We start from the raw sequence: 44,222 nt of genomic DNA on the forward strand, positions 1-44,222 counted from the left end.
GCCGAAGGGCGAGTTCACGATGCGCAGCATCACCAGGAACATCAGCGACACCACGCCGAAGATCAGGTAGTAGGTGATGAAGCGGCCGTTGAGCGGCACCGCGCCGAAGGGGCCCTCGAAGTCCTCCTCGCGCAGCGAGAAGCCGGGCGAGAGCAGCTCGGGCAGGCGAAAGGTCAGGCCGTCCTCGCCACCGGTGATGTGCGAGAGCTGCGAGGCCAACGTGAGAAAGGCCGAGGCCACGGCCAGCGTGATCATGGCGAAGAAGATCGCCCGCACGCGCAGCGAGAACAGGCCGATGAGCAGCGACAGCAGCAGCGAGAGCAGCAGCGCACCCACCGCACCCACCACCAGCGCCCACCAGGTGGGGCCCATGGCATTGGCCGAGATGGCGATGCCGTACGCACCGATGCCGAAGAACATGGTGTGCGCGAAGCTCACGATGCCGGTGTAGCCCAGCAGCAGGTCGAAGCTGACCACCAGGGCGATGAAGATCAGCACCTTGGCCGCGACGTTGAGCGCCTTCACGCCGGGGAACAGGAAGGGCGCGAAGGCCAGGCCCAGCACCAGCAACACCAGCAGGATGGCCAGCCAGCGGCTGCGCGGCAGGTCGTGGGAGAGCAAACGGGACAACACGGTGGGCTCTCCTCAGCGATTGGCGACGGGGTAGACCCCCTGCGGCCGCCACAGCAGGATGGCGACCATGAGCGCGATGTTGGAGAACAGCGCCACCTTGGGCATGAGAAAGCCCGTGTAGTTGGCCATCAGCCCCACCAGCAGCGCGCCCACCAGCGCGCCCAGCGTAGAGCCCAGGCCGCCGATGATGATGACGATGAAGATCAGCACGTTGACCTGCGCGCCCATCTGCGGCAGCACGGTCTGCTGGTACAGGCCCCACATCACGCCGCCCAGGCCGGCCAGCGCGCTGCCGGCCACGAACACGCCCACGAACAGGCGCTGGATGCGGTAGCCCAGGGACTCGACCATCTCGCGGTCCTGCACGCCGGCGCGGATCAGCAGGCCCACCTTGGTGCGGTTGAGCGTCCACACCATGGCGGCGAACACCGCCAGGCCCACGGCCATGGCCAGCAGGCGGTACTTCTCAATCGAGGCGTCGCCGATGATGAAGCTGCCGCGCAGGGTTTCAGGCAGCGGCAGCGCGAGCTGGCCCGGGCCCCAGATCACCTTGATCAGCTCCTCGCCGATGATCATGCCGCCCATGGTGATGAGGATCTGCTTGAGGTGCTGGCCATAGACCGGGCGCACGATGTAGCGCTCGAACACCAGGCCCAGCGCGCCAGCCACCAGCATGGCCACCAGCATTGCGGGCACCAGGGCCACCAGGTTGAGCCAGAAGCTGTCGGCGATGGCGTAGGCGTTGAGGCCGCCGAACACGCTGACCGCGACGAAGGCGCCCAGCGCGATGAACACGCCGTGGCCGAAGTTGAGCACGTCCATCAGGCCGAACACGAGCGTGAGGCCCGAGGCGATGATGAAGACGATGAGGCCCATGGCCAGGCCGGCCACGGTGAGCGTGAGCCAGGTCGAGCCGCTGCCGACCGCAGGCAGCGCGAGCGCCGCGAGCAGCGGCACCAGGGCCACGGGCTTCCAGTCGAAGTCTTTCAGGGCCTGCCAGCGGGCGGTGGGGTTCGATGCGGCTGGCGCGGTGGTCACGTGGGTGTTCATTGGTGCGCTCCGAGCGACAGGCCCAGCAGGCGCGCCTGCAGCGCGGCGTCCTCGGCCAGTTCGGCCATGGCGCCGCTGTGCACCACGCGGCCGTCGTCCATCACGGCCACCGTGTCGCCGAGCTGGCGCGCGAAATTGAAGTTCTGCTCGACGAGCAGGATGGTGGTGTGCGCGGCCTTGAGTTCGCGAAAGGCCGCGATCATGTTCTGGATGATGGCCGGCGCCAGGCCCTTGCTGGGCTCGTCGATGAGCAGCAACTGGCGCGGCTCGACGATGGCGCGCGAGACGGCGAGCATCTGCTTCTGTCCGCCCGAGAGCTTGCCCGCCGGGTGCAGCCAGAACTTCTTCATCGCCGGGAACATGTCGAAGATCCATTCCAGGCGCTTCGTGTCCACGTCGTCGATGGTGCGCGCGCCGCGCGCGGCCAGCAGCATGTTCTCCTTGACGCTCAGGTCCGCGAAGATGCCCATGTTCTCGGGCACGTAGGCCACGCCGCCTTGCGCAATGTCGGGCGTGGCGCGGGCGGTGATGTCCTGGCCGGCGAGCGTGATGCGGCCCTGGCTGGCGTGCCACAGGCCCATGATGGTGCGCAGCGTGGTCGTCTTGCCCGCGCCATTGCGGCCCAGCAGCATGGTGAGCTGGTTGGCGGGCACCTGCAGGTCCACTCCATGCAGGATGTGGTACGCGCCGATGTGGGTGTGCACACCCTCGAGCGTCAGCAGCGGCTGCGTCATGCGCTCACCTCTTCTTCGGGGTTCACGCCCAGGTAGGCCTGCTGCACCACGGGCGATGCGATCACCGATTCGGGCTCGCCATCGGCCACCAGCTCGCCGTTGTGCAGCACGATGATGCGGTCCGACAGCTCGCGCACCACGTCCATCTTGTGCTCCACCAGCAGGATGGTCTTGGACTTGTCGGCCTTGAGGCTGCGGATGAGGTTCAGGATCACCGGCACCTCGTCCACGCTCATGCCGGCGGTGGGCTCGTCGAACATGTAGACCCTGGGGTCCAGCGCCATGAGGATGCCGACCTCCAGCTTGCGCTGGTCGCCGTGCGGCAGGCTGGCGGCGCGGGCGTTGGCCTTGTCGGCCAGGGCCACGGTCTCCAGGATGCGATCGGCCTGCTCGATCAGGTCCTTGCGGTCGCTCCAGATGCGAAAGAAGTCCATGCCCGCGCCGGCGCGCGCCTGCACCGCCATGCGCACGTTCTCGCGCACGCTCAGTTGCGGGAACAGGTTGGTGAGCTGAAAGGCGCGCCCCAGGCCCGCGCGCGTGCGCAGCGGCGCGCTCAGGTTCGTGAGCTCACGCCCGTCCAGCGTCACCGTGCCGGCGCTGGCCTTGATCTGGCCCGAGATCAGGTTGAAGTAGGTCGTCTTGCCCGCGCCATTGGGACCGACGATGGCGGTGAGCGTGCCCGGCGCGAAGGCGCAGGAGACAGCGTTCACCGCCACGTGCCCGCCGAAGCGGACCGTGAGGTTCGAGGTTTGCAGCATGGGGGTTCGTGCGCCCGCCGGGCGCACGCCAGGTTCAGCGCTTGTTGCGGATGGGGATGTTCATGTCCTCAGGCTTGATCTCACGCACGAGTTCAGGCACGCCCCAGGCGAAGGCCGGGTCGGCCTTGATCCGGAAGTGGTACATGCTCTGCATGGCCTGGTGGTCTTCCTTGCGGAAGGTCATGGTGCCCTTGGGCGTGTCGAAGCTCATGCCTTCCATGGTCTGGATGAGCTTGTTGGTGTTGGTGTCGCCGTTGGTTTTCTTGAGCGCGGTCACCACGGCCATGGCGGCGCTGAAGCCACCGGCGGTGAAGAAATCCGGCGGCTGCTTGAACTGGCGGTAGTGCTCCGACACCATGGCCTCGTTGATCGGGTTCTTGGGGATGCCGAAGTAGTAGTACAGCGCGCCCTCCATGCCCGGGAACTGCTTGTAGGCCACCATGGCCGGCAGGATGTTGCCGCCCGTGGCGAGCTTGATGCCGTAGCGCTTGTCCAGCTCCATCTCGGCGATCTTGGCGAAGGGCGTGGGTGCGCCCGACCACACGACCGAGATGTACTTGTTGCCCGGCTGGTCCTTGAGCTTGTCGACCAGGCGCAGCAAGCCGGCGGTGAAGTCCGTCGTGCCCACGGGCAGGTACTCCTCGTGGACGATCTTGGCCTTGGTGGTGAAGTCCTTGGCGGCCTTCACGGCGTCGCGGCCGAAGGCGTTGTCGTTGGCGAGGACGCCGATCACGTTGTTGGGCGCGTCGAGCGCCACGGCGTTGGCGGCGGCGTCCTGGCTGCTGTTGCGGCCGGTGCGGAAGATGTACTTGTTCCACTTGTCGCCGGTGATGGAGTCGGCCACGGCGGGCTCCACCAGCAGGATCTTGCGGTACTCCTCGGCCACGGGGAGCATGGCCAGCGCCACGGGCGAGGCGGTGGGGCCGATGGCGAGATCGACCTTGTCGTCGGCGTAGGCGGCGGCCAGCAGGCTCTTGCCCACGTCGGGCTTGCCCTGGTCGTCCTTCTCGATCACCACGATCTTCTTGCCCGCCACCGTCATGGTGCCGCCCGTGGCGTAGTTCAGGCCCATCATCAGGCCCGTGTGGGTCTGCTTGGCGTAGGCCTCCAGCGGGCCGGTCTTGCTGTGGATGTGGGCGATGCGGATTTCGCCCTTGCTGGCTTGGGCAAAACCCAGGGTGGCCGTGCAGGCCAGGGCGATCACCGCCAGGCGGCGGGTGGTGTCGAACATACTTGTCTCCTGATGGTTGCTGGCACAGCGCGGTGCGCCGTGCCACCGTGGTGCACGTGCCGTGCCAGCTCGACAAGCCGTTGATCTCAAAGGATTTTCTTACGAGTCACCTAAATGGCTGTCTGAAATTCAGACAATCGAATTTCGCCCCATTGTCTGAAATTCAGACAGATGCCGGAAATTCGGACACACCCTCGAAGGCCGCCAGACGGTCGTACAGGCTGGCGCGCGAGATGCCCAGCAGCTTGGCCGCCGCGCTGCGGTTGCCGCCGGTGCGCGCCAGGGCCTGGGCAATGGCGCGACGCTCGAGCTCGGCCACCTGCTCGGCGAGCGGTCGCCATTCGACCTCGGCCGCGCCCCCCGTCGGCGGCGCTTCGCGCACCGGCGCCAGCGCGGGCAGGCCGGCCTCGCGCAGCACCTCGTCCACTTGGGCCGCATTGATCAGCGGCGAGTCGGTGCGCAGGGCGAGCTGCTCCAGCACGTTGCGCAGCTCGCGGATGTTGCCGCGCCAGGGCTGGGCCGCGAGCAGGGCCTGCGCCTCGGCGCCGAATTCGAGTTGCGGCCCGCCGCCGCGCGCGGCGATGTCCTCGCACAGGGCCTCGATGAGCAGCGGCACGTCGCTCTGGCGTTCGCGCAGCGGCGGCACGCGGATGGGCAACACGTTCAGGCGGTAGTACAGGTCCTCGCGGAAGCGCCCTTCCCTCACCATCTGCGGCAGGTCGCGCGAGGTGGCGGCCACCACGCGCACATCAAAGGGCACGAGTTTGTTCGAGCCCAGTGGCTCGATCTCGCCCTCCTGCAGGGCGCGCAGCAGCTTGACCTGCAGGGCCATGGGCATGTCGCCCAGTTCGTCGAGGAACAGGGTGCCGCCGTCGGCCAGCTTGAACTTGCCGTCGCGGCCCTTCTTGTCGGCGCCGGTGTAGGCGCCTGGCGCGACGCCGAAGAACTCGGCCTCGAGCAGCGTCTCGGGCACGGCGGCCATGTTCACGCTGACGAAGGGCCGACCGGCGCGCGGCGAGGCGGCGTGGATGGCGTGCGCGAGCAGTTCCTTGCCGGTGCCGGTTTCACCGAGCAGGAGCACGGGGCTGCTGGACTGGGCCGCGCGGCGCGCCTGGCGCTTGACCTCCACCGCCGCGGCGCTGGTGCCGACGAAGCTGGCGAAGGTGTACTTGCTGCGGCGCTGGTGGGCGAGTTCGCGGCGCGCGTCGTGCAGGTCCTGCTCGAGCCGGGCGAACTTGGTGATGAGGGGTTGCAGCGTGGTCTCGGGGTGGTCGAAGAGCACGATGCCGAGCACACCGATGACCTCGCCGGCCTCGTCGCGCAAGGGGATGCGCGTGACCACAAAGGTGCCGGCGCGGTTGGTGAGCAGGTCGATGAGGATGGGCTTGCCGGTTTCCAGCACGCGGTGCATCTGGGTGTGCTGCACGACCTTGCTGACGGGCTGGCCGACGAAGTCTTCCTCGCGGTCGAAGCCCAGGGCGGGCAGGAAGCGGCGGTACTGGTCGTTGATCCAGACCACGCGCGCGTGCCGGTCCACCAGCAGCATGCCTTCGCTGGCGTTGGCGAAGAGGTCGAACATGGAGCGCGCGGCGAGCTCCAGGATGCTCTGCGCGTCGCGGGGCAGGCGGTCGTCGCGGGTCATGGGAGGGATGGTACCCGGGTGGGGTATGTTTTTTCCTCACCCAAGGGTTCTTCTCCGGCGGCTGCGGTCATCGGCGCTTGGGTGTCCGGCTCCGCGAATGTCCCCCGGAACGGATCGCTGGCGCGCTCCGCTCCTCCTCCTTTATTTCGCTACGCCGGACACCCAATCACCGACGACCTCATGGGCACTCGTCTGTTGGCACTCGAACGTATCTCTGGCTCGCGGACGCTGGGTGCCCTGCGCAGCGAAATAAAGGAGGAGCCAAGGGCGCAGCCCTTGGCGGGGGACATTCGCGGAGCAGGGCGCCCAGTGGCCGCGAACTTCGCGAGGTAGACGCGCGAAATGGAAGCGCGCAACATCCCTCAAGCCGAAGCCAAGTCCCTTTTCTGCCGCCGCGCCAGCAGCCTCGGCACCACCAGCACGCCCACCACCACGATCAGCAAAATAAGCGACATCGGCCGCTGCACGAACACCAGCCAGTTGCCCTCGCCGATCGACAGCGCGTTGCGCATCTGCGCTTCCGCCAGTGGCCCGAGGATGAGGCCCACGATCACCGGCGCGGCGGGGAAATCGAAGCGGCGCATCAGAACGCCCAGCAGGCCAATGCCCAACATGAGGTACAGGTCGAACGCGCTCTGGCGCATGCCGTACACGCCCACCGTCGCGAAGATCAGGATCCCGGCGTAGAGCTGCGGACGCGGGATCTTCAGCAGCTTCACCCACAGGCCCACCAGCGGCAGGTTCAGCACCAGCAGCATCACGTTGCCGATGTAGAGCGAGGCGATCAGCGCCCACACCAGGGCCGACGAGGTCTGGAACAGTTGGGGTCCGGCGTTGATGCCGTAGTTCTGCAAGGCGGACAGTAGGATCGCCGCCGTCACCGAGGTGGGGATGCCCAGCGTCAGCAGCGGCACCAGCGTGGCCGTGACGGCCGCGTTGTTGGCCGCCTCGGGGCCGGCCACGCCCTCGATCGCGCCCGAGGTGCCGAAGCTCTGCTTCGCCTCGGGGTCGGCCAGCTTGCGCTCGGTCGCGTAGCTCAGGAAGGTGGGGATCTCGGTGCCGCCGGCCGGAATGGTGCCGAAGGGAAAGCCGATCGCCGTGCCGCGCAGCCAGGCCGGCCATGAGCGGCGCCACTCGTTGCGCGTCATGTGCACCTTGGTCAGGCGGTTCATGCTGCTCTGCGAGCGGCCTTCGTACAGCGCGTTGTAGAGCGCCTCGGTCACCGCGAACAGGCCCACGGCCACCAGCACCACCTCCACGCCGTCCATGAACTCCAGCACGCCACCGGTGTAGCGCACCTGGGCCGTGATCTGGTCAATACCGACCAGGCCCAGCGAGATGCCCAGGAACAGCGCGGCCAGACCGCGCAGCGCGCTCTGGCCCAGCACCGCGCTCACCGTGGTGAAGGCCAGCAGCATGAGGCAGAAGTACTCGGGCGGCCCCAGGCGCACAGCGAATTCCGCCAGGAAGGGCGCGAACAGCGTGACGAGGACGGTGCCGATGGTGCCGGCCACGAAGGAGCCGATGGCCGCCGTGGCCAGCGCCGCACCCGCGCGGCCGTTCTTGGCCATCTTGAAGCCTTCGAGCGCCGTCACCATGGTGCCGGTCTCGCCGGGCGTGTTGAGCAGGATGGAGGTGGTGGAGCCACCGTACATGGCGCCGTAGTAGATGCCGGCGAAGAAGATCATCGAGGCGGTGGGCTCCACCTGGCCCGTGATGGGCAGCAGCATGGCCACCGTGACGGCCGGGCCCAGCCCGGGCAGCACGCCGATGGCCGTGCCCAGCGCGCAGCCGGCCAGTGCCCACAGCAGGTTGAGGGGCGTGGCGGCCGTGGCGAAGCCGCCCATGAGTTGGCTCAGGATCTCGCTCATGTCAGATCCAGCCGCCGGCGCTGATGCCCGGCAGGTTGACCGCCAGCACTTTGGTGAAGACCCAGAACACGGGCGCCGAGATCAGCACGCCGGTGACCGCGTCGATGACGGTGGTGCGCGCGCCACCGGCGGCGCGGCCTTCGCTCAGGCGCAGACCGCGCACCGCCAGCGCATAGCACAGCGTGCAGCTCAGCACGAAGCCGATGGTGGTGATGAGCGCCGCGTTGGCGACGACGCCGCCCGCCACCCAGGCCAGGGCGCGCCAGTCGCCGCGCTCGGCGCCCGAGGGCGGCTCCACGTCGCGCCAGCCACCGTGCAGCGCCTGCCACAGCAGCAGGCCTCCACACACGGCCATGGCCGCGCCCATCACCCAGGGCAGAAAGTCGGGGCCCACGCCCGCGTAACCCGACGCCGAGGGGATCTGCCAGGCGCCCACCGCGAGCACCACGGCCACGCCGAGCGCCCCGAGGCCGATCGCCACCTGCCCCGCGTTCACCGACGCGGGCTGCTGCATCTCGCTCATGACGCGGCCCGGCTCAGACCATGCCCGCGCGCACCATGGTCGCGCGCAGGCTGGAGAAGTCGCGGTCCACGAACTCCTCGAAGGCCTTGCCGGTCAGCAGCGCGGGCGTCCAGTTGTTCTTCTTCACCGCCTCCGCCCAGGACTTGCTCTGCGTGGCCTTGACGATCATGGCCGCCAGCGCGTCGCGCTGCGCGGGCGTGATGCCGGCCGCGCCGTACACGCCGCGCCAGTTGCCGATCACCACGTCGATGCCCTGCTCCTTCAGCGTGGGCACATTGATGCCGTCCAGGCGCTTGTCCGAGGTGACGGCGATGGCGCGCATCTTGCCGCTCTCGATGTAGGGCTGGAACTCGCTGTAGCCGCTGCCGCCCACGGTGACGTTGCCGCCCAGGATGGCGGCGACCGCCTCGCCGCCCCCGCGGAAGGGCACGTAGTTGATCTTGGCGGCCGGCACGCCCACGGCCTGCGCGATCTGCGCCGCCGCGATGTGCTCGGTGGCACCGCGCGAGCCGCCGCCCCACTTGACGCTGCCGGGGTCCTTCTTGAGCTGCTCGACCACGTCCTTCATGGTCTTGAGCGGCGATTCGGCCGGCAGGACGAAGACGTTGTATTCGGTGGTGAGGCGCGCGATGGGCGTGACCTGGGTGATGGACACGGGTGGCTTGCCGGTGATGATGCCGCCGAGCATGACGGCGCCCATGACCATGAGGGCGTTCGGGTCGCCCTTGCTGGCGTTGAAGAACTGGGCCAGGCCGATGGCGCCGGCCGCGCCGCCCTTGTTCTCGTAGGTCACCGAAGACGCCACGCCCGCGTCGCGCAGGGCGTCGCCGAGCGCGCGGCCGGTGCCGTCCCAACCGCCGCCGGGGTTGGCGGGGATCATCATCTTGAGGTTGGCGGCAGCCCATGCCGCGTTGGGCAAGGCACCAGCAGCGGCGAGCGCGGCCAGGGATTTGAGGAAGGTGTCGCGGCGCATGGCATGTCTCCTGGGTTGTGGAATCGGCGCCGCGAATGGTCGCGCCGGGGGCTGTCAGTTGGCTGTCGGGCACCCTGGGAGAAACCCTGAGGTGCGCGCCTCTCCATAATCGGTGCCCCCATGAAGCTCCTGCTCGTCGAAGACAACACCACCATGCAGGCCACGCTGAGCCGTGCCTTCGAGCGGCGCGGCATCCAGGTGGTGACCTGCGACGACGGCGAGCGCGCGCTGGCGCTGTGGCGCGATACGCAGCCCGACGCGGTGCTGCTCGACCTGTCGCTGCCCGGCAAGGACGGCCTGGAGGTGCTCGCGCAGGCGCGAAGCAATGGCCTCAAGACCCCGGTGATCATCCTCACCGCGCGCGGCACGGTGGGCGACCGCATCCTGGGCTTGAACACCGGTGCCGACGACTACCTGCCCAAGCCCTTCGACCTGGACGAACTCGAGGCCCGCGTGCGCGCCCTGGTGCGCCGTGCGGGCGGCGCCGAGGCCGCCCCCGCCACCGCCTGGTGCGGCATGGCCGTGGACCGCGAGAGCGGCGCCGTCTACCACCTGGGCCAGCCCCTGGAGCTGCCCCCGCGCGAACTCGCCCTGCTGCGTGCCGTGCTCGCGCGCCCGGGCCACGCCATCGCCAAGGAGCGCCTGTTCGAACTCGTCTTCCCGGGCGAAAACGACGTGCAGCCCGAGGCCATCGAGGTCGTGGCCTATCGCCTGCGCAAGAAGATCGCGCACACCGGCGCGCAGCTCGTCACCCTGCGCGGGCTGGGCTACCTCATCAAAGGCAACCCATGAAGCCGCGCGCGCTGTCGCTGCGCCGCACGCTGCTGCTGGGCATCCTGCTGCCGGTGTTCGGCTATGTGGTGTTCAACACCGTGGTGCTGTACCGCCAGGCCCTGGCCGCCGCTGACACCGCCTACGACCGCACCCTGTTGGCCACGGCCAAGTCGCTGGGCGAGCAGTTGCAGGTCACCTCGCGCAACGGCGAGGTACACGTGCAGGCCACGGTGCTGTACTCCGCGCTCGAGGCTTTCGAGGCCGACAACCGCAGCCGGCTCTTCTACCGCGTGAGCGGCTTCCAGGGCGAGATGGTCTCGGGCTTCGCCGACATGCCGCCGCCCCGGCGCGACGCGCCCTCGGACAACATCTACGCCGCGCTGGTGAGCTTCTACGACGAGCGCTACCGCGACGTGCCGGTGCGCATGGCCGTGCTGCTGCAGCCCGTGGCCGGCGTGCAAGGCCAGGGCATGGCTACCATTCAGGTGGCCGAGACGCTGGAGCTGCGCGAAACCCTGGCGCGCCAGATCCTGGTGGACACGCTGTGGCGCCAGGCCGCGCTGCTGGCGGTGATCGCCTTCGTGGTGGTGCTGGTGGTGCAACGCGCCACGCGGCCGGTGCGCGACATCAGCCGCGCGCTCGCCTCGCGCAGCGAGAACGACCTGTCGCCCTTGCCCGCGCAGGACGCGCCACGCGAGCTGCTGCCGCTGCTGGACGCGACCAACCAGCACATGCAGCGGCTGTCGCAACTGCTGGAACACCAGAAGCGCTTCGTGCGCGACACCTCGCACCAGTTGCGCACGCCGCTGGCGGTGCTGAAGACGCAGCTGCAGTCGGCGCGGCGCGGCGATGTGGAGCCGCGCCAGGCGCTCGAGGAGATCGCGCACACGGTGGACCGCGCGACCGAACTCGCCAACCAGATGCTGGCGCTGGCCAAGGTGGAGCAGTTGCGCCAGGACCGCGACGTGCCCGTGAGCGACTGGGCCGCCGTGGTGCGCGCGGTGGCGCTGGACCTGTCGGCGCTGATCGCCGACCGCTCGCTGGATTTCGCGCTGGACGTGAGCGAGGCGGCGCCGGTGCGCGCCCACGAATGGGCGCTGCGCGAGCTCACGCGCAACCTGCTGCACAACGCCATCAAGCACTCGCCGCCCGGTGGCGCCTTGCGCGTGGGCCTGCTGCGCGACGAGCGCACCGCGGCGCTCATCGTTCGCGACAGCGGCCCCGGCATCGCGCCCGCGCTGCGCGAGCGGCTGTTCCAGCCCTTCGCCACCGACCACCGCGCCAGCCCCAGCCTCTCGGGCTCGGGCCTCGGGCTCGCCATTTGCCGGGAGGTGGTGCAATCGCTGGACGGGCAGATCGAACTGGACAATCGCATGGACGGCGGCAGCGTGCGCGGACTCGACGCGACGGTGCGCCTGCCCCTGGCCTCCACCACGACGACATGACGACGACGAAGACCGAACCCGAGCGCGTGCGCCTGGACAAGTGGCTGTGGGCCGCGCGTTTCTTCAAGACCCGCGCCTTGAGCGCCGAGGCGATCGACAAGGGTCGCGTGAGCGTCAATGGGCAGGCGGCCAAGGCCTCGCGCGAGCCGCGCGTGGGCGACACCATCGAGTTCCGCCAAGGCAACGACCTGCGCGCGGTGATCGTGCGCGGGCTGAGTTCGGTGCGCGGGCCGGCACCGGTGGCGCAGCAGCTCTATGAGGAAACACCCGAGTCGGTGGCGCGCCGGCTGGCCAGCGCCGAACAGCGCCGCCTGGCGCCCGAGCCCGCCTTGAGCCAGGTGCAGGGACGGCCGACCAAGCGCGACCGTCGCACGCTCAAGGATTGGGGGGATCGCTGGAGCGCGTCGTTGGACGACGAAGCGACTTGAGCGCCCCGGCACGAGCGATCGCGCGCTACTGAAGCCAGACACGCGCACCGTCGATGGCGTGCGCGACCGTGGAACCCGGATCATCGCCACCGGCGGTGGTGGCATTCGGCCGAGGAAGGGACAGCAACAGCGACAACTGCTCGGCCTCGATGCGCAAGCGCCGGGCGGCCATGCTGCGGCCTTGCTCGGCCATGCAATAGCCGAGCAACCGGAGCGTGTGGACCTTCGCCTCGTGCTCCTCCAGGCGCTCCTGGATGCCCAGGGCCTGCCGCAGCAAGGCCTCCGCTGCGGCAAACCGGCGGCGGCGAACGCAGACGACGGCCTGCGCCGACAGCGTGGCGCTCAGGTGCCGGTGGTCGCCGCAAGCCCGCTGGATTCGCTCAGCCGTCGAAAGGGCAGCGAGCCCCCCTTCCACCTCCCCCTGCGCGATTCTCGCCAGGCCGATGTGGAACTCGATATACGACAACGCGGGCGTCTCGCCCTCCCCCTCCAGCAGGCCGCGCGCTCGCTCCAGCAAGGGAAAGGCGCGGAGCAGGTTGCCTTGCCCCACCAGGAGACCGCCCATGTGGCACAAGGCGGCGGCCAGTAGGCCGGGGTCATCGGGCGGTGTCCCGCACGCGGAAATGACGCCTTCGTAGCATGCCGCCGCGCGCGCGAAGTCGCCTTGCTGTTCATGCAGGACCCCGGCGCGCAACTCGGCGATCGCCAGTCGGGTCGTGTGCGGGAGAGAGTCGGTGTCGGGATCGAGATCGGGGTTCTGCGCGGGGTCGGACATGTGCGGCGGGACCTGCTGGCCGGTGGTTGCCACGTTCCGTGGCAGCGCCCCGCCCCGCGGTTCCCCGCGACCTTCAGCCCTTGCGCAACCCCAGCCACATCACCGTGGCCACCACGATCAGGCCACCCGCCACCTGGATCGCCGCGATCGACTGCCCCAGGAACACCCAGGCCAGCACCAGCGCGAAGATGGGTTCGATGTTCATGATGGCCGAGTTGCCCACCACACCCAGGCGCGGCAGCACGGTGAACATGATGGTGAAGGCGGTGCCGTAGAGGAAGGTCAGGCCGAGCAGCCCCCACCAGCCCGGCAGCGCGTCCGGAAAATGCAGCCCACCCTGCGTGGCGCTGGCGGCCAGCGCGATCACCGCCACGATGCCCATGGTGGTGGCCGTGCGCAGGCGGCCATCGAGGTCGCCCGCCTCGTGCTGAGTGAACACCAGCGCCAGGCCAAAGCTGGCCGCCGCAGCGAGCGCGAAGCCCACGCCCACGCCGATGCGCGCCCAGTGCCCGCCCGCGCCCAGGCCGGAGGCCGCGCCCGACACGTCCAGCGCCAGCGCCAGGCCCAGCAGCATCAGCGGCATCGCCTTGAGCAGATGCGGCGCGGGCCTCTGGCCGTACACGAGGCGCGCCCACAACGCCGTCCACAGCGGGTAGGTGTTGAAGGCCAGCAGCGCCAGCGCCACCGGCAGGCGCGCCACGGCCGCGTACAGGCAAAGGCTCTGCACGCCCACCAGCAGGCCGATGGCGGGCAAGGCCTTGCGGTGGCGCGCGTTGAGCTTGAAGGGCACGCGGTAGGCCAGCAGGATGGCCGCAACCACCAGCGCCGTGACGCCGCTGCGGAAGGTCACGGCCGTGGCCACGGTGACGCCATGGTCGAAGGCCAGGCGCGCGGCCACGTGGTTGGCACCCATCATGAAGGCGATGAGCAACAGGGTGGCGAAGGCGGTGCGCGACAGGCTTTGTGACATGGGTGGGTCTGGCGGATCGGCAAACGGATCGGGCAAAACAAAAGGCGCCCCGCGGGGCGCCTTTGTCGATGAAGAACATCTGGCGGAGTGAGAGGGATTCGAACCCTCGATGAGGCTCTACACCCCATACTCCCTTAGCAGGGGAGCACCTTCGGCCACTCGGTCATCACTCCGCGAAGCCCGCATTATGCCCCAAAGCACACGCGGGCCAGCCCCGCTCAGGCGCTGATCGTGTCGGCGGTCTGGTCGAGATCGAACTCGCGGTGCAGCGCGCGCACGGCCAGTTCCATGTACTTCTCGTCGATGACCACCGAGGTCTTGATCTCCGAGGTGGAGATCATCTGGATGTTGATGCCTTCGTTGCTGAGGCAGCGGAACATGCGGCTGGCCACGCCCACGTGGCTGCGCATGCCGATGCCGACGATGCTGACCTTGCAGATGCGGTTGTCGCCCACCACGTCGGCCGCGCCAAGCGCGGGCACCACCTGTGCCTTGAGCAGATCGAGCGTCTTCTGGTAGTCGTTGCGGTGCACCGTGAAGCTGAAGTCGGTCTTGCCGTCCTTGCTCAGGTTCTGGATGATGACGTCGACCTCGATGTTGGCGTCGGCCACCGCGCCCAGGATCTGCGCGGCGATGCCGGGCTTGTCGGGCACGCCGAGCACCGAGACCTTGGCCTCGTCGCGGTTGAACGCAATGCCGGAAACGACGGCTTGTTCCATTTGTTCGTCTTCCTCAAAAGTGATCAGGGTGCCGGAGGCGGCCTCTTCGGCGAGGTCGATGTCCCAAGGCGTGAAGCTGGAGAGCACGCGCAGCGGCACCTGGTACTTGCCGGCGAATTCCACCGAGCGGATCTGCAGCACCTTGGAGCCCATGCTGGCCATCTCCAGCATCTCCTCGAAGCTCACGCGCAGCAGGCGGCGCGCCTCGGGCACCACGCGCGGGTCGGTGGTGTAGACGCCGTCGACGTCGGTGTAGATCAGGCACTCGGCGGCCTTGAGCGCCGCGGCCACGGCCACGGCCGAGGTGTCGCTGCCGCCGCGGCCCAGCGTGGTGATGTTGCCGTCGTCGTCGATGCCCTGGAAGCCGGTGACGATGACCACCTTGCCGGCGTCGAGGTCGGCGCGCACGCGCGCATCGTCGATCGATTCGATGCGGGCCTTGGTGTAGGCGTCGTTGGTCTTGATGGGCACCTGCCAGCCGGCGTAGCTCACCGCCTCCATGCCTTCGGCCTGCAGCGCGATGGCCAGCAGCGCGGAGGAGGCCTGCTCGCCGGTGGCGGCCAGCATGTCGAGCTCACGGCCGTAGGCCTTGCCTTGCTTCGAGGGCGCCAGTTCCTTGGCGAGACCGAGCAGGCGGTTGGTTTCGCCGCTCATGGCGCTGGGCACCACCACCATCTGGTGGCCGGCCTTGTGCCATTTGGCGACGCGACGCGCGACGTTGCGGATGCGCTCGGTCGACCCCATGGAGGTGCCGCCGTACTTGTGAACGATGAGGGCCATTTGGAATGGAGAAGGGACGCGGCGCGTCGGGTCCTTCAGGGCTTCATCGGGGCGCGCGCCGCACAGCCACCGGGGCCGGGCAAAACCGCGGGATTATACCGAGGGGGTGTAGGCCAGGCACTCGCCGTCGCGCTGCACGAAGCCGTCGGCCACCTTGATGCGGATGGCATGACCGCGCGTGCGGCAGGCGTGGACCTGGTCGAGCAATTCGTCGAGCTGCGCGGTGCTGGGCGCCACGCCGTGCACGCGGCGCAGCCAGTGCCGCAGGGCGTTGGCCTGCCGGTCGCGCGCGAGACCCTGCAGCGCGGCGATGCGCGGCGGCTCGCCGGTGGCGAGCAGGTCGATCGAGGCCAGTTCGTCGAGCAGGCGCTGCGCCTGCGCGGCGTGCGACGCACTGCGCGCGAGCGCGGCGCGGTAACCCGGGAAGGCGTGCGCCCAGGCCGGCATCAACTGCGAGCGGATGCGGTTGCGCGTGTAGCGCTCGTCGCCGTTGCTCGGGTCATCGACGAAGCGCTGATCGCGCGCGATCAAGGCCTCTCGCAAGCTGTGCGCGGGCACGCCGAGCCAGGGGCGACCGAAGCGCTGGCCATGGCGCTCGAAGGCCTCGGGCATGGCGGCCAGCCCAGGCAGGCCGGCACCGCGCGAGAGCGCGAGCAGCACGGTCTCGGCCTGGTCGTCGCCGTGCTGCGCGAGCAGCACCCAGCCGAGGCCCTGTCTTTTCGCCAGTTCGGCCAGCGCGCTGTAACGCGCGAGCCGGGCGGCATCCTCCGGGCTCTGGCCGGGGGCGTGCCGGGCGTCCACCCGGGCCACGTGCACCGGCATGCCCAGTGAAGCCGCGAGTTCGCGCACGCAGGCCTCGAAGCCATCGGCCGCTTCCTGCAGGCCGTGGTGCACGTGCAGCGCCACACACCGCCCCGGCCAGCGCGCGTGCGCGGCCAGCAGCAAGGCCACCGAGTCGGCCCCGCCGCTGCAGGCGATGCCGATCGGTGCGAGGTCTTGATCGATGGCGTGCCGCGCCGCCCAGTCGCCGAGCTCGTCGGCACCGGGCCATCCGTTCGCCTCAGCGACGGTCTTTGACGTCGGCCTTGGTGTCGGTGAAGCGGCCATAGCCGTCGAGGCGCGCGTGGCGGCGCTCCAGCAGTTCCTTCACCTTGAGGTCGACCACCTGGCGGTAGGCGTCGGCCAGGGCGCGCTTGAGGAAGGCGGCCATCTGCTTGTGGTCGCGGTGCGCGCCACCCACGGGCTCGTTGACGATCTTGTCGACCAGGCCCAGGGCCTTGAGTCGGTGCGCGGTGATGCCCAGGGCCTCGGCGGCGTCGCTCGCGCGTTCGCTGGTCTTCCACAGGATGGAGGCGCAGCCCTCGGGGCTGATCACCGAGTACACGGAGTACTGCAGCATCAGCACCTGGTCGGCCACGGCGATGGCCAGGGCGCCGCCGGAGCCGCCTTCGCCGATGATGGTGGAGATGATGGGCACCTCGAGCTGCGCCATCTCGAAGATGTTGCGGCCGATGGCCTCGGACTGGCCGCGCTCTTCGGCGTCGATGCCGGGGTAGGCGCCGGGGGTGTCGACGAAGGTGAAGACCGGCAGCTTGAACTTCTCGGCCAGCTTCATCAGGCGCAAGGCCTTGCGGTAGCCCTCGGGCTTGGTCATGCCGAAGTTGCGCAGGCCGCGCTCTTTCGTGTCGCGGCCCTTCTGGTGGCCGATGACCATGCAGGGCTGGCCATTGAAGCGCGCCATGCCGCCCACGATGGACAGGTCGTCGGCGAAGTGGCGATCACCGTGCAGCTCGACGAAGTGCGTGAAGATCTCCCGCACGTAGTCCAGCGTGTAGGGCCGGTCGGCGTGGCGGGCGATCTTGGTGATCTGCCAGGGCGACAGGCTGCTGTAGATGTCCTTGGTGAGCTGAAGGCTCTTGGAGGCCAGCTTGTCGATCTCTTCCGAGATGTCGACCGCGGACTCGGTCTGCACGTAACGCAGTTCCTCGATCTTGGATTCGAGCTCCGCAATCGGTTGCTCGAAGTCGAGAAAGTTCTTCTTGGCCAAGACAGGCTCCTTAACTGAGATCCGCTGCGCGCTCCAGGGACTGGCCCAGGGCGCCGCGGATCCGGCTTTGCCGGTCCGCTGACGCCGCCCCCTTGAGGGGGTCGCGCGCAGCGCGGCGGGGGTGACTCAATAACTGACGGGGAGCGGATCGAGCGACCGCCAAATATACCAAGTGGCCACGCTGCAGAACGGGGCCCAGGACCCGGCGACTTCGCGGATCTCGCTGCGGCTGACCGGCTCACCCGAAAAGTAAGCCTGACTGATGCCGGTCTGCAAGCCGATGTCGTCCAGCGGTAGCACATTGGGCCTCATCAGATGGAAGATGAGGAACATCTCGGCCGTCCAGCGGCCGATGCCGCGGATGGCCACCAGCTCCGCGATGATGGCCTCGTCGTCCATCGTCGGCCATTCGCTGGTGCGAACACGCTTGTCGGCGAAGTGCAGGGCCAGGTCCACCAGGTACTCGACTTTTCGCGCCGACAGCCCGGCAGCGCGCATGTCGTCCACCTTGAGCTTGAGCACTTGCGCGGGCGTCATCTTGCGCGTGAGGCCTTCGAAGCGGTCCCACACGGATTGCGCGGCCTTCACCGAGATCTGCTGGCCCACGATGCTGCGCGCCAGCGTGACGAAGGCGTCGCCGCGCGACTGCAGGAAGCCGTCGGGATAGCGCGGGATCAGCTTCTTCATCACCCGATCGCGCTTCATCAGGTGCTTGCAGGCATCCTGCCAGTACTCGGGCTCGGCCACGCTCAACACGGCGCTCATCAGACACGCTCCCACGTGGTGCCGGCGGCACTGTCCTTGAGCACGACGCCCAGTGACTGCAGTTCCTGGCGGATGCGGTCGGCCTCGGCGAAGTCCTTGGCGCGTTTGGCCTCGGCGCGTGCCTCGATGCGCGCGGCGATCGCCGGTTCATCGAGCGCATCGCCCGCGCCACCGCCCTGCAGGTAGCTGGCCGGATCGCTCTGCAGCAAGCCCAGCGTGCCGCCCAAGGCGCGCAGCAGGCCGGCCTGGCGCGGGTCCTTGCCGCGGTTGAGTTCGCTCGCGAGATCGAACAGCACGCTCAGCGCCACCGGCGTATTGAAGTCGTCGTCCATCGCCGCCTTGAAGCGGGCGGCGAACGGCTCACTCCAGTCGATGTTCAAGTCGACGGCCTTCACCGCCGACAGCGCCGTGTACAGCCGCTTCAGGGCGGCGCGCGCGTCGTCGAGGTGCGCGTCGCTGTGGTTGAGCGGGCTGCGGTAGTGGGCGCGCAGCATGAAGAAGCGCACCGTCTCGGCGTCGTACTTCTGCAGCACCTCGCGGATGGTGAAGAAGTTGCCCAGGCTCTTGGACATCTTCTCGTTGTCGACGTTGACGAAGCCGTTGTGCATCCACACCCTGGCCAGCGGCACACCGTTGGCGCCCTCGCTCTGGGCGATCTCGTTCTCATGGTGCGGGAACTGCAGGTCGGCACCGCCACCGTGGATGTCGAAGGTCTCGCCGAGCAGCGCGCACGACATGGCGGAACACTCGATGTGCCAGCCCGGACGGCCGCGGCCGTAGGGCGAATCCCACTGCGCGTCGGCGGGCTCCTCGGGTTTGGCGGCCTTCCACAGCACGAAGTCCAGCGGGTCGTCCTTGCCCTGCGCCACGGCCACGCGCTCGCCCGCGTTGAGTTCGTCCAGCGTTTTGCCCGAGAGCTTGCCGTAGCCCGGGAAGCGGCGCACCGCGTAGTTCACGTCGCCGTCGCCGCTGCGGTAGGCCAGGCCTTTGCCTTCCAGCGTGCGCACGATGTCGAGCATCTGCGGCACGTAATCGGTGGCGCGCGGGTCGTGCGTGGGGCGTGCGATGCCCAGGGCGTCGAAGTCCTCGTACATCGCGGCGATCATGCGGTCGGTGAGCGCGCGAACCGATTCGCCGTTCTGCACGGCGCGGCGGATGATCTTGTCGTCGATGTCGGTGATGTTGCGCACGTAGGTGACGCGGTACCCGCTGGCCTCGAGCCAGCGGCGAGCCACGTCGAAGGCGATGTTGGAGCGCGCGTGGCCCACGTGGCACAGGTCGTAGACCGTGATGCCGCACACGTACATGCGCACGTGACCGGGCTCGATGGGCGCGAAAGGCTCGAGCCGGCGCGTCAGGGTGTTGTGGATATGCAGGGTCATCGCAAGGCGCAGGGCGGGTGCGGTGCCGACCGCCTCGAACCGCGTCCACAAGCGCGGCGCCTCTCGGGTCCGGCGCCCCGCAGGCACGGTCTGATGCGACCGGCTCGCCGGTACCCCTCAGATACAATGCGCCAGTATATCGACGCCCATCCCGCGCTCGCACGCGCCAGTGGGCGCCACTGGTCGGGCACCCGCTTCGCCCGGCGCATCCCATGAGGTTCCATGTCCCACCGAGCTTCACCGCCGGACCGCGCCGTCCCCATCTTTTCCCGCCTCCTCGCCCGCGCCCTGCTGGCCGGACTGATGCTGGCCCTGCCCTGGTTGGCGCAGGCCCAGTCGCCGAGCATCCCCCAACCCACTGCGTATGACGAGGTCTCGCGCCTCCTGCGGGCCAAGCAGCTCGATCAGGCGCTTGCTCGCGCACAGGACTACCTGCGCACCAACCCGCGCGATCCGCAGATGCGCTTCCTGATGGGCGTGACGCAGAACGAGAAGGGCGACAGCGCCGCCGCGATGGAGACCTTCACGAGTCTCACGCAGGAAAACCCCGAACTGCCGGAGCCGCACAACAACCTGGCCGTGCTGCACGCCGCGGCCGGCCGCTACGACGAAGCCCGCGTCGCACTGGAAGCCGCGCTGCGCGCCAACCCGGCCTACGCGGTGGCGCTCGAGAACCTGGGCGACGTGTACGCGCGCCTGGCGGAACGCGCGTGGCAACGCGCCCAGTCCCTCGACGCGCGCAACCCGCGCTTGGCCCCCAAGCTCAAGGCCGTGCAAGGCCTGCTCGACACCCCCACCCGCTGAGGATCTCTTCATGACGCTGCAACGCCGCGCCCTCGCCCGCCTGACCGCCGGGCTCGCCACCGCCCTGGCGCTTTCCCTTCCGCTCGCCGCGCCGGCCCAGGACAAATCGCCGCGCGTGCGCCTGAGCACCTCGCTCGGCGACATCGTGGTCGAACTCGATGCCGCCAAGGCACCGAAGACGGTCGAGAACTTCCTGCAGTACGTCAACGACAAGCACTACGACGGCACGGTGTTCCACCGCGTGATCGGCAACTTCATGATCCAGGGCGGCGGCTTCACCACCGACATGCAGCAGAAGGCCACGCGCGCGCCCATTGCGCTCGAGGCATCGAACGGTCTGAAGAACGACCGCGGCACCATCGCCATGGCCCGCACGTCCAACCCGAACTCGGCCACCTCGCAGTTCTTCATCAACGTGGTCGACAACGCGGGCCTCAACGCGCCCTCGCCCGATGGCCACGGCTACACCGTGTTCGGCAAGGTCGTTGCCGGCATGGACGTGGTCGACAAGATCCGCGCGGTGCCGGTCGGCAACCGCGGCATGCACCAGAACGTCCCCCAGACCCCCGTCACCATCGTCAAAGCCAGCCTGGAGAAATGAACATGGCCAATCCGAAAGTCGAACTGCACATCGCCGGCATGGGCGTCATCACGCTCGAACTCGATGCCGAGAAGGCGCCGCAGTCCACCACCAACTTCCTGGCCTACGTGAACAAGGGGCACTACAACAACACCGTGTTCCACCGCGTGATCCCGGGCTTCATGGTCCAGGGTGGCGGCTTCGAGCCGGGCATGAACCAGAAGCCCACCGACGCGCCGATCCAGAACGAGGCCAACAACGGCCTGAAGAACGACGTCTATACCGTCGCCATGGCCCGCACCAGCGACCCGCACTCGGCCACCGCGCAGTTCTTCATCAACGTGGCCAACAACGGCTTCCTCAACCACACCGCGCCCAGCGCGCAGGGCTGGGGCTACGCGGTGTTCGGCAAGGTGGTCGCGGGCAGCGAGATCGTCAAGCAGATCGAGGGCCTGCCCACCGGCCGCCGCGGCTTCCACGACGACGTGCCGAAAACCGACGTCGTGATCGAGAAAGCTGTCGCTCTCTGAGCGACGCACCGCCACGCATGGCCGAGCGCTTCCCCGAGCTGGTGGCGCCCGCGCCGTGGCGAACGGTCGAGCTGATCTCGGACCTGCACCTGCACGCGGGCGACACCGCCACGCAGGGTGCGTGGCTCGCCTACCTGGCGCGCACGCCGCGCCCCGACGCACTCTTCATCCTCGGCGACCTGTTCGAGGTCTGGGTCGGCGACGACCTGCTCGCCCCCGACGGGGACGGCGATGTCGACCGCCGCTTCTGGCGGGGCTGTGCACAGGCGCTGCATGCGTTCGCGCAGCAGGTACCCACCTTTTTCATCGCCGGCAATCGGGACTTCCTGCTGGGCCCCGCCGGCCTGGCCGCCTGCGGCATGACCGGTCTGCACGACCCGACCGTGCTGGTGTTCGGTGGTCGGCGCTGGCTGCTGAGCCACGGTGACGCGCTGTGCCTGGCCGACACCGACTACCAGGCCTTTCGCGCCCAGGTGCGCGGTGCCGACTGGCAGCGCGACTTCCTCTCGCGCCCCCTGGCCGAGCGCCAGGCCATCGCGCGCGACCTTCGCGTGCGCAGCGAGGCGCGCAAGCGCACGCTGGGCCCCGACCCCAGCCTGTGGGCCGACGTCGATGACGCGGCCGCGAGCGACTGGCTGGCGCGCGCCGACGCGGCCACGCTCATCCACGGCCACACCCATCGCCCCGGCGAACATGGGCTGGGCCCAGGGCGCCAGCGCACCGTGCTCAGCGACTGGGACGCGAGCGCCCAGCCGCCGCGCGCCGAGGCGCTGCGCCTGAGCGCCGACGGCAGCGCGCGGCGGGTCCCACTCGAATGAGCTGGTTGGCCTCCCTGCGGCGCCGCTGGCGCCGCCCCGCCGCCGTGCCGGACGGCCTGTGGCGCGACACGCTCGCGGCACTGCCCTTCCTCTCCTCTCTGAGCGGTGCCGCGCTCACCCGCTTGCGCGTGCTCTGCGAGCACTTCATGGCCGAGAAGGAGTTCAGCGGAGCCAACGGACTCGTGGTCACCGACGCCATGGCCCTGTCCATCGCCGCCCAGGCCTGCCGGCCGCTGCTGGGCATGCACGGCCCGGATGGCCGCGCGGTGCGGCACCTGCCCGACCTGCTCGACTGGTACGACGATTTCGTCGGCATCGTGCTGCAGCCGGGCGCGGTGCTCGCCCGCCGCGAGGTGCGCGACCACGCGGGCGTGGTGCACGAATACACCGAAGCCCTGGCCGGCGAGGCCATGGACGGCGGCCCGCTGATGCTGAGCTGGGAGGACGTGGCCAGCGCGGGCGAGCGCGCCGCGATCGGCCACAACGTGGTGATCCACGAGTTCGTGCACAAGATGGACATGCGCGAGCTGCAGGTGGGCGAGCAGCCTCAGGGCGCACCCACCCTGCCCGATGGCTTTCTGAACACCCGCGATTCGCGGGCGGCGCGCGCGCACTGGCAGCGCGTGATGAAGGACGCCTACGAAGGCTTTCGCGAAGCCGTGGCCATGGCCGAGCGCTTCGGCGGCGAGCCCCCCTGGCTGGACGACTACGCGGCGAAGAACCCCGCCGAGTTCTTCGCCGTGACCTGCGAAGCCTACTTCGTCAGCCGCGAGCGCTTCGGGCAGGAGTTCCCCGCCCTGCTCGCGCTCTACGACGGCTTCTTCAACGCTTCAGCAGCGCCTTGAGCGTGGCCTGCAGGCGCCGCGCCGACTTCTCGTCGTGCGCGCCCGCGAGCACCTGGGCCACGTCCTGTGCCCAGGTTTCGGCGGGCGACGGCGCATTGCGGCGCGTGAGCAATTGCAGTTGCAAGAGGCGGCGCTCGCTCAGGTGCTCCGCCGGCGTCGGCGCCTCGGCGGCGATTTCCAAACGCAGCAGGGCTTCACCGGACAGGTCGCCCGCGGGCCGCCCCAGCGCGGCGGCCCAGGCCGTGCGCTGAGCGGGCGCCACGCGCCCGCCCAGGGCCTGCGCGGCGGGCAGTTGCTCGGCGTCGCGCGCCTGCCAGGCGTCCAGCACCTGCGTGAGCACTTCGCCGTGCGCCTGTTCGGCCAAGCGGCGAAGGCTGGCCTGCGCCGCTTCCAGGGCCTGGCGCTGCGCGCGGAAGGCGGTGTCGCCCAGGCGGGGACCGCGCGGCTCGCGGTCGTCGCGGAAGTCGCGGCGATCGCGTCCACCGTCACGGCCATCGCGGCCTCCACGCGCGTCGGGGCGGCCGGGTCGCCCATCGCGCCGGGCGTCGCGGGACGCGGGCTCGCTCTTCTTGGCGCCTGGGCGGTCGTCGCCGCGCATGGCAACCAGCTTGCGCGGCGGGGCCTCGGGCTTGGCCGGCGCGGCATCGCTGCCTTCGGCCGCGGTCGGCGCGCCCTCAGCACCCGCAGTGGCGTCCGACGCGGTGGGCGCCGGCGCGGCGGCGGCGGGCGGTTCCGCGCGCCCGGCCGCTTCCAGCGCGGCCATGGCCGCACGGATGCGCTGCGCATCGCCCGACTGCGTGGCCGCCTCGAGTTCACGCGACGCGTCCAGCACGCGCTGATCGACCGCGCTGATCGCGCTGGCCTGCTGCTGGCGCTCGTTCGTCTTGCGCTCGAACGCGGCGTCGATGGGCGAGCGGAAGGCCTCCCAGAGTTTCTGTTCCTGCTTGCGATCGAGCGGCACGGCGTGTGCCTCGGCCTGCCAGCGCTGCTGCAGCGCCTTGACGGCGTCGATGCGCAGCGGCTGCGCCTGCGACAGCGCCCCCGCCTCGTCGATCAGCGCCTTGCGGCGCGCCACGCTCTCGGCCTGCGCGGCCTCCAGGCGCGCATGTGCCTGGTGCATGGCGTCCTTCCAGATCGGCTGCACCTCGGCGAAAGCCTTTTCGCTCAGGTGGCCGGCCTGGCGCCAGCGCTCCGAGAAGGCGTGCAGCTCGCGCAACTGGGCTTTCCAGTCGCTGCTCTGGGCGTGCGCCTCGGTCCAGGCCTTGAGCTCATCGATGATGGTCTGGCGCTGGGCGCGCGTGGCCTCGCTCTGCTGGCGCACCTGCGCGAGCCAGGCCTCCACGCCCTTGTGCGCCTCGGTGCAGGCCTCGTCGAAGCGCTTCCACAGCGCATGGTTGGGCGCGCCACCCTGGTCGGTGGTCTTCCACTGTTCGCGCAACTGGCGGATGGCTTCCTGCAGCTTGCGCCCCGTGGGCCGCTGGCCCTCTGGCGCCTGCGTGAGCGCCTCGGCCTTGGCCACGAGTTCCTCGCGCAGCTGGTCGGCGCGCCAGCGCTGCCAGCCTTCGAGTTCACCCGCCTGCGAGAGCACGGCATGCGCGCGCGCCTCCAGTGCCTGACCGATGAGACGGCCGTGCTGCTTGAGCAGTTGGCGCAGATCGGCCGCGGCCTTGGGCGTGGCCTTGCCGTGGCCCTGGGCCACCTCGGCCTCCAGCGCGGCGACGGCCTTCTCGACGTCGGCACCGGCGCGCTCGCGGCGCGCCTGCTGCGCTTGCTGCGCCTGCTCGTTGACGGCCTGCTGCTCGGCGGGCGGTACCCCGCGCGCGGTGCGCAACTCGTCGGCCCACACGGGGACGGCCGGCAGCGGTGCGTTGGCGTCGGCGTCCGCCGCCACGGCCTGGGCCAGCGCGGCCTCGAAAGCGTCCCACACCAGCTGCAGTTGCTGGCGCGAGGCCTCGAGCATGGGCGGGAACTTGGCTTCGACGCTGGCCCATTGCGCGTCTTGCGTGAGGCCACCGATCTGCTGCTGCCACTGCGCCACATCGGCGCGCAGCGCGTCGGCGGCCTGCTGGGCGTCGCGCCAGGGCTTGGTGGAGAGCACCTCGATGCGCTGGGCAATCAGCACCGCGGCCTCGCGCTCGACCTGCACCGCGTGCTGCAGGTCTTCGATGGACTTGATGCGCTCGGCCAGTTGCTGGCGCAGCGTGGCGAGCGGTTCGCGCGACAGCGGCGCACCCGCGCGCGCGGCGTCGCGCTGCCAGGCCAGGGCGTCGGCCAGGTTCAGGCGCGAGGCGGTGAGCAGGGCCTCGGCCTTGGCGGCCCATTCGGCACCCGCCTGCTCTTGCGACTTCTGGCGCTTGAGCTCGTCGAGCTTTTCCTTCAGCGGCTTGGCCGCGCCGCGGTCGCGTTGGCTCAGTTCCTTGAACACTTCGCTCATGTGCTCGGCCGAGGGGCCGGTGGCCAGCCAGTCGCGCACGCGGGTGGCTCGTTCGCCGGCGGTGGCGGCGGAAAAGACGCCGCCGGTGAGCGCGTCCAGAGGATGGGCGTTGGCGGATTTGGGGCTGGATGGGGTGTTCACGGCGGGCTGGGGGGCAGGCGTCTGACGCGGAGAAAACAGCGACATGTGGATGGGCAGCGGGCGCGCGGCGCGGCGCGCGACGAAACGCGTATTGTCGCCGCAGCCGCGGGGGAATGTGTGCCGGGGTGGTCGGGCGCCCTATCGCGGCGCGAGCTGCAGTTCCGCCTGCGGTTGCCATCGCCCGCCACTGGCCGCGGTCTTGGGCGAGCCCAGAAACAGTCGGTCCTCGGGCAGGCGATGGCTCGCCAGGAAATCCTTCACCGCCATGGCGCGCGCCACGGCCAGCTCGCGCATGGTGTCGGCCGTGGGCGCCTGGGCGGCCAGCAGCAGCGATTCCATTTCTTCCAGCGGGATGTCCTTGACCAGACCGACGACGTTGCGCGGCTTGGGGATGTCGGCGCGGCGGTAGACCTCGCGCAGCAGTTCGGGCCGCTCCTGCGCGCTCACGCTCACCTGGGCGGGCACTTCGCCACTGGCGCGCGCCAGGCGGCGGCGCTTTTCGGCCTGCAGCAAGGCGTCCAGGCGCGCGCGCTGCCAACCGGCGCGCTCGGCCTCCAGATCGCTGTGGCCCACGATCGTCACGCGCAGCGCGGGCCGGTTCTCCAGCGCCTTGACCAGCGATTCCAGCTTCGCCCGCTGCGCATCGGCCAGTTCGACGCGACCGGGCGCGAAGTCCACCTGGCTGGCGTCGGCGCCGCCACCGGAGAAGGCGCTGGCGATGAGCGAGAACGGCGCGGTGATGGCCTTGCCGATGAGGTTGACGATGACGCGCACGATCACCGGGCCGAGGCGGAACTGCGGGTCGTTGAGCGAGCCGCTGATGGGCAGGTTGATGTCGATCACGCCTGAGCGGTCGGCCAGCAGGGCCACGGCGAGCTTGACCGGCAGGTTGGCCGGGCTGTCGGGCACGCGCTCGCCGAAAGCGAGCTGGTTGAGGATGATCTGGTTGCTGGCGGTGAGCTGGCCATTGGGCTCCACGCGGTACGCCACGTCCACGCTGAGCTTGCCGCGTTCGATGCCGTAGCCCGCGTACTTCACGCTGTAGGGCGACAGCGGTGGCAGCTCCAGGTCGCGCACCACGCCCTTGATGTCCAGCGCCAGCGGCTTGGCCAGCGGGTTGAGCTGGCCGTTGACGTCCAGTGTGGCGGTGCCTTCGGCGCGGCCCTTGAGCGAGAGCGTGGCCATCTCGGGCGCCTGGCCGGGCGCGGCCGGCGCACTGGAGAAGGCGCTGAGCGACCCCGTGACCTCGCTGAGGTTGGCGCTGTAGTTGGGTCGCACGAAGCGGTCGGAGAACAGCACGCGGCCGTTGACCAGGCTGATCGGGCCGACACGGATATCGGGCGCGGGGCCGGATGGCGGCGTGACGGCGGCGGCGGTGGTAGCGGGCGCAGTACCGGGCGCGGTGGTGGTGGGGGCGGCTGGCGCGGCGCTGGCCTCGGCCGCTTCGCCCGGTGCGGGCTTGATCAGGTCCTGCAGGTTGAAGCGGCCGTTCTCGTCGATGGCGATGCGCGCGTAGTAATCACTCAGCACCGTTTCGGCCACGTTCACCGACAGCGCCTGGTTCGGCGCGCTGCGCACCCGCAGGCCACGCACCTGCAGGGATTCCCACTGCAGCAATTCCTCGCCGGGCGCCAGCGTGTTCGCGCGGAAGTCCTCCACCGCCAGGTCCACCGCCGCCTCCACGCGCGGGCCGCCGGCGGGCAGGCTCAGGTCGATGTCGCCGCGCACGCTGGTGTCGGCGCGCAGCAGCTCCAGGTTGAGGCGATCGGCCAGGTAGGGCTCCAGCGCGTGCACGGGGAAGCGCTCCACCCTCACGCGGCTGCGCCAGCGCAGGTCCGGGCCGGCGCTCCCCGCGGCCGGGAGGCGCAGGCGCCCGTCGGCGGACACGGTGCCGGTGACCGGGGTTTCGCCGTCGGCCACGCGCAGCTTCAGACTCAGCGGCATCTCGGGAGCGCGCGCGTCCGGCGCCTGCAGGTCCTGCAGGCGCCCGTCAAAGCGGTCAAGCTCGAGCCGAACCGGGCGCGCACCCGCTTCGTCGAGAAAACGCACGCGCCCGTCTTGCACCCGCAGGTCGGCGACGCGCCAAGTCCAGGGCGCCGCAGCGGGATCGGGCGCCGCATCGGCCGCCGGCGCCTTGACCCAGCGCTGCACCATCCACTGGCCCCGGGCATCGCGGTGCACGTCGAGCTGCGGCTTGTCCAGAACCACCTGCCCCAGCTCGGCGCGCCGCTGCGCCAGGTCCACGTTCACGTCGGCCAGGCGCAGGCTGTCCAGCCGGGCGAGCGGACGTTTCGCCGGGCCCAGGTGCGGCTGGTCCACCACCAGTTCGGTCGCCCGCAGGCTGAGCCGGTCCGCCTCGCCCGCGGCGCCGCGCGCCCAGTCCAGCACCAGCGCGGCGCGGGCCTTGCCATCGAGTTCGGGCTCCAGCAGCGCCGCCAGGTAGGGCGCGGCCAGCCGCAGTCCCCAGGCGTCCAGCGCCGCGCGCAGCTGGGCGCGCTCGCCCGCGAACTCGCCCTCGGCCTTGAGCGTGGCCTCGCCCACCGCGGCAGCGATCTGGATGCGCGCGGGATCGGTGACCGGCCAGGCGATCGGCGCCACCGTGAGCGAGTCGATGCGAAGGTCCTGCTCGGCCCGCGGCTTGACCGACTCGTCGCGCCAACGCACCACGGCGCCGCTCAGCTCGAAGCCCTGCACGGCCACTTGCCAGGCCGCCTGGGGGTTGGACGGCGCCGGGGGCGCCGACTCGGCCGGGCCGGTGGGAGCGGCTTGCCAGCCCGCCGCCAGGCGCTGCACATTGATCAGCCCTTGCGCGTCGCGCCGCAGGTCCAGTTCGGGCCCCTGCCAGCGCACCGCGCCCAGGGCCAGGCGCCGCCGCAGCGGCTCCACGCGCTGCAGGGCAAGGTCCAGGCGCGGCGACAACAGCAGGGGCGGTCCACCGGTTTCGTCGAGCCGCAGGTTCGACACGCCCGCGCTGCCCGACACCACGAGGGTCGGCTCGGCGTGCTGCTCGAAGTCCAGTGTCAGGTCGAGGTGCAAGGCCCCCGTAGCCAGCCGAACCGGCCAGGCCTTCGGCCAATACGGCAGGTAAGGCGCCAAGTCCAACGTGGGAATCTGCACACGCGCGCGGGTCTGGCGATCCTCGGCGAAGGGCGTGGTGGCGGCCTGGCTGTCAAAGGCGCTGCCGTTGAGCGTGAAGGCCAGCCGCGGCTCGGTGACGACCTCCCGGCGCGAGCCGAGGCTGCTCAGGAAAGGCACCGACAGTTGCAGGGCGTCGAGCCGATGGGTGACGCCCACGGGCTCGTCCACCACGCTGGCCTGCCCGTTCACCAGCTCGATATTGAAGACCGCGAAGCGCGCCGGGCCTTCGTCCGGCTCGGCCGGGGCCTCGGGCGGCGCCAAGCGGGCCAGGACGTCATCGAAGTCCCAGCGGCCCTCACCAAGGTGGCGCAGCGCGAACCGCGGCGTGTCGATGCGCAGGGCATCAATCACGGGCGCCAGGCGCAGGAGGGATTGCAACTCCGCATCTATATAGAGCTGCCGCACGGACAACAGTGCGGCACTGCCCCCAGCGTCGGCGACCCGCAGGCCGTCGACCCACAATTCCAGCGACCAGGGCCGCAGCCTCACCTGCTCCACCGTCACCGCACGGCCCAGCCGCTCGCTGCCCTGCTTTTCCAATTGCCACTTCAGCAAGGGTGGTATGCCCAACCAAGCCAGGCCCCAGAGCACCACCAGGCCACCCAGCGCCCAGGCCAACCACCGCGCGAGGCGGGAACGCAAAGCCCTGGGGAGCGCGGAAAGTGGGGTGTCCGTTGCCGAGTCGACCATGCGCGCAGTGTCGCGCAAGCCGCGCCGCGTGGCGTGACAGGCTCCAGAAACAAGAAACCCCGGCAGGACAACCTGCCGGGGTTGACGGCGGGCAATGAAGCACTTGCCGTCGGGGCGGGTGGTGGGAGGGTGATGTCCCGCCAGCCAGGGAGCAAGAGATTGCCCCCAAGGGAGGCCGGTCGATGGATCGCCACCGAGTCGGCTGATGCCGGACTTCAAGTCTGGCGAGGTGAAGCGTACGACGCCCCACCGGTGGAATCAAGGCACAGGCGTCGCCCCACCATGGAACTTTTCAATCGGGGCCAAATACCCCATTCCAAGCCCTCAAAACCCCGTTTTGCTCCATGAAAGGTGGCCCCCAACCGACGAGCGGCACATCCATTGGCACCGCGCGCAAAGCCGCGCGGCCATTGGGACTCGCTGGGGGACACCCCAATTCCGACACACTTGCTCACAGTTTTATATTACTAATTATTCTGCAAACAGCGTTCAAAACCATTGACTGGCTATTAACGTCTCCCTACCATCCGCCCACTTTTGCCCACGCGAGGGTAAACCCGACGCTGCCCACCCGGGCTCACTCAAGGCTTAAAGCGCTCCGCGCTGCCATCGAGAGCAACCCCAACGAGCGTCCCCGCCGAACCGAGGATCGGCGGGACGACCAGCAAGGAGCGATCCATGAGGACCATCTCGCCGACGCCGCAGAAGAGCACGACCAGTGCCCTGGCATCGTCCCTGAACAACGCCGCGAACGACGTGTATCGCGGCTTCATCCACACCACGCAGAACAGCCTGGCCCTGCTGGGCACGGTTGCGGCGGTGGTGCTGCTCGTCTTCGGCATGCGTGCCGACCTGCGCGCCAGCGGAGAGGAGCGGCTGCTGAGCTGGCTGCTGCAGCGCCAGGAGGCGCAGCAACTGGTGGAGCGTGAAGTCGAGGTGGAGCCCACCGCAATCGACCGCGTGACCGTGGCCAACCTGCGCGACCTGACCGATCAGCAGGCCAAGGTGACGCAGTGGCTCAGCCGCAAGTACCGCGTGGCGCCCGAACCCGTGGGCGCCCTGGTGGCCGAGGCCTACCAAATCGGCGAACGCACCCGCCTCGACCCGACCCTGCTGCTGGCCGTGATGGCCATCGAATCGCGGTTCAACCCGTTCGCGCAGAGCCCCGTGGGCGCCCAGGGCCTGATGCAGGTGCTCACCCGCGTGCACACGGACAAGTACGAGGACTTCGGCGGCGAACTCGCGGCCTTCGACCCGCTGTCGAACCTGCGCGTGGGCGCGCGTGTGCTGGAGGACGCGGTCAAGCGCTCCGGCTCGCTGGAAGGCGGCCTGCGCCTGTACGTGGGCGCCGTCACCACCGACGGCAGCTGGTACATCAACCGCGTGATGGCCGAGCACCTGCGCATCCAGCGCGTGGCCCAGGGCAAGCCGCTCAAGCACTTCGACACGCCGCCGCCCGTGCGCGCCATCCCCGTCAACGCGCCGGCACCGGACAGCGAGGTCGAGGCGGAGGTCCGGCCCAACGCCGCGACGCCGCCGGTCACGGCCATACCGTCCTGACGGTCTGCGGCGCACCGCACCCAGCGGGACTTCGGTGGCCCCCGCTCGGCTAAACTAGTGCGGTGCGCGACTGGCGATAGGCGGCCATCCGATCGAGGAATCGGCCGCTGACGTGGACACCCGACCGCCCCTTCCGGGCGGCTGCCGGGACAACCACTGGGAAGCGCACCGCCCGTGCCGCCAGGCCGGGTGTTCAGCCGTTCGCCTGGGCAGCCCTTGTCACGCGCAAGGTTCCTCGTCATTCAGGACTGCCATGTACGACCGCCGCATCCTCATCGAACAGACCGACCCCGAGCTGTTTGCCGCCATCCAGGCCGAAAACGCCCGCCAGGAACACCACATCGAGCTCATCGCGAGCGAGAACTACGCCAGCCCGGCCGTGATGGCCGCCCAGGGCACCCAGCTCACCAACAAGTACGCCGAGGGCTACCCCGGCAAGCGCTACTACGGTGGCTGCGAATTCGTCGACGTGGCCGAGCAGCTCGCCATCGACCGCATCAAGCAGCTCTTCGGTGCCGACGCAGCCAACGTGCAGCCGCACTGCGGCGCCTCCGCCAACGAAGCCGTCTTCCTCGCCTTCCTCAAGCCGGGCGACACCATCATGGGCATGAGCCTGGCCGAGGGCGGCCACCTCACCCACGGCATGGCGCTCAACATGAGCGGCAAGTGGTTCAACGTCGTCTCTTACGGCCTCAACGCCCAGGAAGAGCTCGACTACGACGCCATGGAACGCAAGGCGCACGAAACGAAGCCCAAACTCATCATCGCCGGCGCCTCGGCCTACAGCCTGCGCATCGACTTCGCGCGCTTCGCCAAAGTGGCCAAGGACGTGGGCGCCATCTTCATGGTCGACATGGCGCACTACGCCGGCCTGATCGCCGCGGGCGTGTACCCCAACCCGGTGCCGCACGCCGACGTGGTGACCTCCACCACCCACAAGAGTTTGCGCGGCCCGCGCGGCGGCTTCATCCTGATGAAGGCCGAACACGAGAAAGCCATCAACAGCGCCATCTTCCCCGGCCTGCAGGGTGGCCCATTGATGCACGTGATCGCGGCCAAGGCCGTGGCCTTCAAGGAAGCGCTCTCGCCAGAGTTCAAGGTCTACCAGCAACAGGTGGCCAGGAACGCCCAGATCGTGGCCGAGACGCTCACCCAGCGCGGCCTGCGCATCGTGAGCGGGCGCACCGAAAGCCACGTGATGCTGGTGGACCTGCGCGCCAAGGGCATCACAGGCAAGGAAGCCGAGGCGGTGCTGGGCCAGGCGCACATGACGATCAACAAGAACGCCATTCCCAACGACCCCGAAAAGCCGATGGTGACCAGCGGTGTGCGCATCGGCACCCCCGCCATGACCACGCGCGGCTTCAAGGATGAGGAAGCGCGCCTGACCGCCAACCTCGTGGCCGACGTGCTGGACAACCCGCGCGACCCGGCCAACATCGCCGCTGTGCGCGAGAAGGTCAACGCCCTGACCGCGCGCTTCCCGGTCTACCGCTGAGGCAGGAGCGGCGGCGATGCGGTGTCCCTTCTGCGGCCATCTCGAGACCCAGGTCGTCGAGACGCGGGTCTCGGAAGACGCCGGCTTCATCCGCCGCCGCCGCCGCTGCGGCCATTGCGAGAAGCGCTTCACCACCTACGAGCGGCCCGACGTCAGCTTCCCGATGGTGGTGAAGAAGGACGGTCGCCGCGTCGAGTTCGCGCCCGACAAGCTGCGGGCGTCGTTTGCCCTCGCCCTTCGCAAGCGTCCGGTGAGCACCGAACAGGTCGACGCGGCGATCGAGCGCATCGAGGAGAAGCTGCTCAACCTGGGCGTGCGCGAGATCCCGGCCAACCGCATCGGGGAGATGGTGATGCGCGAGCTCAAGAAGCTGGACAAGGTGGCGTACATCCGGTTTGCGAGCGTGTACCGCAGCTTCGAAGACATCGATGAGTTCAGGGCGCTGGTGGATGAGGTGAAGCGCTGATGGATCGGCGCACAAGGGCCGAGCGGTGAACACCGAGCCCCTCACCACTGCGCTCGAACGGGCCGAACAGGCCCTCACGCTCTCGAACCCGAACCCCCGCGTGGGCTGCGTGCTCGTTGCGCCCGACGGCCGGGTCATCGGCGCGGGACACACCCAGCAGGCCGGTGGCCCGCACGCCGAGGTCATGGCCCTGCGCGACGCCCAGGCGCGCGGCGAAAGCCCGGCCGGCGCCACCGCCTACGTCACGCTCGAGCCCTGCTCGCACCATGGCCGCACCCCGCCCTGCTGCGACGCCCTGATCGCGGCGCGGGTGGCGCGCGTCGTGGTGGCCACCACCGACCCCAACCCCCGAGTCGCGGGCCAGGGCCTGGAGCGCCTGCGCGCCGCGGGCATCCGGGTCGACCTGCTGCCCGCCGACCACCCCGCCGCCCTGCGCAGCCGAGAACTCAACATCGGATTTTTCAGCCGCATGATCCGCGGCACGCCCTGGGTGCGCATGAAGATCGCCGCCTCGCTCGACGGCGTCACCGCCTTGCCCAACGGCCAGAGCCAATGGATCACGGGCGAGGCCGCTCGTGCGGACGGCCACCAATGGCGCGCCCGGGCCTGCGCCGTCCTGACCGGGGCGGGCACCGTGCTGCAGGACAACCCCCGCCTGGACGCGCGTGTGCCGGGCCTCACCCGCCAACCGCATCTGGCCGTGATCGACAGCCGTCTCGACACCCCGCCCACGGCGCGGCTGTTCGAGCCGCCCGAGAGCGGTTTGTCGCGCCATCTCTGGTTCTTCCACGCCGATCCCGCCGACGCCCGGGCCGCGGCGCTGCAACAGCGCGGCGCCGGCACCATCCCCCTGCCAGGCGCGAAGGGCAAGGTCGACCTTGGGGCAGCGCTGCATGAATTGGGGCGCCGTGAGGTGAACGAGGTGCACGTGGAGGCCGGGGCCAAGCTCAACGCCTCGCTGCTGCGCGAGGGGTGGGTGGACGAACTCCTGGTGTACCTGGCGCCCCGCCTGCTCGGGCAGGGCGCGGGCATGGTGCCCTTTGGGCCGCTGGAGCGCCTCGCCGATGGCGTCGCCCTGCGCTGGCTGGACAGCCAGGCGGTAGGCGACGACCTGCGGCTGCGCGCCAGGGTCGATGGGCGCGACGCGTTTCTCACGAACCGCTGATCATTCGGGCGAGGCCGCTCAGGCCGGAACTACTGCCAATAGAGTAGGACTTAGTTCTACATCCCTTTGGCCAGACAGCCCGTCGACAGACGCCTGGGTCCCTGAGGGCGGAGGTCGAATCATCGCAGGCCATGAACCGCTCACATGGCACCTTGCCCGCCAGTCCATCCATTGCGAATGCCAGGCGCCGTCGAATTCAGACGGCGCTTGGTCTCACCCTCATCGAGCTGCTGGTGAGCATCGCGGTGCTCACTGTGCTGCTGGCGATCGGCGTGCCATCGTTCGCCGCCATGGCCCGCCAGTGGCAGCAGGACGCGGCAATCGACACCTTCGTCGGTGACGTACGCCTGGCGCGCAGCACGGCCGTGCGCACGTCCCGGCCGGTCGTCATGTGCGCACTCGACCACAAGACAGGCGCCTGCACCCCCCAGGCCAACTGGACCGTTGGCTGGATGGTCTTCTCCGACCTGGACGCCGACGGCGCGTTCGACGCGGGTGAGCCCGTGATCGCGCATCGCGGCGCGCAGGCAGGCAACGCCTCCCTGATCGAAGCGAGTCCCTCACCGTCCGAGGCCCGGCTGCGGTTCCGCAACAACGGCACGCTCAGCGGAGGAGGCGTCAAGCTGAACCTGACGCCCGAGGGCACCACCCATCCCGCCCGCCTCGTCGTCCTCAACTTCATGGGCCGCGCCCGTGTGGCCAATGTCGAATGAACGTCTGGCGTCGCCGCGCAGAAACGCTGGCAGCACGCTCATCGAAGTCCTCATCGCGCTGCTCATCGCCTGCATCGGCCTGCTGGCCATGACGCGCCTGGCCGCTTCGGCCCTGGGACACCAGAAAGCGGCGCAGATGCGGCTGCTGGGCCAGACCCTGGCCCAACAGTACGCCGAACGCGCCCGTCTGAACGTTTACGGCTTCGACCTGGGGGGCTACGACATCTCCTTGGGTGACTCCGCGCCCGAGGAGCCCGCGTTGAATGCCGATGCCACAGACCTGGCCGCGGCGTCGGCGATGGCTCAGGCGGACCAACGGGAGTTCTTGCAGGCTGTGGCCAATGCACTGCCGAACGGCCGGGCGCAAGCGGTCGCTCGACGCGGCGTCGCGACGACGGCGCGCGACCTCGATGTCTGGTTGCTCTGGCGCGATACCCCCGTCGACGATGCCGACAGCCTGGATTCGGCTGCGAGGCGGCAGTGTCCCCAGGGACTGAAAGACGCGGACCGCCGAGGCGCCAGTTGCATGCATTTCCGGGTGGGTCTATGAAACGTTCCCTGCTTTCAGCCGTTCGGCGGCACCAGCACGGCTTCACCCTGGTGGAGTTGATGGTCGCCTTGGCGCTGGGCCTGTTTCTCGCGGGCGTGGTGAGCTGGACTTATTTGCAGACAGCCAGCGGTGCGCGCTTCGGTGCCCTTGAGTCGCAAATGAACGAGGAAGGCGCACTTGCGCTGGATCTCGTGCGATCACACCTGCGCCTCGTGGGCTACTCCGAGGTGGACGGGAACGGCAAACGCATCTTCAAGGAATCCCCTCTGCTGGGGTGCGATGGCGGATTCACCCAGGCCACGGCCTCCGATGGGTTCGACTCGCTGGCCTGCCAAGGCGGCAGCGGCAACGACGCCATCGCCTTGCGCTACCAGGCCACCGCCGTCAATGCGTTCATGGTCGGCAGCCCTCAGAAGCCGGCCAATTGCGCGAACGCCGGCATCGACCCCACCATCGGCGCCGCCTCCATCGCCGACAACCGCTTCTACCTGGCCGCCGACGCCACCAACGACAACGTACCCACCTTGTTCTGCCGGGGCGGCGACGGCCTCAACAGCTTCAGCGGTGAGGTCGCCCTGGTGCCGAACGTCGAACGCATGCAACTGCGGTACGCGATCACCCGCACCCCTGTCGTGGGCGAGGTGCCGCCCCACCAGGTGACGGCGATCATGGCGTCGGCCGACCTCCCTGGCAAGGACTGGACGCGCGTCGCTGCGGTGGAGGTGTGCCTGGTGATGCGTTCGGCGCAGCCGGTGCCTAGGGGCGGTCTGACCATGGACGAAGTGACACGCCACTTCGACTGCGAGGGCCAGGAAAAAACAGCCACCGATGGCCGGCTGCGCCGCACCTACCGGACCATGGTCCCGCTGCCCAACGTGCGCCCCGCCCTGCCCAAGCCCTATCAGGTCGACGCCGGCGGCGTCGTCATGAACCCCTATGCCGACTTGAACGGTGCGCCGTGAGGAGCGAGCCCATGCACGGTGTCATCGAACCGATCCACGGGACTGCCGCGCCCGCCCATCGCGGCCTGGTGCTGCCGGTGGTGCTGGTGCTGCTGGTGGTGATGTCCTTTGCCGGCCTGCTTGCGGCCCGGCGCAGTGCCACGGTGGAGGAGATCACCAACAACTCGCGCGTCAACCAGGTCGCGTGGCTGTCGGCCCAGAGTGGCCTGCGCCACTGCGAAGCGGTGGTCATCGACTCGGTCGAGAGCGGCAATCGATTCGACGCCGCAACGAAAAATCGCGTGCAGGCCAGCGCGCTCCAGAGCCCCACCGATGCGAGCGCTGCCTGGAACCAGCTCGCGAACTGGAGCGACTCCAGCCCCGTTCTGATCACGGCGCCGGTGGCCGACGCCAACGCCAGCGCCGCCCTGCAGGCCGCCCCGGCACCGCGCTGCATCGCCCAGGCCCTGCAGGGCAGCCGGTACCTCATCACCGCACGCGGCCTGTCGACGGGCGCCACGGTCAACAACGACGGCCTGCTGCTCGGCGGAGCCGAGGTCTGGCTGCAGTCGGTCATCTCACCCGAAGTCCCCATACGGTCCGCTGGAGGCGGTTATGAATGAAGTCATCACGGTCGACGATCGCGCGCACGGGTTCCTGTGCGCCGCTCACCGCGGCCGTTGCGCAGGGGTCGCCATCGCCTGCGCCCTCGCGACCCATGTCATGGCGCAGCCCGCCCAACGTCCGCTGCTCGTCACCAGCACGGGGGCCAAGCCCAACCTGATGATCACGCTCGACAACTCGGGCTCGATGACGGCGCCATTCAACGACGCCTACCCCATCAAGAAGAGCGAAGCCCAAGTTTCCAAGGCACCCGCTGAGCTGAGCCGGGCGGCGCGGTCGGCACGGGTCAACTCCCTGTACTACAACCCCCGCATCACCTACAAGCCTCGCGTGGACGCCATGGGTGCGCCTCTCGTCCCCAACGACGGCATCAGCTCCATATCCAACCAGAAAAACACCAACTACCAATACACGCTGTTCTTCCGCTCGTATGACGAGCTGTACTGGGGCGGTGGCAGCCATCTCGTCGAATACGCCTTTCCCCGCAAGAACGAACAAGTGCCTCAGGACTGGACCACGGAGTGGGGGGGCAAGGGATCGGAGCTGGTTCCCGAGCACCTGACCCATTCCGCCTCGGAAGACAGCAGCGCTCCCCCCTTCACCTACGCCCTCTGCCCGGATTGGGACAAGGCCAAGCCCTTGGACGGGTGCCCGAGCCCCCAGGTGGTGAACGTTCAGCGCAGGCTGTCGACGCCGATCGAACTGCCCATCGATCACCAGCGGATCGACTGCCAGGACGTGCTCAAGGGCGGCCGCAGCTGCACGCCCAACGAGGAGATGGACAACATCGTCAACTGGTACCGCTACTACGCCACGCGCATGCGAGCCACGCAGACCGCCCTGGGGCAAGCGTTCCAGAACCACAAGCTCAAGGACGGCATCCTGCGGGTGGGCTACCAGCTCATCAACAAGGCCCTCTGGCCCAACCCGCTGGTGCCGGGCAAGGACCTGGGACATCCCCTGGTGTCGCGCGGCGTGCGCGAGTGGAAAAAGGGCTCCCCAGACAACGAACAGTTCTATTCGTGGCTCTACCAAGCGCTGCCGGTGGGCCAAACCCCTTTGCACAACGCCTTTGACAACGTTGCAGCCTATCTGAAGGCCAGTGGCCCCGACACCAAGGAGAACCCCTGGGCCCGCGACCCGAGCGGTTTGCCCAGCGCCACCAACCCCGAGATGAGTTGCCGCCGCTCCTACCACGTGATGTTCTCCGATGGCGGCTGGACCAGCGGCATCGAAAGCGCCAACCGGCACATCGGCGAGAAGCACGACAACCAGCGGGGCCCCCGATTCCCGAGAGGATCGGCGACAACGGTCTCGGACGAAGACTTTGCCTACGACCCAGCAGGCCTCTCTGGCGAACCTCAGGTCTATGTGCCATACCCCAGCACCGCCACAGGCGGATTGGCCGATCTGTCGGCGCAGTACCACTGGCACACGGACCTTCGCCCCACGCTCGCCAACAACGTGTCGACGCGACCCGGGCAGCCGACGTACTGGCAGAACATGAGGACCTACACCATTGGCTACATGATCAAGCCCTCGGGAGGATCGGACACCAGCACGACAGGACTGACGTTCGCCCAGATCGACCGGTACCGCACCGACTACCTCATGCAGGTGCTTCCGCTCACCGCTCCGCTGTGGCCCCAGCTGCCCACAGGCGAACTGAACCTCCATACCGGCGCCACCGAAGCCCAACGCATCGACGATTTCATTCAAGCCGGCTACACCGGCGGCGGGCGTGGGTTCAGCGTTGAAAGCGCCGACGACATCCGTTCCGCCATCGACGCCATCCTGGCCGACATCCTCAACGCCTCGGGCAACGACGCGGGCACCGCACTGAGTTCAGGCGATGACTCGACTCAGGCACTGGCGGGGCGTTTGCAGTACTTCGTCAACTACCAGACCACGAACAACAGCGGCGACGTCATCGCCAAGAAGATCAACGAAAAGGCTCTGCCAATCCTGCTCGATCAGGATGCCAATGGTCAGACGCTCTCGCCCCCAAGCGACACCTTCTGGTCGGCCAACCAGCAAATGCCGCCGCACAGCAACCGACGCGTCTTCAGTCTGACGGGCACCCGCAGCGGCATCGAATTCAAGGGCCGCCTCGACGCCCTGCCGTCCGACATACAGGCGGCCTTGCGCACCGGCGCGCGGGCCAGCCGCCTGCCCGAGGACAGCGGCTTCGTGGACTACCTGCGCGGCAAGGCCCTGGTCTCCGACAAGAACGGAGAACCTTACCGACTGCGCGACTCGCGCCTCGGCGCCATCGTCAACAGCGCCCCTTTATCTCTGGGCGACGCCCAGCACATGGGCTACGACGACGCCACCAGCGGCGTGGACGGAAAGGGCAGCTACGCCGACTTTCGAGACAGGCTCAAAGCGGCCAAAGGCGTCCTGGTGGTGCCCACCAACGCGGGCGAGGTACACACCCTGGACGCGAGCAACGGCCAGGAGCTCGCCGCCTTCCTGCCCCGGCGCAGCCTGAGCCGCCTGCTCGACCAGGCCGACCCCAATGCGGGCTTCCGCTACGTCCTGGACGGCCCTCTCAGCACACAGGAGGTCCATGCGGATGGCGCGTGGCATCAACTCCTGGTTGGCACGGGCGGCCGCGGCGAACGCCTGATCTACGGTCTGCGGGTACCGATCCACGCGGACCACTCGCGCACGCCGGGTGCGGACGACTTCCTGTGGGAAACCGGCCCCGACAGGATCGATACCACCGAGTTCGCCCTGGGCCACGTAAGCACCCCGGCGCGCGGCGGACAAACCGACTCGGGTCGCTGGGTAACGGTGCTCAGCAGCGGCCACCACAATGGCCGTATCAACGGCAGCGGACACGGTCTGCTGGTGCTCGACGCCATGACGGGCGCGGTCATCCGCACCCTTCCCCTTCCCCAGCCCGCCCTGTACCCGGCCGGCCGCGGCCTGGGCGGCGTGGCCCTGGTACGCGATACGCGAAAGCGCATCGTCGCCGCGTACGCGGGTGACGCCATGGGCCAACTGTGGCGCTTCGATCTGCGTGGCGATCCCGCGAACTGGAAGGTGTCCTACAACAAGCCCCTGTTCCAGGCCCCCGACAAACGCCCCATCTATGCCGCCCCAGCGTGGCAGGCGCATCCCAAAGGCGGCATGATCGTGGTCGCGGCGACCGGCATGATGCTGGACGAGTCCGACGAAACCGATGTCCAGCAGCGCGAAGGCATCTTCGGCATCTGGGACCCGACCGCTCGCGCCGATGGCCAGGAGGCCCCCGGCTTCGAGACGGTGAAACCCGACCAGTTGCTTGAGCAGACCGTCATCGAGCGGCAGATCGGCGATGTGACGGCCCTGGACTTCACCCGCAACCGCATCGATTGGGGTGTCCACCGCGGCTGGAAACTCATGCTGGGCCACATCGACAACAGCACGAGCCGCATGCGCTGGCCCGGAGAGCGAGTGATCGATCGGCTGGTCAACGTCGGCTCGAGCGTGAAAGCCACCTCGTTGATCATCAACCGCTCGAACAAGGAAGAGAACTGCCAGAGCGAAGGCCCACCGCCCAACAGGGACTATCAATTCAACGCCCTGGATGGCGTCGCCAAGCCGGCCTTCGACATCGACAACGATGGCGTGCCCGATGTCGCCATGCTCCTGCTCGACAACGGCGGCTTCTCTCGCAACGCAGCACTGACTCACCTCGTCCCGCCAGCCCGCATGACCCCCGCGCAGCGGCGGCAAAGCCGCTTCGCGACCCAGGACGGCGAAAGCGACTACGAGAACACCAAATGCCTCGCCGCCCGGTACGCCATGCTGGGCGTCAATGGCAGTCCGGTCTTTGGCCGCGTGAGTTGCTCCTACGGCTGGAGCCGCCAGCAATACCAGCTGGCCACCCCGCCCGGCGTCTCCACGGCCTCCCCCCCGTCAACAGCCCCCGTCCAATGAACTCCGCGCCCGCTTTCCGCCCCCGCGTCCGCCTCCGCGGCTTCACCCTGATCGAGCTGATGATCACCTGCGCGATCATCGCCATCCTCGCCAGCATCGCCTACCCCAGCTATGCCGAGCACGTGCGCAAAGGCCGGCGCGCCGACGCCCAGCGTGCCCTCGAAGAGGCCAGCCAGTTCCTGCGCCGCCGCTACAGCAGCATGGACACACACACCGGCGCCAGCCTGCCCGACGGCCTGAGCCGCAGCCCTCGCGAAGGGGGCGGAGCCTACGACATCACGCTCATCGAGGGCGGTGCGGCCGTGGGCACTGCCACTGAGGCGCACGGCTTCACCCTGCGCGCGGTCCGAACGGGCAGCATGGCCGACGACCGTTGTGGCGATCTGGAACTGGCCCACACCGGCGCACGCTCGCTGGTCAATGCCTCCGGCGGCGCCACGCTGGCCACCTGCTTCCGCGGCGGCTGACCCCGCTCGGCGGGAGGCGACGGACACCCCCGCGACGGCCGGCCGTTCAAACCCTGCGAAAATAGCCGGATGTTCACCGGCATCATCACCGGCGTGGGGCGCATCGCCGACTCCCATGCGCTGGGCGGTTCTTTGCAGCACGGGCGGCGCCTCACCATTCAGGCCCCGCCCGGGTATCTGGCCGACGTCGGCCTGGGTGACAGCATCGCCCTCAACGGCGCCTGCATGACCGTCACCACCCTTGACGCGCCGCAGAACCGTTTCACCATCGACATCTCCGCCGAATCGCTGGCCCGCACCGCGGGCCTGGACGCCGTCGGCGGTCGCCTGAACCTTGAAAAAGCCCTGCGCGCCCACGACCGCCTGGGCGGCCATATCGTCTCCGGCCACGTCGACGGCACCGGCACCGTCCTGCGATTCACCCCCGTGGGCGAAAGCCACGAACTCGCCGTGCTGGCCCCGCCAGAGCTCGGCAAGTACCTCGCCTACAAGGGCTCCATCACCATCAACGGCGTGAGCCTCACCGTCAATCGTGTCGCCGACCGGCCCGACGGTTGCGAGTTCAGCCTCAACCTCATTCCCCACACGGTGCAGCACACCACCCTGGGCGACCTGGTCGCCGGCAGCACCGTGAACCTCGAAATCGACACCGTGGCCCGCTACGTCGAGCGCATGCTCGGCGCGGGCCAGCATCCGGCCAAGGAGGCCACGCCATGAACGCCCCGGAAACCCTGGCCCCCGTGGCCATCTCCCCCGTCGAAGCCATCGTCGCCGACATCCGCGCCGGCCGCATGGTCATCCTCGTGGACGAGGAAGACCGCGAGAACGAGGGCGACCTCGTGCTCGCGGCCGACCATGTCACGCCTGAGGCCATCAACTTCATGGCCCGCTTCGGCCGCGGCCTGATCTGCCTCACGCTCACCAAGGAGCGCTGCGAGCGCCTGAACCTGCCGCCCATGGTGCCGCGCAACGGCACCAAGATGGGCACGGCCTTCACCGCCTCCATCGAAGCCGCCGAGGGCGTGACCACCGGCATCTCCGCCGCCGATCGCGCGCGCACCGTGCAGGCCGCCGTGGCGCCGAACGCCAAGGCCAGCGACCTGGTGCAGCCCGGCCACATCTTCCCGCTGCAGGCCGTCGAAGGCGGCGTGCTCATGCGCGCTGGCCACACCGAGGCCGGCTGCGACCTCGCCGCCATGGCCGGCTGCTCGCCCGCCGCCGTCATCTGCGAGGTGATGAAGGACGACGGCACCATGGCCCGTCTGCCCGACCTTCAGCAATTCGCCGCCGAACACGGCATCAAGATCGGCACCATCGCCGACCTCATCGAGTACCGCAGCCGCACCGAATGCCTGGTGCAGAAGGTCGGCAGCCGCCCGCTCAAGACGGCCTTTGGCGACTTCACCGCCCACGCCTTCCGCGACCAGCCCAGCGGCGCCGTGCACATGGCGCTGGTGATGGGCCAGTGGCAGGCCGACGAGGCCGTGCCCGTGCGTGTGCACGAGCCCCTGTCGGTGCTCGACGCGCTGGAGGTCGGCCGCGCCATGCACAGCTGGAGCCTGGAGTCCAGCCTGCGCCACCTGGCCAAGGCCGGCCGCGGCGTGGCCGTGCTGCTCAATTGCGGCGAAAGCGCCGACCAGTTGCTGGCCCAGTTCGACGGCACCGCGCGCTCGGCCCAGGCGCCCGAGCGCGGCCGCATGGACCTGCGCACCTACGGCGTGGGCGCCCAGATCCTGCGCGAATGCGGCGTGACCCGCATGGAGCTCATGGGCACGCCGCGCCGCATGCCCAGCATGCAGGGCTACGGCCTCGAGATCACCGGCTTCATCGGCCACCCCAACTGACCCCACACCCCACAGAAACGGACGCCCCCATGTTTGGCGCAGACAAAGGCACGGCCGACCTGCTCGACGGCAAACGCCTGCACATCGGCATCGTGCAGGCGCGCTTCAACGAAGCCATCACCGACACCCTGTTCAGCGCCTGCCAGGCCGAGCTGCTCGCCCTCGGCGTGCAGGAGAAGAACATCGCCCACGTCAAGGTGCCCGGCGCGCTGGAGGTGCCCGTGGCCCTGCAGGCCATGGCCGAGCTTGACGAATACGACGCCCTGATCGCGCTGGGTTGCATCATCCGCGGCGAGACCTACCACTTCGAGCTCGTCGCCAACGAATCCGGTGCCGGCGTCACCCGCGTCGCGCTCGACCACCAGATCCCCGTGGCCAACGCCATCCTCACCACCGAAAACGAAGAACAGGCCCTGGCGCGCCAGATCGACAAGGGCCGCGACGCCGCGCGCGTGGCCGTCGAAATGGCGCTGGTGCTGGACCGCATTGGCTGATTCCATGAGCACCGCCCCCGACAACACCCCCGCCAAGCCACGCAAGGCCGCCGACAAATCGGCCCGCACCCGTGCGCGCGAATTCGCCTTGCAGGCGCTGTACCAGCACCTGGTGGGCCGCAACCCGATCGATGACATCGACGCCTTCACCCGCGACCTCTCGGGCTTCCACAAGTGCGACAGCCTGCACTTCGACGCCCTGGTGCGCGGCTGCATCGAGCAGGCCGCCGAACTCGACGCCCTGATCACCCCGCGCCTGGACCGCCCGCTGGCCGAGATCTCGCCCATCGAACACGGCGTGCTGTGGATCGGCACCTACGAGTTCCGCCAGTGCCTGGACGTGCCCTGGCGCGTGGTGCTCAACGAGTGCATCGAACTCGCCAAGTCCTTCGGCGGTACCGACGGCCACAAGTTCGTCAACGGCGTGCTGCACCCCCTGGCCGAGCAGTTGCGCCCCGCCGAAGTGGCGGCCTCGCCGCGCGCCGGCGGGGCC

General features: G+C 69.2%; 40 protein-coding genes, 1 tRNA gene and 1 riboswitch. Of the genes, 22 read left to right on the forward strand and 19 right to left on the reverse strand.

From position 1 onward, the window contains the following. The 9 genes from VLG41_RS20480 to VLG41_RS20520 form a co-directional block, all read right to left on the reverse strand. Positions 1 to 633 (reverse strand): branched-chain amino acid ABC transporter permease (locus VLG41_RS20480; RefSeq protein WP_325351236.1); only part of this gene is annotated, 633 nt, incomplete at its 3' end. A gap of 12 nt (positions 634 to 645) precedes the next feature. After that, a complete protein-coding gene (locus VLG41_RS20485; protein ID WP_325351237.1) occupies positions 646 to 1,683 on the reverse strand; it encodes a branched-chain amino acid ABC transporter permease in 1,038 nt (345 codons plus the stop codon). Continuing rightward, the gene (locus tag VLG41_RS20490) at positions 1,680 to 2,417 is read right to left on the reverse strand and encodes an ABC transporter ATP-binding protein (RefSeq protein WP_325351238.1); all 738 of its coding nucleotides are present in this window, start codon (positions 2,415 to 2,417) and stop codon (positions 1,680 to 1,682) included. Before VLG41_RS20490 ends, VLG41_RS20485 begins: the two co-directional genes overlap by 4 nt. After that, positions 2,414 to 3,175: an ABC transporter ATP-binding protein gene (locus VLG41_RS20495; RefSeq protein WP_325351239.1), complete on the reverse strand. Its 762-nt coding sequence runs from the start codon at positions 3,173 to 3,175 to the stop codon at positions 2,414 to 2,416. The genes VLG41_RS20490 and VLG41_RS20495 overlap by 4 nt, the downstream gene beginning before the upstream one ends. Positions 3,176 to 3,209: 34 nt before the next feature. After that, on the reverse strand, positions 3,210 to 4,406 hold the full coding sequence (locus VLG41_RS20500; protein ID WP_325351240.1) for a substrate-binding domain-containing protein: 1,197 nt from the start codon (positions 4,404 to 4,406) through the stop codon (positions 3,210 to 3,212). 163 nt (positions 4,407 to 4,569) lie between these two features. Then, the gene (locus VLG41_RS20505; protein WP_325351241.1) at positions 4,570 to 6,048 is read right to left on the reverse strand and encodes a sigma-54 interaction domain-containing protein; all 1,479 of its coding nucleotides are present in this window, start codon (positions 6,046 to 6,048) and stop codon (positions 4,570 to 4,572) included. Between the two features lie 362 nt (positions 6,049 to 6,410). Next, positions 6,411 to 7,919, reverse strand: a complete 1,509-nt coding sequence (locus VLG41_RS20510) for a tripartite tricarboxylate transporter permease (protein ID WP_325351242.1) — start codon at positions 7,917 to 7,919, stop codon at positions 6,411 to 6,413. Between the two features lies 1 nt (position 7,920). After that, positions 7,921 to 8,442: a tripartite tricarboxylate transporter TctB family protein gene (locus VLG41_RS20515; protein WP_325351243.1), complete on the reverse strand. Its 522-nt coding sequence runs from the start codon at positions 8,440 to 8,442 to the stop codon at positions 7,921 to 7,923. 13 nt (positions 8,443 to 8,455) lie between these two features. Next, the gene (locus VLG41_RS20520) at positions 8,456 to 9,415 is read right to left on the reverse strand and encodes a Bug family tripartite tricarboxylate transporter substrate binding protein (protein ID WP_325351244.1); all 960 of its coding nucleotides are present in this window, start codon (positions 9,413 to 9,415) and stop codon (positions 8,456 to 8,458) included. Between the two features lie 120 nt (positions 9,416 to 9,535). On the opposite strand from VLG41_RS20520, the gene VLG41_RS20525 reads away from it, so the two are divergent. The 3 genes from VLG41_RS20525 to VLG41_RS20535 are packed head-to-tail and all read left to right on the forward strand — an operon-like array spanning position 9,536 to position 12,062. Next, on the forward strand, positions 9,536 to 10,207 hold the full coding sequence (locus VLG41_RS20525; protein WP_325351245.1) for a response regulator transcription factor: 672 nt from the start codon (positions 9,536 to 9,538) through the stop codon (positions 10,205 to 10,207). Continuing rightward, on the forward strand, positions 10,204 to 11,634 hold the full coding sequence (locus tag VLG41_RS20530) for a sensor histidine kinase (RefSeq protein WP_325351246.1): 1,431 nt from the start codon (positions 10,204 to 10,206) through the stop codon (positions 11,632 to 11,634). The genes VLG41_RS20525 and VLG41_RS20530 overlap by 4 nt, the downstream gene beginning before the upstream one ends. Continuing rightward, entirely contained in the window at positions 11,631 to 12,062 is a 432-nt protein-coding gene (locus VLG41_RS20535; RefSeq protein WP_325351247.1) for an RNA-binding S4 domain-containing protein, read from the forward strand. The genes VLG41_RS20530 and VLG41_RS20535 overlap by 4 nt, the downstream gene beginning before the upstream one ends. A 25-nt stretch (positions 12,063 to 12,087) precedes the next feature. On the opposite strand, the gene VLG41_RS20540 is transcribed toward VLG41_RS20535, so the two are convergent. From VLG41_RS20540 to cysS, 8 genes are all read right to left on the reverse strand, one after another. After that, positions 12,088 to 12,837 (reverse strand): hypothetical protein, encoded by a 750-nt coding sequence (locus VLG41_RS20540; protein ID WP_325351248.1) that lies wholly within the window; start codon positions 12,835 to 12,837, stop codon positions 12,088 to 12,090. Positions 12,838 to 12,910: 73 nt separating this feature from the next. Beyond that, complete coding sequence (locus VLG41_RS20545) at positions 12,911 to 13,807, reverse strand: DMT family transporter (protein ID WP_325351249.1); 897 nt, start codon at positions 13,805 to 13,807, stop codon at positions 12,911 to 12,913. Between the two features lie 80 nt (positions 13,808 to 13,887). Next, positions 13,888 to 13,980 (reverse strand) — tRNA-Ser (locus VLG41_RS20550). Between the two features lie 45 nt (positions 13,981 to 14,025). Beyond that, on the reverse strand, positions 14,026 to 15,306 hold the full coding sequence (locus VLG41_RS20555) for an aspartate kinase (RefSeq protein ID WP_325351250.1): 1,281 nt from the start codon (positions 15,304 to 15,306) through the stop codon (positions 14,026 to 14,028). Positions 15,307 to 15,399: 93 nt separating this feature from the next. Continuing rightward, positions 15,400 to 16,413 carry a tRNA lysidine(34) synthetase TilS gene (gene tilS, locus VLG41_RS20560; RefSeq protein ID WP_325351251.1) on the reverse strand — a complete coding sequence of 338 codons (1,014 nt, stop codon included), beginning with the start codon at positions 16,411 to 16,413 and terminating at the stop codon, positions 15,400 to 15,402. Continuing rightward, complete coding sequence (locus tag VLG41_RS20565) at positions 16,367 to 17,353, reverse strand: acetyl-CoA carboxylase carboxyltransferase subunit alpha (RefSeq protein WP_325351252.1); 987 nt, start codon at positions 17,351 to 17,353, stop codon at positions 16,367 to 16,369. Before VLG41_RS20565 ends, tilS begins: the two co-directional genes overlap by 47 nt. Before the next feature lie 126 nt (positions 17,354 to 17,479). Then, positions 17,480 to 18,118, reverse strand: coding sequence for a DNA-3-methyladenine glycosylase 2 family protein (locus VLG41_RS20570; RefSeq protein ID WP_325351253.1), 639 nt, complete (start codon positions 18,116 to 18,118; stop codon positions 17,480 to 17,482). Beyond that, the gene (gene cysS, locus VLG41_RS20575; protein ID WP_325351254.1) at positions 18,118 to 19,500 is read right to left on the reverse strand and encodes a cysteine--tRNA ligase; all 1,383 of its coding nucleotides are present in this window, start codon (positions 19,498 to 19,500) and stop codon (positions 18,118 to 18,120) included. The genes VLG41_RS20570 and cysS overlap by 1 nt, the downstream gene beginning before the upstream one ends. 222 nt (positions 19,501 to 19,722) lie before the next feature. Here cysS and VLG41_RS20580 point away from each other — a divergent pair, with 222 nt between their 5' ends. Genes VLG41_RS20580 through VLG41_RS20600 form a run of 5 tightly spaced genes read left to right on the forward strand, consistent with a single transcriptional unit; the run spans position 19,723 to position 23,077 of the window. Further along, positions 19,723 to 20,304, forward strand: a complete 582-nt coding sequence (locus VLG41_RS20580; protein ID WP_325351255.1) for a tetratricopeptide repeat protein — start codon at positions 19,723 to 19,725, stop codon at positions 20,302 to 20,304. A gap of 10 nt (positions 20,305 to 20,314) precedes the next feature. After that, positions 20,315 to 20,905, forward strand: a complete 591-nt coding sequence (locus VLG41_RS20585) for a peptidylprolyl isomerase (RefSeq protein WP_325351256.1) — start codon at positions 20,315 to 20,317, stop codon at positions 20,903 to 20,905. A gap of 2 nt (positions 20,906 to 20,907) precedes the next feature. Then, positions 20,908 to 21,414, forward strand: coding sequence for a peptidylprolyl isomerase (locus VLG41_RS20590; protein WP_325351257.1), 507 nt, complete (start codon positions 20,908 to 20,910; stop codon positions 21,412 to 21,414). Between the two features lie 17 nt (positions 21,415 to 21,431). Beyond that, entirely contained in the window at positions 21,432 to 22,232 is an 801-nt protein-coding gene (locus tag VLG41_RS20595) for a UDP-2,3-diacylglucosamine diphosphatase (protein ID WP_325351258.1), read from the forward strand. Beyond that, on the forward strand, positions 22,229 to 23,077 hold the full coding sequence (locus VLG41_RS20600; RefSeq protein ID WP_325351259.1) for a M90 family metallopeptidase: 849 nt from the start codon (positions 22,229 to 22,231) through the stop codon (positions 23,075 to 23,077). Before VLG41_RS20595 ends, VLG41_RS20600 begins: the two co-directional genes overlap by 4 nt. Here the strand turns inward: VLG41_RS20600 and VLG41_RS20605 are convergent. Further along, positions 23,055 to 25,697: a DUF349 domain-containing protein gene (locus tag VLG41_RS20605; protein ID WP_325351260.1), complete on the reverse strand. Its 2,643-nt coding sequence runs from the start codon at positions 25,695 to 25,697 to the stop codon at positions 23,055 to 23,057. The two genes, VLG41_RS20600 and VLG41_RS20605, sit on opposite strands and share 23 nt — an antisense overlap. A gap of 93 nt (positions 25,698 to 25,790) precedes the next feature. Then, complete coding sequence (locus VLG41_RS20610; protein WP_325351261.1) at positions 25,791 to 29,432, reverse strand: DUF748 domain-containing protein; 3,642 nt, start codon at positions 29,430 to 29,432, stop codon at positions 25,791 to 25,793. A 726-nt stretch (positions 29,433 to 30,158) separates the two neighbouring features. Here VLG41_RS20610 and VLG41_RS20615 point away from each other — a divergent pair. The 14 genes from VLG41_RS20615 to nusB all read left to right on the forward strand — a co-directional run. Beyond that, positions 30,159 to 31,040 carry a lytic transglycosylase domain-containing protein gene (locus VLG41_RS20615; RefSeq protein ID WP_325351262.1) on the forward strand — a complete coding sequence of 294 codons (882 nt, stop codon included), beginning with the start codon at positions 30,159 to 30,161 and terminating at the stop codon, positions 31,038 to 31,040. A gap of 56 nt (positions 31,041 to 31,096) precedes the next feature. After that, positions 31,097 to 31,258: riboswitch (ZMP/ZTP riboswitch) on the forward strand. A gap of 35 nt (positions 31,259 to 31,293) precedes the next feature. Then, a complete protein-coding gene (gene glyA, locus VLG41_RS20620; protein WP_325351263.1) occupies positions 31,294 to 32,538 on the forward strand; it encodes a serine hydroxymethyltransferase in 1,245 nt (414 codons plus the stop codon). A 16-nt stretch (positions 32,539 to 32,554) separates the two neighbouring features. Then, positions 32,555 to 33,004 (forward strand): transcriptional regulator NrdR, encoded by a 450-nt coding sequence (nrdR, locus tag VLG41_RS20625; protein WP_009520105.1) that lies wholly within the window; start codon positions 32,555 to 32,557, stop codon positions 33,002 to 33,004. Positions 33,005 to 33,029: 25 nt separating this feature from the next. Beyond that, on the forward strand, positions 33,030 to 34,169 hold the full coding sequence (ribD, locus tag VLG41_RS20630; RefSeq protein ID WP_325351264.1) for a bifunctional diaminohydroxyphosphoribosylaminopyrimidine deaminase/5-amino-6-(5-phosphoribosylamino)uracil reductase RibD: 1,140 nt from the start codon (positions 33,030 to 33,032) through the stop codon (positions 34,167 to 34,169). Between the two features lie 131 nt (positions 34,170 to 34,300). Beyond that, on the forward strand, positions 34,301 to 34,882 hold the full coding sequence (locus tag VLG41_RS20635; protein ID WP_325351265.1) for a GspH/FimT family pseudopilin: 582 nt from the start codon (positions 34,301 to 34,303) through the stop codon (positions 34,880 to 34,882). Then, on the forward strand, positions 34,872 to 35,432 hold the full coding sequence (pilV, locus tag VLG41_RS20640; protein WP_325351266.1) for a type IV pilus modification protein PilV: 561 nt from the start codon (positions 34,872 to 34,874) through the stop codon (positions 35,430 to 35,432). The genes VLG41_RS20635 and pilV overlap by 11 nt, the downstream gene beginning before the upstream one ends. Continuing rightward, on the forward strand, positions 35,429 to 36,394 hold the full coding sequence (locus VLG41_RS20645) for a PilW family protein (RefSeq protein WP_325351267.1): 966 nt from the start codon (positions 35,429 to 35,431) through the stop codon (positions 36,392 to 36,394). The genes pilV and VLG41_RS20645 overlap by 4 nt, the downstream gene beginning before the upstream one ends. Before the next feature lie 11 nt (positions 36,395 to 36,405). After that, a complete protein-coding gene (locus tag VLG41_RS20650) occupies positions 36,406 to 36,996 on the forward strand; it encodes a hypothetical protein (protein WP_325351268.1) in 591 nt (196 codons plus the stop codon). After that, positions 36,989 to 40,924, forward strand: coding sequence for a pilus assembly protein (locus VLG41_RS20655; protein ID WP_325351269.1), 3,936 nt, complete (start codon positions 36,989 to 36,991; stop codon positions 40,922 to 40,924). The genes VLG41_RS20650 and VLG41_RS20655 overlap by 8 nt, the downstream gene beginning before the upstream one ends. Further along, a complete protein-coding gene (locus VLG41_RS20660) occupies positions 40,921 to 41,391 on the forward strand; it encodes a type IV pilin protein (protein WP_325351270.1) in 471 nt (156 codons plus the stop codon). The genes VLG41_RS20655 and VLG41_RS20660 overlap by 4 nt, the downstream gene beginning before the upstream one ends. A gap of 69 nt (positions 41,392 to 41,460) precedes the next feature. Continuing rightward, complete coding sequence (locus VLG41_RS20665) at positions 41,461 to 42,108, forward strand: riboflavin synthase (protein ID WP_325351271.1); 648 nt, start codon at positions 41,461 to 41,463, stop codon at positions 42,106 to 42,108. After that, positions 42,105 to 43,235: a bifunctional 3,4-dihydroxy-2-butanone-4-phosphate synthase/GTP cyclohydrolase II gene (gene ribBA, locus VLG41_RS20670; RefSeq protein WP_325351272.1), complete on the forward strand. Its 1,131-nt coding sequence runs from the start codon at positions 42,105 to 42,107 to the stop codon at positions 43,233 to 43,235. Before VLG41_RS20665 ends, ribBA begins: the two co-directional genes overlap by 4 nt. Before the next feature lie 29 nt (positions 43,236 to 43,264). Then, positions 43,265 to 43,729 (forward strand): 6,7-dimethyl-8-ribityllumazine synthase, encoded by a 465-nt coding sequence (ribH, locus tag VLG41_RS20675; protein WP_325351273.1) that lies wholly within the window; start codon positions 43,265 to 43,267, stop codon positions 43,727 to 43,729. 4 nt (positions 43,730 to 43,733) lie between these two features. Then, on the forward strand, positions 43,734 to 44,222 hold a 489-nt coding region (gene nusB, locus VLG41_RS20680; protein ID WP_325351274.1), incomplete at its 3' end, for a transcription antitermination factor NusB.

The sequence above is a fragment of the Hydrogenophaga sp. genome, assembly GCF_035481345.1.
GTDB lineage: Bacteria > Pseudomonadota > Gammaproteobacteria > Burkholderiales > Burkholderiaceae_C > Hydrogenophaga.

Excerpts from the sequence above, each read along its gene's own strand:
- VLG41_RS20590 (WP_325351257.1), top strand. The coding sequence starts at position 20,908 with ATGGCCAATCCGAAAGTCGAACTGCACATCGCCGGCATGGGCGTCATC.
- VLG41_RS20525 (WP_325351245.1), top strand. The coding sequence starts at position 9,536 with ATGAAGCTCCTGCTCGTCGAAGACAACACCACCATGCAGGCCACGCTG.
- VLG41_RS20595 (WP_325351258.1), top strand. The coding sequence starts at position 21,432 with ATGGCCGAGCGCTTCCCCGAGCTGGTGGCGCCCGCGCCGTGGCGAACG.
- VLG41_RS20520 (WP_325351244.1), bottom strand. The coding sequence starts at position 9,415 with ATGCGCCGCGACACCTTCCTCAAATCCCTGGCCGCGCTCGCCGCTGCT.
- cysS (WP_325351254.1), bottom strand. The coding sequence starts at position 19,500 with ATGACCCTGCATATCCACAACACCCTGACGCGCCGGCTCGAGCCTTTC.
- VLG41_RS20485 (WP_325351237.1), bottom strand. The coding sequence starts at position 1,683 with ATGAACACCCACGTGACCACCGCGCCAGCCGCATCGAACCCCACCGCC.
- VLG41_RS20555 (WP_325351250.1), bottom strand. The coding sequence starts at position 15,306 with ATGGCCCTCATCGTTCACAAGTACGGCGGCACCTCCATGGGGTCGACC.
- VLG41_RS20660 (WP_325351270.1), top strand. The coding sequence starts at position 40,921 with ATGAACTCCGCGCCCGCTTTCCGCCCCCGCGTCCGCCTCCGCGGCTTC.
- VLG41_RS20580 (WP_325351255.1), top strand. The coding sequence starts at position 19,723 with ATGTCCCACCGAGCTTCACCGCCGGACCGCGCCGTCCCCATCTTTTCC.
- VLG41_RS20535 (WP_325351247.1), top strand. The coding sequence starts at position 11,631 with ATGACGACGACGAAGACCGAACCCGAGCGCGTGCGCCTGGACAAGTGG.
- VLG41_RS20530 (WP_325351246.1), top strand. The coding sequence starts at position 10,204 with ATGAAGCCGCGCGCGCTGTCGCTGCGCCGCACGCTGCTGCTGGGCATC.
- VLG41_RS20635 (WP_325351265.1), top strand. The coding sequence starts at position 34,301 with ATGAACCGCTCACATGGCACCTTGCCCGCCAGTCCATCCATTGCGAAT.
- VLG41_RS20510 (WP_325351242.1), bottom strand. The coding sequence starts at position 7,919 with ATGAGCGAGATCCTGAGCCAACTCATGGGCGGCTTCGCCACGGCCGCC.
- VLG41_RS20645 (WP_325351267.1), top strand. The coding sequence starts at position 35,429 with ATGAAACGTTCCCTGCTTTCAGCCGTTCGGCGGCACCAGCACGGCTTC.
- VLG41_RS20570 (WP_325351253.1), bottom strand. The coding sequence starts at position 18,118 with ATGAGCGCCGTGTTGAGCGTGGCCGAGCCCGAGTACTGGCAGGATGCC.
- VLG41_RS20540 (WP_325351248.1), bottom strand. The coding sequence starts at position 12,837 with ATGTCCGACCCCGCGCAGAACCCCGATCTCGATCCCGACACCGACTCT.
- VLG41_RS20505 (WP_325351241.1), bottom strand. The coding sequence starts at position 6,048 with ATGACCCGCGACGACCGCCTGCCCCGCGACGCGCAGAGCATCCTGGAG.
- VLG41_RS20495 (WP_325351239.1), bottom strand. The coding sequence starts at position 3,175 with ATGCTGCAAACCTCGAACCTCACGGTCCGCTTCGGCGGGCACGTGGCG.
- pilV (WP_325351266.1), top strand. The coding sequence starts at position 34,872 with ATGTCGAATGAACGTCTGGCGTCGCCGCGCAGAAACGCTGGCAGCACG.
- VLG41_RS20585 (WP_325351256.1), top strand. The coding sequence starts at position 20,315 with ATGACGCTGCAACGCCGCGCCCTCGCCCGCCTGACCGCCGGGCTCGCC.
- VLG41_RS20545 (WP_325351249.1), bottom strand. The coding sequence starts at position 13,807 with ATGTCACAAAGCCTGTCGCGCACCGCCTTCGCCACCCTGTTGCTCATC.
- glyA (WP_325351263.1), top strand. The coding sequence starts at position 31,294 with ATGTACGACCGCCGCATCCTCATCGAACAGACCGACCCCGAGCTGTTT.
- ribH (WP_325351273.1), top strand. The coding sequence starts at position 43,265 with ATGTTTGGCGCAGACAAAGGCACGGCCGACCTGCTCGACGGCAAACGC.
- VLG41_RS20600 (WP_325351259.1), top strand. The coding sequence starts at position 22,229 with ATGAGCTGGTTGGCCTCCCTGCGGCGCCGCTGGCGCCGCCCCGCCGCC.
- VLG41_RS20500 (WP_325351240.1), bottom strand. The coding sequence starts at position 4,406 with ATGTTCGACACCACCCGCCGCCTGGCGGTGATCGCCCTGGCCTGCACG.
- VLG41_RS20615 (WP_325351262.1), top strand. The coding sequence starts at position 30,159 with ATGAGGACCATCTCGCCGACGCCGCAGAAGAGCACGACCAGTGCCCTG.
- VLG41_RS20515 (WP_325351243.1), bottom strand. The coding sequence starts at position 8,442 with ATGAGCGAGATGCAGCAGCCCGCGTCGGTGAACGCGGGGCAGGTGGCG.
- ribBA (WP_325351272.1), top strand. The coding sequence starts at position 42,105 with ATGAACGCCCCGGAAACCCTGGCCCCCGTGGCCATCTCCCCCGTCGAA.
- VLG41_RS20650 (WP_325351268.1), top strand. The coding sequence starts at position 36,406 with ATGCACGGTGTCATCGAACCGATCCACGGGACTGCCGCGCCCGCCCAT.
- tilS (WP_325351251.1), bottom strand. The coding sequence starts at position 16,413 with ATGGCCGCTTCACCGACACCAAGGCCGACGTCAAAGACCGTCGCTGAG.
- VLG41_RS20655 (WP_325351269.1), top strand. The coding sequence starts at position 36,989 with ATGAATGAAGTCATCACGGTCGACGATCGCGCGCACGGGTTCCTGTGC.
- VLG41_RS20605 (WP_325351260.1), bottom strand. The coding sequence starts at position 25,697 with ATGTCGCTGTTTTCTCCGCGTCAGACGCCTGCCCCCCAGCCCGCCGTG.
- nrdR (WP_009520105.1), top strand. The coding sequence starts at position 32,555 with ATGCGGTGTCCCTTCTGCGGCCATCTCGAGACCCAGGTCGTCGAGACG.
- VLG41_RS20490 (WP_325351238.1), bottom strand. The coding sequence starts at position 2,417 with ATGACGCAGCCGCTGCTGACGCTCGAGGGTGTGCACACCCACATCGGC.
- VLG41_RS20665 (WP_325351271.1), top strand. The coding sequence starts at position 41,461 with ATGTTCACCGGCATCATCACCGGCGTGGGGCGCATCGCCGACTCCCAT.